Consider the following 56,733-nt stretch of genomic DNA (forward strand, 5'->3'; position numbering starts at 1 on the left):
GACCTGATCGAGCAACGGTGGCCGGTGTCGGTCGCGCTCGACGAACTGTTCGCCTGCCAGTCGGTGGCCGACCAGGCGGACCTCATCACCCAGCGCCTCGGCCGGCAACCGGACGAGGCCCGACCGGAAGGAACGCTCCCGTGAACGGTCATCCCCCGATCCACGGCATCGCCCACTGCGACATCGCCGTCGGCAACGTCGACACCGCAGCCGAGACCCTGCGCCGCGAATACGGCTTCACCGACCAGGCCGACGTCGCGGTGCGCACCTGCGCCGACGAGCGCACGCTGATGCTCGGGCAGGGCGCCATCCGTCTCACGGTCTCCGGCGCCACCCGGCCCGGCGCGCCGGCCGGTACCTTCGTGCACCAGCACGGCGAGGGTGTGCGCGACATCGGCCTGCTGGTGCCGGATCCGGACGAGGCGCAACGCCTCGCCGTCGCCCGCGGCGGGCGGGCCACCGACCGCACCCCGGCCTGGGCGCCCGCCGGCAGCCGCTCGATCGAGGGACCGGGCGTCTTTACACACACCTTCGTCGCGGCCGGCGAGCCCCGCGGCGAGGACCCGGCCGGCCCACTCCGCCTGCTCGATCACTTCGCGCTGGCGGTGGCGTGCGGCGACCTCGAATCGTGGGCCGACTTCTACGTCACCGTGCTCGGCTTCGAGGTCGTCATGAAGGAGACCACCGACACCGGCCGTACCAGCATGCGCAGCATCGTGGTGCGGCACCCCGGATCGCGGATCACCTTCACGATCGTCGAGCCCGGCGCACCGGGCGACCGGAGCCAGATCAACGAGTTCGTCGCGGCCAACGGTGGCGCCGGGGTGCAGCACATCGCCATGCTGACCGGCGACATCGCCGACACGGTGGATCGGTTGCGGGAAGCCGGCGTCACCTTCCTGACCACCCCGGCGACCTACTACGAGCGTCTGCACGACCGGGTGCCGAACCTGCCGGACCCGATCGAGCGTCTGCGAAGCCGGCACATCCTGGTCGACAGTGACGCCGGCGGTGAGCTGCTGCAGATCTTCACCCGCCCGGTGACCGGCCGGCCGACCCTCTTCTTCGAGGTGATCGAGCGCCGGCACGGCTCCTCCGGCTTCGGCAGCGGCAACATCAAAGCCCTCTTCGAGGCCGTCGAAGCCGACCAGGCCGGCCGGGGAGTTCTGTGAATCCTTCGCCGCCGGCCCGCGACGCGGTGCTGCGGCATCGGGACTTCCGGCTCTTCCTGGCCTCACAGGCGGTCAACGAGGTGGGGCGCTCGATGTTCCCGGTCGCCCTGGTCGGGGTGGTGCTGCTGCACCACGGGCCCGCCGAGCTCGGGCTGCTGCTGGCGATCCGGGGCATCACCGCCTCGATCGTCGGCCTGGGTGCGGGCGTCCTGGTGAACCGGGGGCGCAAGAGCCGGGCGCTGCTGGCCAACGACATCGCGCAGTGCGCCGTCGTCCTGGTCTTCGCCACCGAGCCGGGCTCGTTCGCCGTGCTGCTCGCGCTGTCGGCGGTGTCCGGCTTCTTCAGCTCGGTCGGTGAACCGGCCGCGGGATCACTGGTCCCGGTGCTGCTGGCCGAGGACCAGCTGCAACGCGGTAACGCGCTGAAGAGCATCGCCAACCGGGGCGCCGCCATCGCCGGACCGGCGCTGGCGGGAGTGTTGCTGACCGTGGCCGACACCCGGGCGGTGTTCCTGGCGAACGCGGCGACCTTCGTCGTCAGCGCGACCCTGCTGCTGGCCATCCGGGAGAAACGCGGCCGGACCACCGGCGAGCGGCTCCGTTTCCTGGAGGATCTCGGTACCGGCCTGGCCGAGGTCCGCCGCCGGCCCTGGGTGGTGGCGATCATCGCGATCGCGACGGCGCAGGCGCCGCTGATGGTCGCCCCGGGGTTCGCGTTGCTCCCCGTGGTGGTCGCCGAGACCTATCCGGCCATGGTGTACGGCCTGGCACTGTCGTTCATGGCGGCCGGCGAGGTGGCCGGTGGCGTTCTCGGCAGCCGATGGCAGCCGCGCCGGCCGGGCCTGGTGTCGCTGGCCGGGGTGCTGCCGTACCCGCTGGTGCTGCTGGCTCTGGCGGCGGCGCTGCCGTCGCCGGTCATCCTGGCCGGCTACCTGGCGGCCGGCACCGGGTTCATGCTGTTCGGCATCTACTGGTACACCGCTCTGCAACGGGCGATCCCGGCCGACCGGCTCGGTGTCGTGCTCAGCATCGACCAGGTCGGCAGCTTCGGCCTGGAACCGATCGGGTACGCCGTATCCGGCGTGCTGGCCGAAACGATCGGCCCTCGCCGGGTCCTGTTCGGCGCGGGGATCATCGGCCTGGTGATGACTCTGCTGCCGCTCGGGGTGCGCGGTGTGCCCCGCCTCGCGGACGACACCGGCATCCCCGCCGGATCGCCGTCCCGCTAGGTTCCGGGTGGCGTTCGGTGGTGAATCGAGCCACCGAACGCCACCCGGAAGCTAGGCCCGCCGCGCGCTGTCCCCGGCCGGGGACCAGCCGATCGCCGGGGCGATGTGCTCGGTGATGGTGGACAGCAGGCGGGTGTTGTATTCGACGCCCAGCTGGTTCGGCACCGTGAACAACACCGTGTCGGCGGACCGCACGGCCTCGTCGGCGGCCAGTTCCTCGGCGATGCGGGCCGGATCACCGGAGTAGGTGCGGCCGAACCGCGACCGGACCCCCTCCAACAGGCCCACCTGGTCCTTGTCGTCCTCGCGCCCGAAGTAGATCCGGTCGATCTCCGCGGTGACCGGGAGCACGCTGCGCGACACCGACACCCGAGGCTCCCAGTCGTGCCCGGCCTCCTTGAACGCCTGCCGGAACAGCGCGATCTGCTCGGCCTGCAACTGGTCGAACGGCACCCCGGTGTCCTCGCTCAGCAGCGTCGAACTCTGCAGGTTCATGCCGACTCCGGCAGCCCATTCGGCGGTGGCCCGGGTGCCCGCACCCCACCAGATCCGCTGCCGCAGACCGGGGGACTGCGGCTGGATGGCCAGCCCACCGCTCACCCCGCCGGTGCGGGCCGGATCGGTGCGGGCCACCGGTGCGCCGTCGATGGCGGCCAGGAAGACCTCGATCTTCTGCCGGGCCAGATCGGCGGCGGTCTCGCCGCCGACCGCGACATACCCGAACGATTCGGCGCCGCGCAGCGCGGTCTCCGGGGATCCCCGGCTCACCCCCAGCTGGAGCCGCCCACCGCTGATCAGGTCGGTGGCGGCGGCCTCCTCGGCCATGTAGAGGGGATTCTCGTACCGCAGATCGACCACCCCGGTGCCCATCTCGATCCGGCTGGTCCGAGCCGCGATCGCGGCCAGCAGCGGGAACGGGGCGGCCAGCTGACGCTCGAAGTGGTGCACGCGGACGTTGGCGCTGTCGACGCCCAGCTCCTCGGCGGCCACCGCCAGCTCGATGGTCTGCAGCAGCGAGTCGGCGGCGCTCCGCGTCTGGGAGCCGTTGACGTCACGCCAGTGGCCGAAGGACAGGAATCCGATCTTCTTTCGCACGTCCGGACCAACCACGTCACGACACCGGAGCATTCCCGGTGGAATCTCCTCCGCCACCGGCCGGCCTGCCGTCCTCCGCCCCGGCCGCGGGGTACCGACCGCGCTCAGGGCGTGGAACCGGTCGAAACTCCTTGCCACGATCACCGGCGGCTGCCAGCATTTCGGCACCGGAATCCGGTGTGGAGCACTCCGAGGGGAGAGTCGGCATGCCTGGTGCCTTCATCGACGACGTGCACATCTTCAAATGCGGCAAACGCCCCGACGGCACCGCGATCATGTGCTCGGAGATCCTGTTCGACGTCAAAGTCCCGTTCCCCATCCCGGAGAACGCGCCGAACGAGACCGGCTGGCAGGAGCCCGGCCAGGAGGACGTGCACATTCCCCTGGCCGCGCTGATCCAGGCACTGCGGAGCCAGGGCGTGCCGGTGACCTTCGACGAGGACGAGTGGGAGCGGATCCGGGCGGCCCGCGCCGAGCCGTCCCGGTGACTCAGAATGCCCAGCCGCTGACCCGCACCACCAGCTCCTGAACCAGGATCCCGACAGCGGTGGCGGCACACACACCCGCGGCGAGCACACCCAGCCGCCGCGATCCGCCGGCCGGGACCTCGCCGGCGATCACCGCCACCCGGATCCGGGCCGGTGCCGGCGCCGGTGCCTTCGGCCGTACCGGAACCAGGTCGAAGGTGCGGCGGTCGGCCTCCCGGGCCGCCTCGATCAGCACTGTCACGTGCTCGCACGCGACGGCCAGCCGTTTCTCGTCCAGCTCACCGAACGGCGCCCGGGCGATCAGATGCGCGGCCCTCGTCACCGCGACCACCACCAGATCGTCGCTGACGTAACGCGGATTCCCGGCCAGCACACCCGCGATGACGTCCTTGTCGACCGAAGCCCCCGGCGCCAGCCGGTGGGTGCGGATCACCTCGGCCAGGTGCCGCAGCGAGGCCGGTTCCCGCCGCCGGCGTGGCTGCGGAGCCCCCGGCGGTGCGGTGTAGGTGCCGTGCCGGGCGGCGTGGGTGACCGCTGCCGTGACCGTCGACGCGATCAGCTGCGCCGCCTCGTCGACGGTCCGCCACCACGGCGGCGTGGTCGTTGAGTTCATCAGAATCCCCCCGCATCGACTCCCGCCACTATTTCACCGCTATCTGTCGGAGGGCACCGGAAATCCCAGGTCACCGACAGTTGCGCATTGTCCGCCCCGGTCCCGGACGGCCACGCTGCCGATATCGATCGCCGCCGCACTCAGCGGCGACTTCCCGGTAAGAGGAGGACACCCGCATGTCTCGAATCCGCACGATCGCCGCCCGCTTCGCCTTGGCGGCCACCGTCGGACTCACGGGGTCGGCGGCTGCGGCCGCCCCGGCCCACGCCGCGACCAACTACATCTACAACGATCCGGCGCTGCACTCCGTCGGCATCGGCGTCGGCTACTCCGGAGAGCACCTGTACGAGGGCATCCTGGAGCCCGGGAAGAGGACCAGTCAGGCGCCGCTGTACTGGGGCTACGCGAGGACGATCTTCATCGGAGCCGGGTTCTGCGCCCAGCTGTGGAAGGGCTCGCCGGGCGACTGGGCCCGGGCCCGCTCAGACATCAAGGGCCCGGGCGGCGAATCCAATCTCGCCTTGAACACCAACTGGCGGGTCGTCCCGTACAAGGCGAGAAGCAGCAGCTCCTGCGTCTGACCAGTGCCGGCGATTCCCCGGGCGGCGCAATCCGCGTCGTCCGGGGAACCACCCTGAACAGGCCGGCTCCTCCGTCGAAGCGGGCCGGCGGCGGCAGGGCAGTCGAGAATGGGCGGATGAACGACAATGAGCCGGCCGGTTACCTACGCCGCTGCATCGAGGCGGACAAGGCCGGCCTCACCTACGCGTTGAGGATCCTCGTCCAGGCCTGCCACCAGGGTGATCTCGCGTAACGGACGCGTTTGAACCCGCCGTTCCCTCGCACGGAGATCTCGGCGGATCAACCATTCTTTGGAGCCTTCCGCGCGCTATCCCGCCGCGCTCCGGCCGATTCCCCGCGCACCTCCTCGCGGCGATCTTGGCGGATTCACCACCGGAAAGAGTCTTGTTCTTGGCTGCTGGCCCGCTCGCGGTCAATTCCTCGCGGGAGTGTCCGCGTTCCAGCTCCGCCCTGGCCGATCTTGGCGGATTTACCACCGTTTCCGGTGGAAAATCCGGCAAGATTGCTGCTGAGTGGGTCGCCCGCTTGAGGGATTGACCGCAAGTGATCAGGCAGCCGAGAACAAGACTCAGAAGCGGTGGTGAATCTGCCAGGGTTGTGGTCGCGGCCGGTTGGACGCCCCGGTGAGGGATTTGCCGGCGCGTGGCACGGAACCGTGCAGAATTCTCCATTCCGGCTCTGGATGGTCGAGATGCGTCCGGGTGGGGGTCGGATGGTGGACGAGGTTCGACAGTGGGAGCGATGAACGCGGCCAGTCCTGCAACCTTCGGAACGACCTGAGGGGTGGGCTCGGCGGGCGGGTGCGGGCACGCGCCCGCCGAGACTGGCGAGGATCACTGGGGGTGGCCGTCACCGCCGCATTCGCCCGGTGGGCGCCGGGTGGTCCGGGGTGGCGCATTGCTCGCGGGGACGAGGCGGGGCGGCCCGATCTCTGTGGGGCCGATTGGCGTACCCCCGAAAGGTTTTAGGTGTTGGCCAGCCATTTCAGGATCGCCTGCGTGGTTTCCTCGGGGCGTTCCTGCTGGATCCAGTGGCCGGAGTCCAGGCTGATCACCTCGGCGTTGGGGACGGATTCGGTCAGTCGTTGCGAGCGGGCGACCATGTCACGGTCGCCGTAGATCATCAGGGTGGGCTGGTGGATCACCGGGTCGGCGGTGGCCAGCCGGTGCCAGTTGCGGTCCAGGTTGCGATACCAGTTGATGCCCCCGGTGAAGCCCGTCGACTGGAAAGTGGTGACGAAGACCTTCAGTTCCTCGTCGGTCATCAGTGGGTCGCCGGCGGGCTTCCCGGCTCGGGCCAGATCGATCGGTGAGATGCCGGGTTCCGGCAGGTTCTTGCGGAACATGTTGGTGAGGAAACGGTGCGGGTTCTCGGCGAAAAGTGCGTCCGCCACGCCTGGCCGCCGGTTGAAGTGGACGAAATAGTTGTCCTCGCCGAGCAGGTCCGCGAGGAATTCGATCCACGGACGATCGCCGCGTTCCATATAGGGCACGCTCAGGTTGACGATCCGGTCGACGCGGCCGGGATGCAGCAGGGCCAAGCCCCAGACCACCATCGCGCCCCAGTCGTGGCCGGCGAAAACGGCGTCGTCATACCCGTAATGGTCCAGAAGGGCGACGAGATCACCGGTCAGATGGTCGACGTCGTATTCGGTGACCTCCGCCGGACGGGATGAGCCGCCGAAGCCCCGCTGATTCGGCACGATCACGTGGTAGCCGGCCGCCGCGAGCGTGGGCACCTGATGACGCCACGACCAGGCGAGTTCCGGCCAGCCGTGACAGAGCACAATCGGCTGGCCGCTGCCGGCTTCGAAGACTTCGAGTTCCACACCGTTGACCGGAATCATGGTGGGTTCGGGGAAATCTGTGTTCATGCCGATCAGGATGCGGACCGAAACCGGTCATCCTCTGACCGGTTTCATCGGAAAGATCAGCGGCATGCGAGCCGACCGCCTGATGGCCGTTCTCCTTCTGCTGCAACAGCGCCGGCATCTGACCGCGGCCGAGGCCGCCCGGGAGCTGGAGATCTCCGAGCGCACCGCCCGCCGCGACCTGGACGCGCTGTCCACGGCCGGCGTGCCGGTCTACGCGACCCGGGGCCGGGGTGGCGGCTGGCGTCTGGTCGGCGGCGCCCGCACCGATCTGTCCGGGCTGACCGAGGGGGAGGCGCGCGCCCTGTTCCTGGTGGCCGGCCCGGCCGCGGCGGCCTCCCCGGCGGTGAAGGCGGCCCTGCGCAAACTGGTGCGGGCCCTGCCGGAGCCGTTCCGGGATCGGGCCGAGGCGGCGTCGACCGCACAGGTCCTGGATCCGCACCGATGGGGGTCCAGCCCGGTCGACCGGCGCCGGCCACCGCTGCTCGACGCCCTGCAGGACGCGGTGATCCACGGTGTCCAGGTGCGACTCGGCTACACCAGCGAGAGCGGCACCGGCGAGAGCGGCACCGGGGGGAGCGGCACCGGGGGGAGCGGCACCGGCGGGAGTAGCACCGGGGGGAGCGGCGCCACCACCGACCGGATCGTCCACCCGCTGGGTATCGTCGGCAAAGGCCCGTGGTGGTATCTCGTCGCCGGCACCGAGGCGGGCCGCCGCACGTTCCGGATCGACCGGGTGTCGTCGGTGGACCCGACCGGCGAGCCGGTGCACCGGCCGGAGGGGTTCGACCTGGCCGGGAGCTGGCGTGAGATCGCCGGTGAGGTCGAGCGCCGGCGGTCACCGGTCACGGTCCGGGCGGTCTGCGTCCCGCACGAGCTGGCCCGGCTGCGGATGGTGGTCGGCGACCGCCTCGACGTGGGTGACGCCACCGCCGACGGCCGGATCGCGGTGACCATTCGCGGTCACAGCGAGTACGCCCTCGCCGGTGAACTGGCCGGCCTGGTCGACTGGATCGAGGTGATCGGCCCGCCGGGCGTGCGCGATCACCTGGCCACCATCGGCGCGGTGCTGGCCGAGAGATACCGGGTCAGCCACCGACCCGGAGCACGTCGGCCAGGCGCAGACGCCGCCGCACCAGTGCCTCGGCACCGACCACCACCGCCACGGCCAGGGGGAACCCGGCCGTCACCACCCCGATCCACGCCCACGGCAGCACCAGCGCCGGAGTGTCGACCTGACCGGTGAGCAGCGACAACCCGAGCGGCCCGGCCACCACCGCGACCACCGCCATCCCGAGCAGCGGCCCCGCGACCGCCGCCAGCAGGGCCAGTGGCAGCAGTGATCCGGCGGCCACCCGCCGGGCGTCGCGCGGGGTCAGGCCGAGGGTGCGCAGCCGGCTCAAGGTCTGCCAGCGTTGCGGCGCCCCGGCCGCCGCCGCCAGCACGAACCCGACCAGGCCGGCCACCAGCAGGAACACCGCCGCCACCCGGGTCAGCAGGATCAGCCCGGACACCAGGGGAGCGGATTGCCGGGACGCCAGCACCTCCGTCAGCAGCACCGCCGGCATCCCGGCGACGGCCTCGGCGGCACCGGGCCCGTCGACCCAGATGGTGTCGGGGACGCTCGGCACGCCGGCCTCGGTGCCGACGATCAGCACGTCGGTGGCCCCGCCGACGGCCGGCGCCACCCCGGTCGCGGTGACCTTGATGCTGGGCGCGCCGTCCTGTGGGATGTCCAGGGTCATGCCGGGGGTCAGCTCGCCGCCGGCGGATCGCACCAGCACCTCCGACGGCCGGTCCATGATGACCAGCCGTAACGGCGCGACCTTACCGGCGGCGACGATCCGGGCCCCGTCGATCACCTGACCGGTCATCACCGCTGTCACTCCGGGCCGGCCGGCGATCCGCGCGGCCTCCTCCAGGGTCGATCCGGCGGCGTCACCGCCGAGATCCACCCGGGCGTCGGCGCCGACCGAGACATACGCCCCGTCGCGCAGCCCCTGCGTCACCGTGGCCCCGACGACCAGCGCGAACGTCGCCAGCGCGGCCGATCCGGTCAACGCCAGCACCGGCAGCGCGCGGCGGGACGTCGCGGCGGCCTGGGCCGTACCGAACAGGGGCAGGGGCCGCCGGGACCGCACCGCCAGCCGCAACCCGGTGCCGGTGACCAGGGGTAGCACCCGGACCAGCAGCAGCCCACCGGCGATCACCGCGAGTGTCGGCGCGACCGCCGGCAACCCCGACTCCAGACCACGCTGGCGCAGCGCGATCAGGGCGAGGGCCGCGGCGGCCAGCACGGTCAGTTCGGCGGCGAGGCGCCGCAGCATGGCGGTGACCGCGATCCAGCGGCGGGCGGCACGGTTCGCGGGCGGCCTCCGGTCGCTGGTGGCACGACCGGACACCACGATCGCGTACGCCGGAACCGCCACCGCCGCCACCACCAGTACCGGAATCGTCCACCACCAGACGGCACCACCGGTGACCAGGACCGCGACGGCACCGCCCAGCCCGGCCGCGAGCACCGCCACGGTGAGTGACTCCAGCAGCAGTTCGGCGCCGAGCACCGGCAGGGACACACCGCGCTGACGGCCCAGCACCAGGGCCGCCGACCGGCGCCGGACCACGAGTTCGGCGGCCAGCAGCAGCACCAGCACCGCCCCGGCCAGCACCGACGTGAGCAGCACCGACGCCTGCACCAGGGCCGCCTCGATCTGCGCGGCCACCGCCTTGAGGACGCTGTCGAGGCCGGACTGCCAGCGGGTCGACAGGCTGACGGAGGCCGACGACGCGGAGGTGGCCTCCAACTGGACCGAACTGTCCACGATCCGCTGGACCGCCGCCCAGGAGAGCTGGGCCGGGTCGGGGGAGAAGGTGACCGTACGCCGCAATTGGTCCTCGTCGAACGCCAACCGCGCGTCGGGCAGCGACGCCGCGGTCAGCAGCCCGCCGAACCGGGTGGTGCCCCGGCCGTCCAGGCTCGCCGCTGGTTCCAGCAGCCAGGGGGCGATCCGCCAGGCCGGGTCGGCCGGGTCGGTGGGCCGGAAGACGCCGCTGACCTTGACGTTCTTGGCCGAGCCCCGATCGTCGTTGATCTTCAGAACCGCACCGGCCCGTACGCCCATCGCGGTGGCCGCCGTCTCGGACAGCCCGATGTGGACCCGCCACGACGAGGTCTCCGGGATCTCCCGCTGCCCCTCCTCGGTGGCCTCCGGGGCGGCACCCGAGATCCAGTCGACTCCCGGACCCTCGCCGGAGGAGAGATAGGCCATCCGCAGGGTGCGCCCGGCACTGCCGTCACTGACCTTCAGCGTCGGCCCGATCACCGACGCCACCGGCGGCCGCATCACCGGCCGCAGCTGTTCGCCGAGTTCGTCCAGCGCCCGGGCGGTCATGTCGTCCATGTCGTCGGCCAGCCGCGGCATCCGGAACCGGCCGCCCAGCCCGTAGTCCGGCTCCCAGCCGCTGCTGACCACCGTGTCGGCGGCCGGCCCGGCCTGCCGGACCGCGTCGCGCACCGCCGCGTCGGCGGTCTCCCGGGACACCACCGGCACCGCCGCGGCGAGGGCGCTGACCAGCGTCACCACCCCGGCCACCAGCAGCAGCGGCCCGGCGTCGGCGCGGGCCCGGCCGCGGATCCCGGCCCAGTGCAGGCTCATGACGTGACCCGCAGGTGCGCGGCGTCGGCCCGCCGGGCGAGCACCGTCACCACGACCGTGACGGCCAGCAGCGACGTGGTGAACAGCACGGCCAGCAGCCCGGCCTCGGCCGCCCACGGCCACACCGGCGCGGCGGCCGGGTTCGGCGCCGAACCCGACTCGGAACGGACCAGCAGCGGACCGATCGTCCAGGTGGCCAGCGCCCCGACCAGCGTTCCGGCGGTCAGCAGCGGCACCAGCACCAGGCCGTGCTGGCCGAGCAGGGTGGTGCGGATGTCGCGACGGCTCATGCCCAGGCCACGCAACCGGGCCACCTCCACCGCACGGGCCTGCAGATCACAGGTCACGTGCACGATCAGCCCGGCCAGCACCAGCAGCAGCGCCGCCGGGGTCAACAGTCGCAGCATCGCCGGCAGCGCGGCCGCGGTGGGGCCGTTGCTCAGGCGCTCGGCCTCACCCGTACGCGTGACGGTCTCGCCCAGATGGAGGCCCGCCGCCGCGTCCGGGTCCCGCGGATCGGTGACCCACCAGGCGTCGATCGGATAGCGCGGGTCGCCGCGCAGCAGCAGCGCCCGCGACAGGGTGTCGATGTCGGCGCGCAGCGCGGGCGCGCCGGGCGCGGACGGCACCGCCGGAACCACCTCGGCGACCGTGATCGGCACCGCCGTCGTGTTGACCATCATGTCCAGTTGGTCGCCGGGTTTCAGGGACAGTTCGCCGGCGAACCGTTCGGCGACCGCCACCGGGATCCGGCCCGGGTCACCGAACGCGGTCGCCACCAGGTTCAGCGCCGCGTCCGGGTTGCCGCCGATCTGGACCTGAGCGGTCATCCGCAGGGCTTTTCCGGTCACCGTCACCGCCGGGGACAACACCTGTTCGGGGTACGGCTCAGCCGACGTCGCGATCCACTCACCACGCCCGGGAATAGCGATCGTGACGTCCATGTCGATGGTGGTCGGCGCGTCGAAGCTGAAGAAGTCCGCGGTCACCGGCAACATCACGGTCACCAGTTGCTGGCCCGGGGCCGGGACACAACCGGAGATCGTGTGGGTACGCCCGTCGAGCGGCACCGCCGAGGCCACACAGGTGGTGCGCAGCCCGGTCGCCTCCTCCAGGATCAGACGCGGGGTGACCGACACCCCCGGAGCGCGCGACACGGTGATCCGCAGCGCGGCCCCCTCGGCCAGCGGGATGCCCTCGACCGGCACACGGCCCGGCGAGGTGGTGGCCACCAGATGCGGCGGGTCACCGGCGCCCAGCCACTGCCCGATCGCCACCCCGCGGTCACCGGCCGGGCCGACCGTGCCGCCGACGGCCTCGGCGATCCGCTGCCCCTGACCGGCCAGCGCCGGCGTGGACAGGGTGATCGCCAGATCGGTGCCGACGGCCAGGTCGGCCTGATCGATCTGGGACTTCTGCCACGTACCGCCGAACGCCACCGCGAACGTCGCCGCCGCACAGCCCAGGGTGACCAGCAGCCCGGCCGCCGTGGCCCGCGGCCGTCGCGCCGCCTCGAACACCGCCAGCGGGAACGCCAGCCCCCGCGCCCCGCGGGCCAGCCGGTCGGCGGCTCCCAGCGCGGGTGGGACCAGCCGCAACACCAGCGCACACCCGGCCACCAGCAGCAGCCCCGGCGCCAGCACCCGCACCGCGTCCACACCGGTCGACTCCGTCGACCGCAACTGCCACCAACCCCCGATTGCCAGTACGGCCAACGCCACGTCCCCACCGGCGCGCGCCACCGACGGCCACTCCTGCGCCCCGGTGCGGGTGGACAACCCGGCGAACAGCAGCGCCCCGCCGAACACCACACCCACCTGCACCCCGGTGACCAGCGGATCGGTGCCCAGCCCGGCCCCGGACAGCGGTGCCGTCCGGGTCAGCGCCGAGTGCACCAGCGACGACAGCGGCACCGCCAGCACCGCCCCGGCCAGCGCCAGCAGACCCGCCTCGGTGCCGGCGCGCAGCGCCAACTGCGGCCGGCTGGTGCCCATCGCGGTCAGCAGCGCCGTCTCCGAGGCCCGCACCCCGGCCGTCAGCCGCCCGGCCAGCGCCAGCGCGGTACCGGTCAGCACCGCCCCGAGGACCGCCACCGACAGCACCGCCGACGTGGTCACCCGCTGCCGTTCGGCGTCGGTGAGCAGCAGCGACGGCAACCGCGAACTGATCCGCTGGATCTGCACCCGGTCGCCGACCACCGCCGACAGCCGGGCGTCCGCGGCCCGCACCGAGGCCGTCACCCGGACCAGATCCCGATGATCCGGATCGGACAGATCCGGGGTGGCGGTGACCTCCAGACGGGCCAGCGCCGACCCGTTGGACAACAGCTCCCGATAGCCGATCAGAAACGGCCCGAACGCCCGCGCCGGCTGCAACGACGACCCGTCCCGGAAAGCCGGGTCGTAGCCGGCGCCGCCGAGCGGATCCCGGTCCCAGCCGGCCCCGGGCAGCGCCCGCACCACCCCGACCACGGTCAGGCCCATCCCCGGCGCCGGATCCCGGCCGTGCTCGGCACCCAGCCGGACCCGGCTGCCGGGGGAGAGATCCAGAAGCCGGGCCGTGGTGTCCAGCACGACGGTCTCCCCGGCGGCGGCCGGCCAGCGCCCGGTGACCAGAGTGGCCCGGCCGGGCAGATCCTGCACCCCACCCAGGTACGCCACCGCGCCCTTGACGTCCGGCAGCCCGCGCACGATCGAGGCGGCCCGCCCGCGCGGCTCGGCCGGAAACGGCCGCAACGCCTCGATCAGCACGTCAGCGGTGTCGGCGGCGACCGAGGCGGCGTCGGCGGCACCGATCGCCACCGTGTACGCGGTCACCTCGGTACCGGTGGCCCGGGACGCCGCCACCTCCCGCGCCCGGTCCGCCGAACTCGTCACCAGCAGCGCGCACACCCCGAGCAGCGTCGCCCCGATCACCACCACCAGCAGCAGGGCGGCCAGCAGCGGCCACTGGGCCCTGGCCCGTCGCAGCAGCACTACCCGTCCACCCGGCCGTCACTGATCCGGACCACCCGGTCCGCCAGCGCCATCATCACCGGGTCGTGGGTCGACACGATCGCCGTCACACCCTCCGACTCGACCACCGCACGCAGCAGAGCCATCACGGACCGACCGGTCTCGGCGTCCAGCTGCCCGGTCGGCTCGTCCGCGATCAACAGCCGCGGCGACGCCGCCAGGGCCCGCGCGATCGCCACCCGCTGCTGCTGCCCACCCGACATCTCACCCGGCCGCTGCGCCGCGTGATCAGCCAGGCCGACCAGCTCCAGCAGCAGCGCCACCCGCTTCTCCCGCTCGGCCGGGGCCATCCGGGCCAGCCGCAGCGGCGCGCCCACGTTCTCCGCCGCCGACAGCACCGGGATCAGGCCGAACGTCTGGAACACGTACGCCACCCTCTCCCGCCGCAGCCGCGACAGCCCGTCCTCGTCGAGGGCGGTCACCTCCACGCCGTCGACGAACACCTCACCCTCGTCCGGCTTGTCCAGCCCGCCGACCACGTTCAGCAGCGTCGTCTTGCCCGACCCGGACCGCCCGGCCAGCGCCACCATCGTCCCGGCCTCGACATCGAAGGACACCCCGCGCAGCGCGTGCACGGTCCGGTTGAACGTCCGGTGCACGCCCCGGACCCGCACCAGCGCCGTCACGACGGGTCGGAGTGGATGGTCACGTGGTCGGCCTCCAGAGCCAGCCGCACCCGCCGGGTCAGCTCCAGGGCCTCCCGGTACTCGCGGGGGATCTGCACCCGCCCGGCCCGGTCCATCACCGCGTACTCCTCCGCGATCACCCGTGTGTCCCCGTCCTCGCCGGTCTCGGTACGCCGCAACACCTCACTGCTGGTCCGCCCGTCCCGGATCGCGATCGTGCGTTCCACCTGCCCGCTCACCTCCGGATCGTGGGTGACGACCACGACGGTCACCCCGAACTCCCGGTTCACGTGCCGCATCGCCTCGAACACCCCCGCCGAGGTGACCGTGTCCAGCTCGCCGGTCGGCTCGTCGGCGAACAACACCTTCGGCTGGTTGGCCAGCGCCACCGCGATCGCCACCCGCTGCTGCTGCCCACCCGACATCTGGCCCGGCCTCCGGTCCGCGCAGTCCGCGACATCCAAGGCCGCCAACAGCTCGGCGGCCCGCTCCCGGCGCGCTCCGGCCTTGACACGGGCCGCGGTCATCGGCAACTCCACCACCTGACTCGCGGTCAGATAGGGCACCAGGTTGGCGGCGGTCTGCTGCCGGACGAACCCGACGGTGTGCCGCCGGTACCGCACCCGATCCCCCCGCGACATGCCCAGCAGATCCCACTCACCGACCCGGGCCCGGCCCGCGGTCGGCGCGTCGATCCCGGCCAGAATCGACAGCAGAGTCGACTTCCCCGACCCCGACGCCCCCACGACGGCGACCATCTCACCCTCGCCGACCAGCAGGTCCAGCCCCTGCAGCGCCTGCACCTCGATCGACCCGGTCTGATAGATGCGCACCAGGCTCTCACACACGATCAGCGCCTCACGCCCGAATTCCGGCGCCCGCTCCGGCGGCCTCGGCAGCGACAGGGGTGTCCTGGGGATCGCTCTCACGCTCATTTCCTCAAGGTTTCGATCTTGGGGCCTGCCTATCTAACGCCCGCCCCCGCCCACCGTCAACGCCGGCGCCCGCCGATTCCACCATGGTCCTGTCGGGGCCGCAGCCCGCCGGTCTTCCTTGCCGCTCGCCCGCTCCAGACGGCCCTGTCCCGGCTCGCTCGCGGTCGATCTCCCACGCGGGCGTTCGCTTCCTGCCCCACCCTGGCCGCTCTCGGAGGACTCGCCAACGTTCCGGAGCCGGGCGACTCGATCATGATCCGCCATCCGCCATCCGCCATCCGCCATCCGCCATCCGCCATCCGTAAGCCGTTAGCCGTTAGCCGTTAGCCGTTAGCCGTTAGCCGTTAGCCGCCACCCGTCACCCGCCACCCAGCAGCCGCCACCCGTCAGCCGCCACCCGCCACCCGTCACCCGGCAGCCGTCACCCGTCAGCCGTCACCCGCCCGCCGGCGGCCGCCGGTACCGGCCCTGGGCCCGCGGCGATCTTGATAGGTTTTTCCACCGGAAAAGGGTCTTCCTCTGGGCTGCTGGCCCATCCGCGGTCAATTTCCTGCGCGAGTGTCGCCGTTCGCGGTCAATCTCCTGCGCGAGCGTCCGCCGTTCGCGGTCAATTCCCTTCGCGAGTGTCCGCCGGCCGGCCCCACCCTGGCCGATCTTGGCGGATTTTCCACCGGATAGAGCCCTGCTCTCGGCCGCCTGATCACTTGCGGTCAATCCCTCGCGCGGACGACTCGCCCAGCAGAGATCTTGGTGGATTTACCACCGGAAACGGTGGTAAATCCACCAAGATCGGTCACGGCGGAGTTGGAAGGCGGACACTCGCGCGAGGAATGGACCGCAAGCGGGCCAGCACTTGAGAAGAAGGCCCGATAAGGTGGCAAATCCACCAAGATCTTGGCGGGACGGGTTTGCCCGCGCGAGGGATTGACCGCAAGTGATCAGGTGGCTGAGAAAAGACTTAGAAGGTGGTAAAACTACCAAGATCGGCTAGGGGCCGAGTCGGAAGTGGGTGGACACTCGCGCGGGAATTGACCGCGAGCGGGCCGGCGGCCAAGAGCAAGACTCCGGGACGCGGGACGGCGTTCCGCTCCGGCCGACTCGGGGTGGCGGTGGATCTCCCGGCGCGGTTCGATCAGCTCGTCGTCGAGTCTGGTCACCGCCCGATCATGCCCACAGCCGTCGTCGACGGCGCGCACCACCGACGGTCTTGCGGGTGAATGCCCGGCCCGCGAGAATGGGCGGAAAAGTGGAGGGGATGGCGGCTTGAACGTACACCACGCATTCATCGCCGTGGGCAGCGTTTTAGTGCTGGTGCAGGGTGTCAAGCTGATCGGGACGGTGTCGAACATCAGATGGATCTTCCGTCGCGGCCCGGATTTCATCGCCGAGATCAATGCACATGAGAATGATTTCACCGAGTCCGCCTACTGGACAGCGCTGGATCGCTCCGGTGGACGGAACGTTCTCCCTCTGGGTGTGCTGGAATACCCGCTGATCAGAGCCGCAAGCCGTCGCGGCCCAGCCGTGAAGGCGATGGTGAGGTTCATCCGCCACGGCATCTACGATTTCACCGCGCTCGGCCTCTACATCGCATTGTTCCTCTTCCTGGCGGGCACCCCGATCCTCGATCCACCACCGGCGGTGGCCACACTGGCCTGGGCGTCGGCCACGTTGGCCGTACTACAGTTGCTGGCGTTCTACGGCGAGGCCTGTGTGTCGTACGCAAGAATCGGCTCGTATGGTCTGGGTTTTCACGGCGCCGGCCGCTATTTCGAGAACCGCGCCTCCGGAACCTACCTCGCCGAAGTCAAGACCCTGGTCGGTGCGGCCATCTACTCCCTGTTCATCAGCACCCTGATCCTCTATTTCGCCGTCGGCCAGGGCGCACGATTCGGCGCGCTGACGGTGACCCGGGAAACGGTGCCGGGTATTCTCTCCGACCTGCTCACCTGCCTCTATTATTCGGTCGCCGTGTTCTTCACCGCGGACACCCCGGAACCGGAGAACGGAATGGCCCGGCTGGCCGTCGGCATCATTATCCTGCAAGCGGCCTGCGCCCTGATCCTGGCGGTCACCAGCGCCTCCATCCACATCGCCCCCGAGCCGCCCACGGCAGAGCCCGCGCCGGCCGAGGAGGCCGAACCCGTGCCGGTGAATCGACCGGGGAACCACCTGCTCACCGGTTTCCTCCTCGGTGCCGCGGTGGTCGGCGCCGCCGCCCTGATGAGAAGACGAAACCGCGGAGACTGATGGAGTACGTGTCCCGGCCCCCGCGCCCACCACTGCACGAACTGATCGCCGACCTCTACTACCTGGCGGGCACCCCGCCGTACCCCCGCCTGCTGTTGCCACCCGCACCGTCGGCACTGCTCGTCGTCAATCTCGGCGCACCGTTCCGGATCCGCGCCGGCGCCGACCGGAAAGCAGGCGAATACGCCGACGGCTGTGTGATCACCATGCCCACCCGCGCGTACGAGTTCGGCTACCCGCCCTGTTCCCGGTCGGTGGGTGTGCATTTCAAACCGTGGGGCGCGGCCCCGTTCCTGCCGATGCCCGCCGCCGAGCTCCGGGACTGCCCGGTGACGATCGAGCAGGTGTGGGGCCGCCGCGCCGCAGTCGAATTGCGGGACCGGCTGGCCTCGGCGGCCGGTCCGGACGTGATGCTGACGCTGCTGGAGGACGAGCTGACCCGACGGCTGGACGAGACCGCCGGAATGGGCCTGGTCCGGCACACCGGCGGTGTCATCGCGGCGACCGGCGGCGCGGTGCCGATCGGCGAACTGGCGACAGCCGCCGGGGTCAGCGGCACCCACCTCGTACAACGGTATAAGGAATTGATCGGGGTCACCCCGAAACGTCTGGCCCGCGCCCACCGTTTCACCGCCATGGTGTTCGCGATCGACCCCACCGGACCGGTCGACTGGGGTGCGCTGGCCGGGGCCGCGGGCTATTTCGACCAGGCCCATTTCGGTCACGAGTTCCGGGCGTTCACCGGGTTGACGCCGACCCGCTACATCGAGGTCCGGCGGCGATTCCTGCGCGAATACCCGGGTCACACACTCGATGGATGGTCATTGCCGGCCGATTGATTTCTTACAAGACCGATGGTGCACGGGCCCCGCAGACTGAAGGGGTAGCCGAACCAGAGGGAGAATCAGTGGGCACAGTGGTCATGTACAGCTCGGTGTCGGTGGACGGGTTCATCGCCGACGACAACGATCGGCCCGGCCCGCTGTTCGACTGGCTGACCGGTGGTGACGTCGCGCTGGACGACAGTGGCGTGCTGAAGGTGTCGCAGGCGTCCTTCGACCACACCCGGCCGTACTGGGACCGGGTCGGGGTGACCATCGCCGGCCGGCACGTCTTCGACGTGACCGGCGGCTGGGACGGGAAACCGCCGAGCGGGGTCGCCCACGTGGTGGTGGTGACGCACCGGCCGCCGCCGGACGGCTGGGATCCGGCGGCGCCGTTCCACTTCGCCGACGGTGTCGAGGCGGCGGTGGCGAAGGCGCGGGAGCTGGCCGGCGACCGGATCGTGGAGATCGCCGCCGGTGACGTCGGCGGCCAGGCGCTGGCCGCGGGGCTGGTCGACGAGGTGCGGATGGATGTCGTCCCGGTGGTGTTCGGCTCCGGCAAACGCTTCTTCGGCTCGGTCGACGCCCAGCACCTGCTGGAGGACCCGGACGTGGTGATCGCCGGCAACCGGGTGCTGCACCTGTGCTACCGGGTGCGCAGGCCGGCCTGAGTCAGCCAGGTCACGGCCCGTTCGGCGTCGGCCGGGGTGATCTGCCGGTCCGCGTCGGCGACCAGGTCGGCGAGGGTGACCGATCGCAGCGACTCCCGCCAGGCCCGGTCGGCGGTGTCCATCACCCGGGCGATCGGGCACGGCTCGGTGCACTTCTCGGCCGGTGTGGCCATCGGCCCGCGCTGCCGGACCTCACCGCACCGGAACGCCGGCAGCGGCCCGTCGATGGCCTCGACCACGTCCAGCACGGTGATCCGGGACGGCTCCCGGGTCAGCGTGTAACCGCCGGCGTTGCCCTGCGCCGAGCGGACCAGGCCGGCCCGGGACAGCAGTTGCAGCTGCTTGGCCAGATAGCTGGGGGAGACGTCGTGGTACTCGGCGAGCCGGGCCGCGGGCACCGGCTCGGTGACCCGGCTGAGCAGGGTGCAGCAGTGCAGGGCCCATTCGACGCCGCCGGACATCTTCACCCGGCCAGCCTACTGATCCCGGCCGGCCCCCTGATCCGGATCAGCCGCGGGCCGGGGCCGGCACCCGAAGCGGTTGAACGCGTCCATCAGGGCGACCCGCGCGCCGGGTTCCTCGTCGGTCATCACCTCGGCCGGGGCGGGTGTTCATGATCAGGCCGGCTGTTTCGCGGACCAGTCGGCCCAGGTGGTCCGGGCGAGGCGGGCCGCTCCGACCGGGACGAGCGAGTCCCGCACCACCGGCACCCCGAAGTAGCGGGCCGCGGCGTCCGGGCGGATCGGGCGGTCGTCGCCCTGTGCGGCCAGCGCCGCGCCGACGAAGCGGGCGAACGGCGCGCGTTCCGGCCCGGCGATCTCCACGGCGCCGTTGTGGGGTGTGCCGGTGACGACGTCGGCGAGCGCGGCGGCGACGTCGTCACCGGCGATCGGCTGCAGGTCGGCGGTGGGCGGCACGATCGCCCCGTCCTGGGCGAGGCCGGCGCCGATGGTGGCCAGGAATTCGAAGAACTGCGTCGCCCGTACGATCGTGAAAGGCAGTCCGGACCGCTCGACGAGCTTCTCCTGTGCCGCTTTGGCGTTCAGGTAACCGGGGTGTGAGAGCCGGTCGGTGCCGACGATGGACAGCACCACGTGGTGGCGTACACCCGCGTCCTTGCCGAATTCGATCAGGTTTCGGGTCGACGTGGTGAAGAAGGCCTGGATCGCCTCGGGCTCGAAGACCATCCGGTTGGTCACGTCGACCACCGCGTCCGCCCCGTGCAGGGCTGCGGCGACGCCTTCACCGGTGATGGTGTCGACGCCCGTCTCTGGTGCGGCGGCCACCGCGTCATGACCTTGGGAACGTAGTGACGCGACCAGTTTCGACCCGATCAGGCCGGTCCCGCCGGCGACGACGACGCGCATGATCCCCACTCCTCAACTCGGATAACTTGTATCCGTGATGCTACGTGAGCAGGCGTTGTGTGAGTCAATGGGAAGGAGGTGCGACGGTTTTCACGGCCGCGCGCTGTCACCGAACCGGGGGAGCCCAGAGCAGGTCGAGGTGGGTGTCGAGGGCGGCGACGGCCAGGTCCGGGCTGAGGTGATCGCCCAGCAGGTACATGCCCAGGCCCTCCATCATCGACAGCAGGCCGGCCGCGCGTTCCGCGGTGCCGTGCGGGAGCTGGCTCGCGACGTACCCGATCATGGTGGGGGTGCCCTCGCGGAGGAAGGCGGTCGCCTCCGGGCGGACCGCGGCGTACGCCATGAAGGCCAGCGCGACCCGGCCGGCCTCCCGGGAGGCGTCGTCCAGCGGCAGCAGTGCCATGATCAGGGTGCGCAGCTGGGCGCGGGCGCCGGCGTCCGGGCCGAGGGCCGCCATCGCGGCGTTGATCCGGGCCTCGCTGCGCTCCCGGACGATCTCCATGGCGAACGCCATCATCTCGTCCTTGGTGCGGAAATGGTGCTGCACCATGCCGGTGGTGCAGCCGGCCTCGGCCGCCACGTGCCGGAGACTGATCGCCTCCAGGCCCTCCCGGGCGGCCACCCGCATCAGGGCGTCCGCGATGCGGGTGCGGCGTTCCTGGTGATCTACCTTGCGGGGCATGCCGGGAATGCTTTCACAGAGCCGGGGCGCCGAGGCGGGCACGGGCCGCCCGGACGAACCCGGCCGCGTCGTCGGCGTGCAGCCGTACCTCGGTGACCGGCTCGTGGTGCGGGGCCAGCAGGGTGGGAGTGGTCAGCCGAACGTCTACATTGGTTTGACTACCCGCAGTGACCATCAGGGTGTCGCCGTCGACCTGGATCGTCTTGTTCCCCTCCAGCGATCGGATGCCCTTGGTGACCGATTCGACAACCTCCCAGGGGATGGGGAAGTCGATGCCGTGGCCGGACCGGACCCGGATCCCGGACGGTCCCACGGTGTGCGGGTGGACCTTCATGCTGGCGATCAGGCCGAGGCACCAGAAGACACCCCAGATGCCGATGATCAGCAGTACGCCACGGGCCTCGTCCCAGCCCAGCGCGTATTTCAGCAGGAGGTCGAGGATCGGGATCTCGATCACCGACATGACCAGGAAGGTGTAGAGGACGGGGGCGATGATCCCGTCGTACGCGAAAGGGGTCTCGCCCTCGGCGAGCGGGTGCCGGGGCTTGCGGCGTACCCAGAGGTAGAGGCTGCGCCACATGGCGACCTCCCAGTTCCAGACGGTGCGGATCAGTCTCACGGCGTCTCCCGTTCACGTTACGACTGCAATTTAACCGAGCGTAGCATTGCAGTCGTAACGCAAACAAGAGGAGGGAGCCGGCCTTGCTAATGTCGCCTTCCCTCCTCGAAAGGGGCATCGCCACCCGCGACCTGCTGGAGATCTACGTCGCCGGAGGCCACCTCCACCGCCGGCTTGAACGCCACCTCGGTCACGTCGGCGACCAGCTCGGTGAAGTCGGTGCCGTAGGCGGCCGGCTCGACGATCCGCAAGACCAGAGCGAAAGGCCGATCCGCGCCGTACGTACGGTCCAGCTCGGCATGTCGTGCCGCCAGGTATCGGGCACCGGCCAGATTGCTGCCCGCGCTCAGACCCCCGATGAAGAACACCGGATGCCCACCGGCCGGGCCCCAGAACCGGGCCAGCAGCACATAGCCGGTCTCCGGGCTGAACACGTACTCGACACCGCCGACGGTGAACGCCAGCCGGCGCTCGACGGGGTCGAACTCGGCGTACCGGACGCCCTTCAGGATCGTCCGCACGTGGGTGGCGCTGCGCGGGCTCGCCTCACCGGGGCCGCCGACACAGAACTCGGTCAGCCGCCCGATCTCGCCGGACGGCTGGCTCTCCCCGACCCGGTCGGCGTGGGCGCCGCACTCCCGGGCGATCGTCGCCAGCTCCACCAGGGCGGCCACATCCCGGCGGTGGACACTGGACTCGTTCGGCGACGACGAATGCCGGGACACCACCAGCAGACAACTCGCCCCGGCGGTCAGCCCGAAGAAGGCCCGCTCCCGGCTCAGTTTGCGCCGGCGCAACAGGAAACCGGCGAGCCAGACGGCCGTACCGGCGATGACGCTTGCCAACAGATTGATGAAGAGATCGCCCACATCTCGATGATGTCCGATGCGGTCGAACCCGAGCGGGTCCCGGTCGTGTGCCGCGCTGCGGCTCGAATCGAGCCGCAGCGCGGCACACGGTCTGACCTCGCGATCGTCACAGCAGATCCGAGCGCTGCCACGCCGGATCGGCGTACGCCGGTGGGGTCTCCCGGTCCGCCCTGATGCTGTGCCACGTGGCGGGCCATCGTGACGCCGGCCCGGTCAGAGTGCTCCGGGCCGCGGCGGCGCACTCGTCCGGGTGCTGCTCGTCCCAGGGGACGCGGACGAAGATCTGGTACTCGCCCGGTTCCTCGAGCCAGATCTCCAGGTCGCCGCCGTCCACGGTGACCCGGACCCCGGTGAGGCCCGGTGGGAGGGGCAGATCGGTGAGGATGAGCCGGCCGGCCCGGCGTGGCCCGGTCTCCCAGCCGTGGTCGGCGGCGAAACGGGCGACCTCGGCGTCGTAGGCGTGTGCGTCGAACAACGCCGTGCCCCCGTCCCACTCCCAGCGCACGGTGTCGTCCTCGCGCCGGACCCGGGCCTCGACGGCGAAACAGTCCGGCCCGCAACCCCGGCATCCGGCGAGCAGCGTGGCCGTCGGCTCACCGGTCGCGACGAAGCGGTTCACCGGAACCAGCACATGCCACGGATCCACCCCGTCGTTGCCGTGGGCACGACTGACATCGACCCCGTCGATCCGCACGATCACCCGAAGCTCCTCGACGGCCAGCGACAGGGTCGATCTCATCAGGGTGTCCTCGGTGCGCTCAGGGCCGCGGTCAGGAAGGTGATCGCCCAGCGGCGTGACTCGGGGCCGCCGGCCGGGCCGGGGTTCTGGTAGAGCTGAACCCGGTCGACAGTGGTCACCGCCAGCATGCCACGCAACCGGAACCACAGCTCGTCGCCGGGCAGGCCGGGCAGCGCGCGGGCGAACGCCGCCGCGAAGCGGTCGCGGATGGTGTCCTCGGCCGGGCCGTTCCAGGCGCGCATCTCGTCGGCCGGGTCGCTCAGGATGGTCACGATCAGGCGGTAGGCGCGGGCGCCGCCCAGGTCGAACATCGGGCCCACGAACGCCTCCACCAGGTCGGCGACCGCCGGATCGGGGGTGCGCTCCAACAGCCGGTCCAGCCCGGCGGCCTGCGCGCTGGTGATCGGCTCGACGGCCCGGCGGCACACCTCGGCCAGCAGGTCCGCCTTGGACCCGAAGTGGTAGCCGACGGCGGCCAGGTTGGCCCCGGCCCGGTCGGTGATGGCCCGCACCGAGGTGCCCCGGTAACCGTGCTCGGCGAAGAGATGCTCCGCGGCGTCGAGGAGCTGCGTCCGGGTCTCGGGTGTCGCCATGTGGTTATCATACAGTCGTTTGATTCAAACGATCGTATGAAAGTGGGTTCGGGTGAAACTGCTCGTCTACGGCGCCGGGGTTCTCGGCAGCCTGTTCGCCGTGCGCATGCACGAGGCCGGCCATGAGGTCGCCCTGCTGGCCCGTGGGAAACGCCTGGCCGCCCTCCGTCGGCACGGTGTGCTGCTGGCCGAGGGAGACAGCCCGGACGTCCGGGCTGTCCCGGTGCCGATTGCCGAACGCCCCGAGAACGGGTACGACCTGACCGCCGTCCTCGTCCGCACCCACCAGGTGGACGCCGTGCTGGAATCGCTCGCCGGAGTCGACGGCGACGTGCTGTTCCTGCTCAACTGGGCGGCCGGGCCACAACCGCTGCAGGCGGCGCTCGGCCCCGGGCGGGTGCTGATCGGCTTCCCGATGAACGGCGGCACGATGGACGGTGACGTGGTCCGCTACCGGGCGTCCAGTGCGGTGACCCGGCTGGTCCCGATGCCGATCGGCGAGCCCGACGGCAGCCTCACCCCACGCCTGGAACGGATCGTGCGCACCTTCCGGGCCGCCGGGCTGCCCGCCCAGGCCGAGCCGCGGATGAACGACTGGCTACGCACGCACGCCGCTCTCGAAGTGCCCCTCGGCCAGGCCGTGCACGCCGCCGGTGGGCCGAAAGCGCTGGCCGCGGACACGTACGCGATCCGGTCCTTGATCCACCGCTGGCGCCGCGAGTTGCCGGCCGAGTTGTTCCCGCGCTGGTCCGGGCTGGTCCGGACCGTGCCGGAAGGCGTCATGACGACGGTGCTGCGACGGTTCCTGCGCAGCACCGTCGCCGGGCACAGCGGTCTGGCCGACGGCGGCCCCGCGACGATCGGGGAACTCGACCGGCTGGCCGAGCAACTGCGTCACAGCTGAATCAGGCCGGCGATCCGCTCCGGCAGGCCGGGGGAGAAGAAATTGTGACCCATTCCCGGTACGACGGTCAGCCTCGCCCCGGGGATCGCCGCGGCGAGTGCCTGCCCGTGGTCGAGCGGGAACACCGGATCCTGGTCGCCGTGCACGATCAGGGTCCCCGCGCGGCAGATCAGAGACGGGCGGCTTCCACACCGACGTCGGGCGGTGCCCCATCGGTGCGGTGGTCAGCAGCGTCAGCGACCGCACCCGGGACGGCGCGTGCACACCCAGCCACTGCGCGAGCATCCCGCCCATCGAGGCTCCGGCGATGTGGGCTGAGGCGATCCCGTACCCGTCGAGCACGGCCAGGCAGTCGGCGGCCAGGTCGGCTGTCGCGTACGGGTGGGTCTCGAAGTCGACGGTGCTCGACAGCCCGGTGTCGCGGTGATCGAAGCGGATCACCTGCACGCCCCGTTCCACCAGGTGTTCGACGAGGGTGTCCGGCCAGGTGAAGCCCTGTGCGGCGGCGCCCGCGATCAGCAGCACCGCCGGATCGCCGGGGTGGCCGGAACGTTCGGTCCACAACCGCAGCGGCCCCGAGACCACGAAACGGCTCATGCCGGAACCCTCGTTCCGCCGGTGCGATGGATCCACAGCGCCGACGCCCCCACATATGATCATCGATGGGTGCAGGATAGTGCAGTGACCTCCTACATCTCGCACACCTCCATCGACTGTGCCGACGCCTACACCCTGTCGCGCTGGTGGCAGACCGTCCTGGACTGGACCGACCCGCCGGAGGGCCCCGACCAGCCCGGCGACGAGGAGTGCCTGATCGTCGCCCGGGAAGGCCGGCACCAGCTGCTGTTCATTCAGGTGCCCGACGCCAAACAGGTCAAGAACCGGATCCACTTCGACCTGCGCCCCACCGAGGGCGACCGGGACACCGAACTGGCCCGCCTGCTCGCCCTGGGCGCCATCGAGGTCGACGACCTGCGCAGACCCGACGGCACCGGCTGGGTGGTCCTGGCCGATCCGGAGGGCAACGAGTTCTGCATCCTGCGCGGCGATGCCGAGCAGACCGGCTGACGCCGATGCACATCCGCCGGTTCCGGCCGGGCGGCGAGCAAGCGGTCGCCGTGATCATTCAAGACTGCTTGCGTACGGTGAACAGCCGCGACCGTCCGGCCCAGTTGATCGACCGGACGTCGCGAGTGTCGAGCCCGCCAGACGATGCACCGGACGCCCTCCGTGCTCGACCGTCCGGGTGGCCCCGCCGAACGCCCGCACTGTTCGGCTCGTGTGCCGGCGTCTGGCGGCCCACCCCGGCGGTGTCACGCGCACGCCGCACGCCGGACGCACGCCGCTCGCCGGACGCACGCCGCTCGCCGGACGCACGCCGCACGCCGGACGCATGTCGCGGGCACTGGGGTCTTGTTCTCGACCGTCTGATCCCTCGCGGTCAATCCCTCCCGCCGGCGACTCGCCCAGCGGCGATCTTGGTGGTTTCACCACCGGAGAAGAGTCTTCCTCTGGGCTGCTGACCCGCTGGCGGTCACTCCCCGCGCGAGTGTCCGCCTCCCGGCCCCGACTTGGCCGATCTTGGTGGATTTACCACCGGAAACGGTGGTAAATCCACCAAGATCTCTGCTGGGTCGGGTCACCCGCGCGGAAGCTGACCGCAAGTGATCAGGCAGAACGCCACCTGTGCCCGCAGCGCCGGCTCGGAGATGTCCACCAGGCCGGCGGAGGGCGGTGACCACCGCATTCGCCCGGCGGCCGCCGGACGGTCCGGTGTGCCGCCCGGCTCGCGCGGACGAGGCGGGGCGGCCCGATTCTGGGGGGGCGTCGGGCGTACCACCAAGAGGTGTGTGGGTGACGACAACCGTGCGCCGGGTCACTATCGTGGGGGCGATGGGAGCGAGCGGCTTGGATACGTCGGTTCCGCACAGCGCGCGGATCTACGACTACCTGCTGGGCGGCAAGGACAACTTCGAGGCCGACCGGATCGCGGCCGAGCAGATCATGAAAGGTTCGCCGAACCTGGCGGTGTCGATGCGCGCCAACCGGCAGTTCATGGCCCGGATGGCCGGGCATGTGGCGCGCGAGCACGGGATGCGGCAGTTCCTGGACATCGGGACCGGCCTGCCGACCGCGCCGAACCTGCACGAGGTGGTCCAGGACATCGATCCGGCCGCGCGGGTGGTCTACGTCGACAACGATCCGATCGTTCTGGTGCACGCGCGGGCGCTGCTGACCAGCACCAGCCAGGGGCGTGCCGCCTATCTGGACGCCGACCTGGCCCACGCGGATGCGATCATGCGGTCGCCGGAGGTCCGCGGCACCCTGGACCTGAGCCGGCCGGTGGTGGTGAGCCTGATCGCGATGCTGCACTTCATCGTCGACGATGCCCAGGTGAACGCGGTGATCCGCACCCTGCTGGACCCGCTGGCGCCGGGCAGCATGCTGGCGATCTCCACACTGACCGCGGATTCGGCGCCGGAGGAGGTGGCGCGCGGGGTGGCCGGGTATCGGGCGCAGGGGATCGCGGCGAAGGCCCGCACGCGGGAGCAGGTGGAGGCGCTGTTCGGCGGTCTGGAGCTGCTGGATCCGGGGGTGTGCCTGGTGCATCACTGGCATCCGGTCCCGGGCCGGCCGGTCCCCGCCGACGACGAGGTCTTCGTGTACGGCGGGGTCGCGGTCAAGCGCCCGCGCTAAAAACAAGAAACCTTACATATCTTTACACGTCGATGTACGACGGTGTTGCATATGAGGTAGCCGCGGCCCCTTGGCAGAATCGACAAGGACGGACTTCCTTGCATGAGCATCCCTGACGTGCGTAGGACCCTGCTCGCTGTTCTCATCAGCCTGGTCACCGCGGCCGGTCTCGCCGGTTTCTCGATCTCGCCCGCCTCGGCCGCCACCGGCACCATCACCGGGCTGGGCGGCAAGTGCATCGGCGCGGCCGGTGGCAACACCGCCGACGGCACGGCGATCGACCTCTACCCCTGTGTCGGCGACGCCACCCAGCAGTGGACGCGGCCGGGTGACGGCACCGTCCGGACCGCCGGCAAATGCCTGGACGTCTCCAACGCGGGCACCGCCGACGGCACCAGGATCCAGCTGTGGACCTGCAACGGCACGGTCGCGCAGCGATGGGAGTACAGCGGCGCCCGCGACCTGGTGAACCCGAACGCCAACAAGTGCCTGGACCTGAAGGGCGGGTCGTCGGCCGACCTCACCATCGTCCAGTTGTGGACCTGCAACGGCACCGGCGCGCAGAAGTGGAACGTGCCGGCGGCCGGCGGCAACCCGGGTGGCGGTTTCGTGGTCAGTGAGGCCCAGTTCAACCAGATGTTCCCGGGGCGCAACGGCTTCTACACGTACAGCGGGCTGATCAGTGCGATAAGCGCCTATCCGGCGTTCGCGGGCGCCGGCGGTGACACCGTCCGGCGGCAGGAGGCGGCGGCGTTCCTGGCCAACGTCAACCACGAGACCGGCGGCCTGGTCCACATCGTGGAGCAGAACACCGCCAACTACCCGCACTACTGTGACTGGAACCAGCCGTTCGGGTGCCCGGCCGGGCAGGCCGCCTACTACGGTCGCGGCCCGATCCAGCTGTCCTGGAACTACAACTACAAGGCGGCCGGTGACGCGCTCGGCATCAACCTGCTCAACGACCCGTGGCAGGTGCAGAACAACGCCGCGACGGCCTGGAAGACCGGCCTGTGGTTCTGGATGACGTCGACCGGCGCGGGCAGCATGACCGGCCACAACGCGATGGTCAACGGGGCCGGGTTCGGGCAGACCATCCGGACCATCAACGGCACCCTGGAATGCAACGGGGCGAACCCGGGCCAGGTGCAGAGCCGGGTCGACGCGTACCTGCGGTTCACCCAGATCCTGGGTGTCGCGGCCGGCAGCAACCTCTACTGCTGATGGGACGCCGGATCCTGCTGGCGGTGGCGGTGCTGTTCGCCGTGCTGCTGCCGGCCGGCCCCGCCGCGGCCGTCCCGATCGGCCAGGTCATGACCGGGAAGACCACCTTCTACAACGACGCCGGTTACGGCTCGTGCGGCACGCCGATCAACGCCGCCACCGAGATGCTGGTCGCGGTCTCCCACACCTGGTGGACCACCGCCAACCCGAACCTGGACCCGATCTGCCAGGGCATCGGCGTCGAGGTGACCTACAACGGGCGGACGATCACCGTACCGGTGAAGGACAAATGCCCGTCCTGCGCCGCCGGCCACATCGACCTGAGTCAGGCGGCGTTCGCCCGGTTCGCCTCGGTCGATCCGTCGAACACTCCGGGCGTACTCCCGGTGACCTGGAAGTTCGTCAACACCGACGGTGGTGGCGGTGGCGGGCGGACCGGCCCGATCACCGGCCTGGCGGGCAAGTGCATCGGCGCTGCGGGCGGCAACACCGCCGCCGGCACGGCCGTCGACCTGTACTCGTGTGTCGGCGACGCCACCCAGCGGTGGACGCTGCCCGGCGACGGCACGATCCGCACCGCCGGCCGATGCCTGGACGTGTCCGGCTCGGGCACCGCCGACGGCACGAGGATCCAGCTGTGGGACTGCAACGGCACCGGCGCCCAGCAATGGGTCTTCAGCAGCGCCCGCGACCTGGTCAACCCGAACGCCGGCAAATGCCTCGACCTGACGGGCGGCTCCTCGGCGGACTTCACCGTGGTCCAGCTCTGGACCTGCAACGGCACCGGAGCCCAGAAGTGGACGATCCCATGAAACCCTGAGAAATCCCTTTACGGTACGCCCGTCGGCTCCACAGAAATCGGGCCGCCCCGCCTCGTCCCCGCGAGGCGGGCGTCCCACCGGACCGCCCGGCGACCACCGGGCGAATGCGACGGTCACCAAACGTGTGGTCATTTCCGGCTCGAATCGAGCCGGAAATGACCACACGAACCGCGCAGCCGCCCGGCGGCGGAATCGCGACGACTGTGGGGGCGGAGTGTCTCAACCAGCGGGGCGGGCCGCACCCGCCCGTTCGGCCCGGCCGGGCCTCCGCGCGGGCCGGGGCCGTGCCACCCGTCCCGTCCCGACGGCCGGGCCACGATGAACAGGCCCGCCTCCTGGCCGGCGGCGATCATCCTGGTCCTGGTCTGCGGCGGTCCGGCCCCGCGCCACCGGCCTGAACACGCTGCTCCTCTGCCCGCTGCTGATCATCGCGGTGATCGTCGTGGGAGCGGTCCGGGCATGGTCGGCCCGGCGAGACTGACACCGTTCGGCACCGCGCCGGCGTCGTCGATCAGGTAGCGGGGGAGGCCGGCGGTCGCCGCCGGGTCTCGGCCCAGGCGCCGTCCGGGCCGAGTCGGCAGGCGCGCTGCCGGATGTCACGTTCACCGATCGGATGCGGCGGGCCGCTCCCGGCGTGTGATCGATCGGCGGATCCCGCCCGGCCGGACAGTGGCTCCGGCCGGGCGGGCGGAGGTCACATGACGATGGTGGACTGTGGGCCGGAGCTTGCCTTGACCAGGGCGGGCACGCCGGCCGCCGGGTCGAGGGTGTAGGAGTAGAAGCTGCTCGGGGTGAACGCCGAACCGGACGTCTCCTGCCGGCCGCTGGAGTTCACCACGATGCTGCCGGTCTGGCGGAGCTGGGCGCCGGTCGCGGTGTCCGGGTAGTAGGGGTTCTTCACGTTCTCGAAGTAGCTGTTCTCGATCACCATCCTGGTGGCGCCACGGGCGTAGTTGCCGTACGAGGTGATGTTCTGCATGTAGTTGTTGTAGAGGTGGGCGTACGCCAGATTGTCGGCACTGGGGTTTCGCTGGTTGGTGTTGTGGATCCAGTTGTGGTGGATGGTCATCCGGGCCACCACGTTCTCAGTCCAGCCGATGCCGAAGTTCTTGTTGTGGCCGCCCATCCGGTTCCACGACACCGTCACGTGGTTGGTGTCCTTGCGGGAGTCGATGGTGCCGTCGTTGATGTTCTGGAACGTGTTGTGGTCGATCCACACGTGGTCGGCGGTGTCCATCTGGATGCCGTCGTAGTCGTAGTCCTTGTCGTCCGGGTCGTCGGCGGCCATGTCGGTGTCACCGATGGTCAGGTTCCGGATGATGACGTTGCGGACTCCGGCGCCGAGGAAGAAGCCGCCGCCCTTGAGCCGCCCGGTGGTGCCCACACCGACGATGGTCTTGTTGGACTTGACCGGGATCTCGTAGCCGTAGGTGGCCGAGGTCATGGTGCCGTTGACCCGGATCACGTACGGCTCGGTGGCTGTCGCGTACCGCAGCAGGTCGGCGTAGCCGGAGACGGTGACGGTGGCGCCGCCCGCGCCGCCGGTGGTGCCCTGCGCGAACCCGTCGGCGACGTTCGACCAGCTGGAGCCGGCCGACACCTGGTTGAACGACCACTGCATGCGGGCGACGTCCGAGCAGGTCTCCTGCACGATCGGGTTGTTCCCGGCGGTGGAGCCGTCCTTGTTGCTCAGGCACAGGCCGCTGGACGCGCTCTTGACCAGGAACCTGCCGGATGCGGCGGTGGAGGCGGTCAGGGACCAGGTCTGGTTGGCGCCGGCCCCGCAGGTGTACTGCCAGAGCTGTGTGCCGGAGGCGGTGCTGGAGTTCGGCACGTCCACACACTTGGCGCTTCTGGTGTTGGTGAGGCCGAACGCCCCGTTCTGGGCGACGGCCTTGAACTGCTGTTCGGTGGCGGCGGTGTGGCAGGCGACCTGCACCAGCGGGGCGCTGTCGGCGGTGGAGGCCCCGGACACCACGACACATTTGCCGCTGGAGCCGGAGGCCAGGGTGTAGACGCCACCGGACACGGGGGTGGTGGCGGCCGAGGAGGGGAGGGTGGACAGGGCGACGATGGCGATCGGCACCGCGAGCAGCACGGCGGATCCGATGAGCCGCTTCTTCATGGAGCGCACTCCCTTGGGGATGGGGACGGTCACCCGAGTAGATGCGCGCGGTGGACTGCGGATCACCGAAAATCTTGGCCGGATCCGGCGCGCCGGTCACCTCCCGTCGCGGCGGCGCAGTTCGCGGCGGGAGGTGATGCCGGTCTTCTGGAAGATGCTGCGCAGGTGGGCGTCGACGGTTCGGGGGCTGAGGAACAACTCGGTGGCCACCTCCTTGGTGGTGGCGCCGGCGGCCACCAGCTGGGCGATGCGCTGCTCCTGAGAGGTGAGCCCGGTCGACGGCTGGGCGGGCCGGCCGGCTGTGCCGGTGGCCGTCAACTCGGTGGCGGCACGTTTGGCGAAGGCCTCCATCGAGGTGTCGGTGAAGATCCGGTGAGCCGCCTGCAACTGCCCGCGGCTCTCCCCGAGCCGGCCGCGGCGGCGCAGCCATTCGCCGTACAGCAGGTGGGCGCGGCCCCGGTAGGGCAGCAGCAGGCTCTCGCTCAGCAGATCGACGGCTTCGCGGTACTGCCCCTCGTCGTCGGTGGTCAGGGCCCGGCAGTACGCCGTGACACCGAGCGCGGTGGCGGTGGCGCTCGCCGTGGTGCGCCGGGCCAGGTCGGTGAGGGCGGCGGTGGCCCGGTCCGTGCGCCGGGTGCGCACCGACGCCTCGATGAGTTCGGGGAGGGCGACACCGATCAGCAGCGGGTCACCGAGGGCGACGGCCTGCTCGGCGGCGGCCATCGCGGCGGGATAGGCCGTCCGGGCGTTCGCGGTCACCGCTGTCGCCCAGTGGGCGTTGGCCGCCAGATAGCCGGTGCGGTCGGAGGCGTCGAGGATCCGGGTGACGAGTTCGCTGGTCTCGCGGGGCCGGCCGGCCATCGCCGCCACGTGCAGCCGATGGCACAGCGCGGGCGGCCTGCCCCCGGCCCTGGCGAGTGCCTCCTCCCGCGCGGTCAGGGCGTTCGCGGTGGTCAGATCGCCGGTGAACGCGGCGTGGGAGGCGCCCAGCGAGAGGCCGAGCCGCAGGGTGTCCGGTGAGCCGGATTCGCGGGCCGCCCGCATCACGTTCCCGACGCCGTCCGCGGACGCCCGTGGATCCCACAGCACCGCCGTGAACAGGTAGCTCAGCGCCGGCCGTTGCTCGTACAGCCGGTTGTCCTCCCGCAGCAGATCCCGCAGCAGCGGTACGGCGGCGTGGTGCTCGCCGCCGAACAGCAGCCGGCCGACGTCCAGCAGATCGGGCACCGGGTCACCGGGCCCGCCGGTCAGCAGGCGGCCGGTCACGGCGTCGGAGCGCCCGGCCATCAGGCTCATCTCCACCGCGTCGAGCCGGTACTGGCGGGACCGGCGCGGATCCTGTTCGGCCAGACGTTCCGCGGCGCTCAGGAGAAGCCCCGGCCCGTCCCCACCGTCGTTCCGGGTGAACGCCACCCGGGCACGTAACCGGTCGTACCGCACCTGTCCCTCGGTGTGGAGCGCGGCGCTCTCGACGGCGGCCAGCAGGGTCGCCGCCCGTCCGGTGTCGCCGGCGTCGAGATGGGCCTGTGCGGCCCGCAGGACGCGGTCGGTGCGCCGGTCGTCGTCGACGGTGAGTGTCGCCGCGCGTTCCAGGAAGGCGGCGGCGCCGGCTCCACCCGCGGGCGGGCTGACACGTTCCAGTTCGGCGGCCACCTCGTCGTCGGGGCCGGCGCAGGCCTGGGCCCGGTGCCAGGCCCGCCGGTCCGGCGCGAGATCGGGGTCGGTCACCGCGGCGAGCGCCAGGTGGGCGATCCGCCGTAGCCGGGGGTCGGCGGCCCGGTAACAGGCCGAGCGGGCGAGCGGATGGCAGAAGAGGACCCGGGCGCCGACCTCGGCCAGCCCGGTTCCGGTCAGGACGGCGCCGGCCGCGGGCATGCCGACGCCGAGCCGCCGGGCGGCGGCCCAGAACAGCGCGGGACTGCCGGTGGGGTCGGCGCTCGCCACCGCCAGCAGCAGTTTCGCGGTTTCGGACGCGCGGGTGAAACGCTCCTGGTATCGCCGTTCGACCCGGCACGGTGCGGTGGCCGTGTCCGCGGGTGCGTAGCCGCCGGCCACGAGGCGCTGGCGAAGACCCAGCGGGTTTCCGCGCGCCTCGGCCCGGAGCCGTTCGAGCACCCGGGGGTCGCCGCCGTCGGGCAGCAGGGTTCGTGCCTCCTCGTCGGCCAGCCCGGTCAGCACATGGGCCGGAAGGTCGTCGAGTCCGCAGGCCCGGCACGGGGTGCGCTGCGCGGCGAGCACCACGACCGGTTCCGCGGACAGCCGACGGGCGGTGAAGGCGAGGGTCCGGGCCGACACGGTGTCCAGCCATTGGGCGTCGTCGACCAGGATGAGCAACGGCCGGTCCCGGGCGACGGTGGTGACCAGGGACAGCACGGCGGTGTTGGTCCGGAACGCGCCGGTGGGCGCCGAGCCGTCGTCGAGGGCCCGCTGGACGGCCTCCCGCTGGGTGTCCGGGAGCCCGGCGCCGTGCGGCAGCAGGGAGAGGCACAGCTGATGCAGTGCGGCGAACGGCAGGTCGGACTCGAACCGGGAGCCGGAGCAGCGGACCACCCGGAATCCGGTGGCGTCCCGGCCGGCGAAGTCGAGCAGGGCGCTCTTGCCGATGCCGGCTTCGCCCCGCAGGACCAGGGCGCCGCCCGTGCCGGTCCGGGCCGCGCCGAGGAGCCCGCTGATGTGCCGGGTCTCGTCCCGACGGCCGATCAGCACGGGTTCGGTTCCGTGCTCCATGCTGGTGGTGATGATGATCCCTCCCTGTGCGGGTACCGCCCCGTGGTCGCAGGGACGGTACCCGTCGGGTGTTACGTCACCGGATCAGCTCCGGGCGGCGATGTCCGCGTTGGACGATCGAGGTCGGTGGGCGCCGCCTCCCGTGATCGTTCCGGCTCTGGAGCATGTGCTGCGCGGCTATCAGGAAGAGCGTCATCACGCCCAGTTCCCCGGCGGTCTCGGTGAGGGTGAGGGCGACGTACTCGCGGGTACTGAGCCAGGGCTTCAGAACGAAGGGGGCCATGTCGACGACGACGGCGAATCCGGCGAGCGCGGCCATCAGCGCGAGCAAGGTCCAGGAGTGCCGCCGGGCGAATCCGCGGGCACGCACATGGGTGATCAGCACCGCGCTCCCCAGAACGGCCATCGGCCCGGCCCAGGCGAGCAGTTCGCCGAGGTCCTGCGGACGCAAGCCGATGACCGAGGGCAGGCCGACCGTCCGGGCCAGCAGGCCACCGAAGTGTTCGTGCAGCAGCAGGAAGTCGTCCGCGACCAGGAAGCCCAGCACCAGCGCCCAGACCCCGTGAGCGGTCGAGTGCCGTTCGCGCCAGATGATGATCAGGACCACGGCCGCCGCCAGAAGCGTGACATGGCCGAGCAGTTCGGAGTACGAACCGTCCAGGTGGCCGGCCCATCGGCGATCGGTGAAGTGCCCCTTCGCCCGGATCTTGACCACGTTCGCGACCAGGAGGAACACGTTGACCAGCGCCAGCGACACGGCCAGGATCCACCACGAGGGCCGGAACCTGGGCGGCGCCGCGTGCGCGCCCGGCCGGCGCCGTCGCTGACCGGGTCCGCTCAAGTCACTCATCGCCCTCTCCCCGCTCGGGATGGAGGGCAGCCGGCCGACCGGACCGTCACATCAGCGGCGCCCGGCATCCCGGTGTCTCAACAATGTCCGGGAGGATGATCGGGGGCTCTCCGTGAATTCCGGTGGCGGCCCGGTGGCGACCAGGCGTTTTCGACATGAACATGCGGCGACCATCAGATGAGGATTTCTTCATGGTGACCGCCGGCGGCACCCACCGGACGGTGCCGGCGCGTGGGCGCCACCGGCGGGCCGGTCAGCCGGCGGGAACCGCGGTGGCCGGGTCGGTCAGGGTGACGATGCCGACCGGCTCGCCGTCGCGGGCCAGCAGGATCCGGCTGGCGCCGCCATTCTCGGCGGCGATGTCCCGCAGCGTCGTCAGGCGGTCGGCGGGCACGTCGATCCGCTTGCCGCCGTCCCCGGCGATCACGGTGACCTTGCCGTACGGGCCACCCACCGTGGCGCAGATCGCCGCACCGGCCGACTCGACGTGCCAGGCGTCGACGCCGCACGGGAAGGTGTAACGGTCGAACCAGCCGCTGTCGGCACCCATCACCGACGGGGTGGTCAGCTCGGGGGATTCGTCGATCACGTAGACGTCGACCCGGGACGCGCCGTCGGGCAGGACGGTGGGTGACTTCGGCCAGCCGAGCCAGAGGACGGCCGCGACGATCAGAATGGTCACCGAGGTGGCCGTCCAGATCAGGATCGGGGTGCTACCGGGTCGCACCGGGTGACCGGCCCGCTCGCTCATCTACACCAGTCCGTTCGTGTGGGCCCAGATCACCGCGTGGACGCGGTCGCGGGCGCCGATCTTGGCCAGCACCCGGCCGACGTGGGTCTTGACCGTGGACTCGGACAGGAACAGCTGCCCGGCGATCTCCGGGTTGGACAGGCCCTGACCGATCGCGATCAGCACCTCCCGTTCCCGGGCGGTCAGCTCGCCGAGCACGTCACCACCGGCCGGGGACGGCACCCGTCCGCCCTGGTAGACGTCGAGCAGGGTGCGGGTGATGCGCGGCGACACCACCGCCTCACCGGCCGCCACCGTGCGCACGGCGTGGATCAGGTCGGCCGACGGCGCGTCCTTGAGCAGGAACCCGCTGGCCCCGGCGCGCAGACCGTTGAAGGCGTACTCGTCCAGGTCGAAGGTGGTCAGGATCAGCACCCGGGTGCCGGGGCAGTGGGCGACGACGTCCCGGGTCGCCTCGATGCCGTCCATGATCGGCATCCGGACGTCCATCAGCACCACGTCCGGCCGCAGCTCGCGGGCCATCAGCGCACCGGCCCGGCCGTCGCCGGCCTCGCCGACGATACGCAGGCCGGGCGCCTGCGACAGCACCATCGCCATGCCGTCGCGGAGCAGTTCCTGGTCGTCCACGAGCAGCAGGGTTATCTCAGTCATCGGTTTCCTCGGTCGGGTGGGGCAGGGTGACGCGGACGGCCCAGCCGACTGTCTGGGGTCCGGATTCGACGGTGCCGCCGTAGAGGGCGGCCCGTTCGCGCATGGCGTTGAGGCCCTGCTCGCTGCCGACCGACGGGGCCGGGCCGGTGCCGCGGCCGTCGTCGGTGACCACGATCCGGATCGGGCCGGTGTAGTCCAGGTCGGCCAGGACCTCGGTGGGATGTTCGGCGTAACGCAGCGCGTTGGTCAGCGCCTCCTGCACCACCCGGAACACCACCCGCTGCAGGCCGGGCGAGGTCGGGTCGGCGCCGCGGCGGCGCAGGGTGACCGGCAGCCCGGCGATCCGGAACGTCTCCACCAGGGTGTCCAGGTCGCCGACCACGTCGTCGCTGCCGTCGTGCAGCACCCCGAGCAGCCGGCGCATGTCCTTCATCGCCTCCCGGCCCAGGTCGGCGGCCCGCTGCACGGCCCGGCGCGAACGCTGCGGGTCGGCGTCGGCGACGGCTGTCGCGCCGTCGGCCAGCCGCACCATCACGGTCAGGTTGTGCGCGACGATGTCGTGCAGGTCGTGGGCGATCCGGGCACGTTCCCGGGCGGCCGCCAGCCGGCCCTCCTGCTCCTTCTCGTGGGCGAGCTGGGCGGCCCGGTCGACGAGCGCCCGCACGTACTGGCGGCGGATCGCGACGTTCGCGCCGATCAGCACCGCGCCGATCACGGCCAGCCCGTAGAGGCCGAGGTAGGCGATCTCGTCCCGGCCGCCGCGCAGGAACAGCTCCGCCCCCAGCACCGCCAGGGATCCGGCCGCGCCGGCCGTCACCGCGGCCAGCGAACGGTGGGCGGCCAGCGAGTACACCGCCACCGCGTACACCACCACCTGGGTCTGCGCGGTCAGGACGTCCCCGGCCACGATCACCGCCAGCACCCACCACGGGTGCGACCGCCGCCAGAGCAGCGAGAACGTCACCACCGTGTTGACCGCCAGAGCCCACCAGTCCTCGCCGGTGGGCGGCCCGTCGACGAGCACGTCGAGGTCGAGGCCGAGCGGCAGGCAGCACAGGATGATGAGCGCGGTGCTCCAGTGCGGGCGGCGGAACCGGGCGGGCCGGGACGGTGAGTTCACTCAGGCGTCCCGGCGGACCAGGTTGACGGCACCGACCACGGCGGGCACCAGCAGCCACGCGGCGACGACCGGCAGGGCCGACGACAGCGGATCGGTCCAGACCCGGGTCGCGGCCGGCGCGAACGCCAGACTCTGCAGATCGAACCGGACCAGCGGGTCGAGCATGAACAGCACCACTCTCAGCAGAAGGACGGCACCCAGGGTGAGACCGACACCGGCTGCCGTGTTGCGGACCGTGAGCGTGACGGCGAATGCGAACAGCGCGACGAGCACGCTGTATCCGATCTCCGCGCCCAGCAGCGCCTGCATTGTGCCGTACCGCGGCGGGGTGAGCCCACCGCGGTCCAGCAGGGGGAACGCGACGGCGTACGCGATGGTCAGGGACAGGCCGGCCAGGACGGTCACAGCGACCGTGACCACCGCCGCTTTCGCGGCCGTCAGACCCAGCCTGCGGGGTACGGCCACCAGGGTCACCCGGATCGCGCCGCCGGTGTATTCGCTGCTCAGCACGAGCACGGCGAGGACCACGACGGCGATCTGCAGCCCCGCCGAGGCCGACGCCAGGACCTCGGTGACCGCGTCCCGCGCGCTCACCCCGCCGGTCAGCTCCGGATCGGCGAAACCCAGCGCGGACAGCGCGCCACCACCGGCCGCGAGCAGCGGGGCCACGGCCAGGCAGAACCAGGACGAGCGCAGCGTACGCACCTTCAGCCACTCGGCGCCGATCAGCCGGGGCAGGGTCAGGCGTACCTCCGGTGTGCTGGTGGTCATCGGCGGGCCTCCTGGGTGAGAGTGAGGTAGGCGTCCTCCAGGGAAGCCGCGACGGTGGTGTTCTCGTACAGCAGCACGCCGCTCCGGTGGGCCAGCACGGCCACCTCGTCGCCGGTCAGCCCGCTGATCTCGCAGCTGCCGTCCGGCCGCCGGGCCACCGCCGCGCCGTGCTCGCGCAGCAGCTTCTCCAGGCCGTCCGGGTCGTCGGTGCGGGTGCGCACCACCCGGTGCGCGTGCCGGGACACCAGGTCGGCCAGCGACGCGTCGGCCAGCACCCGGCCCCGGCCGAGAACGATCAGCCGGTCGACGGTCTGCGCCAGCTCGCCCATCAGGTGGCTGGAGACCAGGATCGCCCGCCCCTCCCGGGCCAGGCCGCGCAGCAGCGACCGGATCCAGATGATGCCGTCCGGGTCCAGGCCGTTGGCCGGCTCGTCCAGCAGCAGCGCGGCCGGGTCGCCGAGCAGGGCGGCGGCCAGCCCGAGCCGCTGCCGCATGCCCAGCGAATACCCGCCGACCCGCCGGTCCGCGGCACCGGCCAGCCCCACCATCTCCAGCACCTCGTCGGCGCGGCGGGCGGTGATGCCGTGCGAACGGGCCAGCACCCGCAGATGGTTGCGCCCACTGCGACCGGGATGGATCGCCTCCACGTCGAGCAGCGCGCCCACCGAGCGCAGCGGCGCCGGCAGCCCCCGGTAGGGCCGGCCGTCGATCAGGCAGTGCCCGGACGTCGGCCGGTCCAGGCCCACCATCATCCGGATCGTCGTCGACTTGCCGGCCCCGTTCGGCCCGACGAAGCCGTTCACCACACCGGCTTCCAGCCGGAACGACACATTCTGTACGGCCGGGACGGCACCGTACCTCTTGGTCAGTTCATGCACCTCGATCACGGCAAGGACGCTACGGACGGGCGGCTGCCGTGCCATCCGACCGCGGTGCCCACTCCGGCTGGTACCGCGGTACCACGCCCTCGGCGCGCAGCGCGGCCAGCAGCGTCGGCAGGCTGACCGCCGCCGCTTTGGCGTATCCGGCGGCCGACGGATGGAACCGGTCCGGGCCGAACATCCGCGCCGGATCGGCCTCGAAGTGCGGGTTGAGCAGCTCGGACAGCGAGATCGGATGCCCACCGGCGGCGAGCACCGCGGCGGTCTGGGCGGCGGCCAGCCGTGCGCTGCGCCACGCCGCCAGCCAGCGCAGCGGCGGTCGCAGGGGTGGCAGGATCCGCAGGTTGGGGCAGGTTCCGACGAAGACCCGGCAGCCCGCCGCGCGCAGCCGCGCCACCGCCGCGCCGAGCTCACGGGCCGACCGGTCCAGCGGGGCGAACCGGGTGACGTCGTTGCCGCCGATGTAGACGACAGCCACCTCCGGCTCGTGCCGCAGCGCCGCGTCCACCTGGTGCGCCAGGTCGCTGGACATCGCGCCGACGACCGCGACCCGGTGCAGCAGCACCCGCCGCCGCAGGTGCCGGGCGACGGCACCGGCCAGCAGCACGCCGACGGTCTCGCGGGGCTTGGCCACCCCGTACCCGGCCGCGAACGAGTCCCCGAGCACCGCCATCCGCAGCGGCGGCCCGGGAGACCGCGGCCCGAACAGCCCTTCCACCCGGGGCGGCGGCTGCACGGCCAGCGGCACGGTCCGGTCCACCTCGCGGATCTGCGCCACCAGAACCGCGAGCACCGCCACCGGCACGGCCACCACGGTCAGAAGACCGAAAAGGATGATCACCGGGGAAGGGTAAGCCGCGATTGTGTAGAGGATGTGTGCACGCCGGATCGCCACCGAGACGATCCCGATGATCTAGGCGGCGATCCGGTACCCCCGATCAGAACAGGACACCCACGCCCCGGCCGGCCCGGTCAGTCGTGGCGCCGGTCGCGGGTGGGGCCGGCGCTGCCGCGGACCACGAACTCCACCGGTGGCAGGTGGACCGGCTCCGGCTCGCGGCCCTCGACCGCGGCGACCAGGGTCTCGGCGGCGGCGGTGCCCCAGGCCACCACGTTCTGCCGGACCGTGGTCAGGGGCGGGCGTGCGTAGGGCGCGAGCGGGATGTCGTCGAAACCGACGACGGACAGGTCCTCGGGGACGCGGACGCCGCGGTCGATGGCGGCGGAGATGCCGGCGATGGCCATCAGGTCGTTGCCGTAGACGATGGCGGTCGGCGGCTCGGCCAGATCCAGCAGCTCGTGGGTGGCGCGGGCGCCGGACGCGCCGGTGAAGTCGGCGGTCACCACCGTGCCCTCCGGCAGGCCGAGGTCGACGAGGGTGTCGTGCCAGGCCCGGCGGCGGGCCTCGGTGTGCACATACATCGGGGCGCCCATCACGTGGGCGATCCGCCGGTGGCCGAGGGAGTGCAGGTGGTGCACGGCGCGGCGGATGCCGTCGGCGTCGTTCATCCCGATCGGGATGCCCTCGCCGGGCGCGGCGTCCTCAGGCGCCAGCACGACGGCGTGCAGGCCCAGCTCGCCGACCTCGCGCGGGCGGGTGTCGCCGATGCGCACGTCGGTGAGGAAGACGCCGTCGACCCGGGAGGTGTCGGCGAACCGCTGGTAGGCGGCCCGCTCGGACTGCTCGTCACCGACCACCTGCAGCACCAGGGAGTAGTCGTGGCGGGTCAGTCCGATCTCGACGCCGGCCATGAACTGGGGGAAGAACGGGTCGGTGCTGAGCAGCTCGGGGTCGCGGCGGATGACCAGCCCGACGGCCTGGGTGCGGCTGCGGGACAGGGCGCGGGCCCGGGCGCTGGGGCGCCAGCCGAGCTCGGCGGCGGCGCGCAGGATCCGCTCGCGGGCCGAGTCGCTGACGCCGGGGCGGTTGTTGAAGACGAAGGAGACGGCGCTCTTGGAGACGCCGGCGCGGGCTGCCACATCGGCGATCACCACGCGCTTGCGAGGGGCGGGCGGTTCGGTCACGGCCCAAACTCTACCGCAGAGTTTAGAAGAAGTTTAGTGGCAGCTCAGCTGGCATATCGCCGAAAATCCGAAACACTCCAGGCACTTTAGTTAACGACCTTGACACACATCACCTAAACCGGTTTGATCGCCATGTCGAGGGCGGAGCACCCCGGCGACGAAAAGACTTGAGGAGAGAACGCGATGAGGCGTCTGACACGAGTGGCGGCGTCGGCCGCAGCCTCGATAATGCTGATTCCACTGGCCGCGTGCGGGTCCGACGGATCCGGCGGCGCGGGCGGCGAGCTGACCAGCGGCCCGATCACCATCTGGACCTCCACCAACGAGCAGGAGATCGCCTGGTCGAAGCAGGTCGTCGAGGCCTGGAACGCGGCCAACGCCGACAAGCAGGTGACCGCCCAGGCGATCCCGGCCGGCAAGTCGTCGGAGGACGTGATCGCGGCGGCGATCACCGCGGGCAACGCCCCGTGCCTGGTCTTCAACACCGCCCCGGCCGCCGTCCCCGCCTTCCAGAAGCAGGGCGGCCTGGTCAACCTGTCCAAGACGTTCGGTGACGCCGAGCAGTTCGTCACCGGCCGCTCCGGCCCGGCCGCCGACGGCTTCCGCAGCGCCGACGGCGACCTCTACCAGCTGCCCTGGAAGACCAACCCGTTCATGCTCTACTACAACAAGACGGCCTTCCAGAAGGCCGGGCTCGACCCGGAGAAGCCGGCCCTGCGGACCTACGACGAGGTCCTCGCCGCCGCGAAGGCGATCAAGGACGCCGGCGCCGCGGACGTGGCGATCTACCCGCCCGCGACCTCCGACTACACCAACGTCAACTTCGACTTCTACCCGTTCTACCTGGCCAACTCCGACGGCACGCAGTTCGTCAAGGACGGCAAGGCCACCTTCGCCAGTGCGCAGGGCAAGGAGACGCTGCAGTTCTGGCAGACCCTCTACGCCAACGGCTATTCGTCGGCCGAGGCGTACAGCGGCGACATGTGGGCCGGGCCGTTCGCCGACGGGGTCGCCGCGATGGGTGTGGCCGGGCCGTGGGGCAAGGGCCAGTTCGACGGCAAGGTGGAGTTCGGGGTGGTGCCGCTGCCCACCACCGCCGGCAAGGCCGCCGACGCCACCTCGACGTTCGCCGACTCCAAGAACATCGGCCTCTACACCGCCTGTGCGAACAAGCAGACGGCCTGGGACTTCGCCAAGTTCGCCACGAACAACGACAACGACCTCGCGCTGCTGACCACCACCGGGCAGTTCCCCACCCGTACCGACGTGCCCACCCTGGCCGCCGACTACCTGGCGGAGAACCCGTTCTTCCAGCCGTTCGCCGCCGCCGTCCCGCTCGCCGTCGACGTGCCGACGGTCGCCGGGCTCGCCGAGAAGATGCAGGCCTTCCGGGACGCGTGGAGCAGCACCGTGCAGTCCGGCAAGGGTGACCTGAACACCTTCGACCAGACGGCGGCCGACATCGACAAGCTGTCGGATTGATCCGGTGACCACCCTCCGTCAGACGGAGCCCCGGTCGCGGGGCCGGGAGACCGGGAGTGACACCCGGTCTCCCGGCGGGCCCCGCCGCCGCCGGCCCCTGCAGCGCCTGCTCGGCGAGCACCCGCTCGGACTGCTGCTCAGTGCCCCGTACACCGCGTTCGTCGTGGTCGTCTTCCTGATCCCGTTCGGGTTCGGGGTGTGGATGGCCTTCCACGACTTCTTCTTCACCGCACCCGGCGTCCAGGTGCCGCACCCGTTCGTCGGACTGGACAACTTCGAGCAGGTGCTCGGCGACCCGGTGGTCCGCAAGGCGTTCGGCAACCTGCTGATCTTCCTGGCGATCAACCTGCCGCTGACCGTGGTGCTGGCCCTGCTGCTGGCCAGCGGGCTCAACGCGGTGGTGCGCTGGAAGGTCTTCTTCCGGGTCTCGTACTACATCCCGTACGTCACGGCCTCGGTCGCCACCCTCGCGGTGTGGATCTTCATGTTCAACGGCAGCGGCGTGGTCAACCGGCTGCTCGGCGACCTCGCCCCGCAGACCACCTGGCTGGCCAACCAGGACCTGATCATGCCGCTGATCGCGGTCTACGTGACCTGGAAGAACCTCGGCTTCTACGTGCTGCTCTACCTGGCCGGGCTGCAGAGCGTGCCGAAGGAGCTGTACGAGGCGGCCGACGTCGACGGCGCGAGCACCTGGCGCCGCTTCCGGACGGTCACGCTGCCCGGCGTACGCCCGGTCACGTCCCTGGTCGTCCTGCTCTCGATCATCATGGCCGGGCAGATCTTCACCGAGCCGTACCTGCTCACCGGCGGCGGCCCGGACAACGCGTCGATGACCCCCGCGCTGCTGATGTACCAGCAGGGCATCCAACAGGCCAAACCCGACGTGGCCGCGGCGATCGGGGTGATCCTGGTGCTCGGTGTGATGACCCTGTCGCTGCTCTCGCGCCGCCTGACCGAAAGGAAGGGCTGACATGCCCACCACCCGCCGGCGGGGCGGCCCGCTCACCGCGCTGCGTTTCGTGGTCCTGGCCGTCGGGGCGTTCCTCGCGCTGGTGCCGTTCTACTACATGATCATCGGCGCGCTGCAGAAGGAACGCGACACCAGCGTCCTGGGCCTGCTGCCGCTGCCCGGCAACCTGACCCTGGACAACCTGCGCGGCGTCAACGAGTCCATCGACCTGGTCGGCGCCCTGGTCAACTCGCTGATCATGACGGCCGGGGTGGTCGGCTGCACCCTCGTGCTCGGCCTGCTCGTCGGCTACGCCCTCGCCGTGCTCTCCTTCCGCGGCCGGGGCCTGGTCTTCGCGCTGGTCCTGCTGGTCCAGGCGATCCCGTTCCAGCTGCTGATGGTGCCGCTGTACGTCATGGTGGTCCGCTACTTCCACCTGGCCGACAGCTACCTCGGGATGATCCTGCCGTTCGCCGTCAACTCGGTGGCCGTCCTGATCTTCCGGCAGTACTTCCTGCAGATCCCCAAGGACGTCTTCGACGCCGCCCGCATCGACGGCGCCGGTGAGCTGCGGATCCTGGTGTCCATCGCGGTCCCGCTGGTGCGCCCGGCGGTCCTCACCGCGATGCTGGTGACCTTCATCGGCCCGTGGAACGAGTTCCTCTGGCCGTTCCTGATCACCAAGGACGCCGAGATGCAGCCGCTGGCGGTGAGCCTGGCGAACTTCTCCCAGGCCAACTCGACCTTCGAGGCCAACCCGATGGGCGCCGTCCTGGCCGGCGCCTGCGTCCTCGCGATCCCGGCCGTCGTGCTGTTCCTGACCTTCCAGCGCTACTTCACCTCGGCGAACCTCGGCTCGGCCATCAAAGGCTGACCAGACCCCTCAAGGCTAGGTAATGATCCAGGCGAACGACCTCACCATCCCGTACCGGCTGAGCCGGATCGGCACCATCATGAGCCCCGAACCGGGCAACCCCCTGGAAGTCGAGGGTGTGCTGAACCCCGGCACCGCCCGGGGCCCGGACGGGCACCTCTACCTCTACCCCCGCCTCGTCGCCGAGCACAACGTGTCCCGCATCGGCCGGGCCCGCATCATCGTCGAGGACGGCGTCCCGGTCGACGTCGAACGTCTCGGCGTGGTGCTGGCCCCCGACGAGGGCTGGGAACGCGGCCGGCAGAACGCCGGCGTCGAAGACCCGCGGATCACCTTCGTCGAACCGCTCGGCATCCACGTGATGACCTACATCGCGTACGGGCCACTCGGCCCCCGCCCCGCCCTCGCCGTCTCCCCGGACACCGTCACCTGGCGCCGCCTCGGCCCGGTCCGGTTCACCTACCAGCCCGAACTCGGCACCGACCTCAACCTGTTCGCCAACAAGGACATCGTCTTCTTCCCGGAAGCCGTCCCCGGCCCCGACGGCCGGCCCGCCCTCGCCCTGCTGCACCGGCCGATGTGGGACCTGGACTGGCTGCGCCCGGGGGAGGGGGCCCCGGCGCCGGCCGGCATCGACGACGTCCGCCCGGCGATCTGGATCGGCTACGTCGACCTGGAGAAGGCGCAGCGGGACCTGTCGGCGCTCACCGTCGTGCACGGGTCGAAGCTGCTGGCCGCGCCGGAGATGCCGTACGAGGAGTCCAAGATCGGTGGCGGGCCGGCACCGCTGCGCGTGCCCGAGGGCTGGCTCGTGCTGCACCACGGCGTCACCGGGGCGAACGTCAAAGGCTTCGAACTGGCGTACGGCGCCCGCTACACCGCCGGGGCCATGCTCCTCGACCCGGCCGACCCCGGACGGGTGCTGACCCGGACCCCGGAACCGCTGCTCGTCCCGGAGACCGACGAGGAACTGCAGGGCACGCTCGGCAACGTCGTCTTCCCCACCGCGATCGAAGAGATCGACGGCCGCACCTTCGTCTTCTACGGCATGGCCGACTCCCGGATCGGCGTCGCCGAACTGCACCGTGAGGAGAGAGCGTGAGACGTATCGTCGCGATAGCCCTGAGTCTGCTGCTCATCGGCCCTACGCCTGCTCTCGCCGCGCCCTCCCCGTCCCATGAGGAGAGCGTCGCGACGATCAACTCCCGGTTGCAGGAGTACTACCTGGCCCAGGGCGACCAGGTCAAAATCGCCAACGGCATCTACCTGGGCCGTACGTCCGAAGCCCTCGACTACGTCGCCACGTTGCGTGCCGACGGGTCCTGGGCCGACGTGAACTACGCCGACCGGACCAGCTCGGCCAACGGGGCTACCTGGTCGGCGTACATCGCCCTGTACCGGATGGTCGCGATGGCCCAGGCCTACCGCGAACCGTCCGCCCCCGGCTATCAGAAGCGTGAGCTGCTGACCGCGCTCGGCCGGGCCCTGACCTACTGGGACACCGCCGACCCCGGCAACACCAACTGGTGGGAGACCGAGATCGGCGAGTCCATCGCGATGGGCCGCATCTCCACCTTCGTCGGCGACGAACTCAGCCCCGAAGCCCTCGCCGTCACCCTCAAGCACAACACCGGCAAACGTGACCCGGTCGGTGCGAACGGGGCCTGGCGCACCACCAACTACCTGTTCGAAGCCCTCGCCACCAAGAACGCCGACGACATCCGGGCCGGCTTCGACACCATGGTCCAGACCGTCGCCGTCGACCACTCCGGGACCGTCCGCGAGGCCGTCCAGCCGGACGCCAGCTTCTGGGCCCACGGCGCGCAGCTCTACAGCGAGGGCTACGGCATGGCCCTGTTCACCAACGTGGCGCTCTGGGCCGACGCCGCCCGCGGCACCGCCTACGCCCTCAGCCGCGACCATCTCGACACCATCGCGTTCTACATCGTCAGCGGCACCCGCTGGATGATCCGCGGTGAGGTCGGCATGCTCTACCTCAACTACCGTCCGCCGCAGACCATCGAGGGCGTCACCAGCCACGCCGCCGAGTTCATCGAGCCGCTGACCAAGATGGTCCGCACCGATCCGCTGTACGCCACGTCGTACCGCGCCCTGCTCGACAGCGTCCGCGGCACCACCCGCACCAACGGGGTGACCGGCAACAAGTACTTCTGGCGCTCCGAACTCAGCTCGCACCTGCGCGACGGCTACGGCATCGTCACCCGGCTGAACTCCAGCAAGACCGTCGGCAGTGAATACCGGTCCACCTTCCGGCCCGAGATCGGCAACGAGATCGTCTGGAACAGCGCCGGCGCCACCGCGATCCAGGTCACCAACCGCGAATATCTGGACCTCGGCCCGGCCTTCGACTGGTTCCACTACCCCGGAACCACCGCGCCGTACGTCAAGGAGCAGACCCGTGGCTCCACCGGCAACGGCGGCAGCTTCACCGGAGGCGTCTCCGACGGCAGGTACGGCGCCAGCGTCCACTCCCTGGACCGGGCCGCGACCAAGGGTGGCAAGAGCTACTACTACTTCGACGACGAGATGGTCGCGCTCGGCGCCGGCATCAGCTCCGACTCGGCGGCGGCCGTCCACACCACGGTCAACCAGGTGGTGGCGAAGGACAACGCCACGGTCGACGGTTCACCGGTGTCCGGCACCCGTGTCGTCGACAGCCCTTCGTGGGCGTACAACGATGAAGTCGGTTATGTCTTTCCGGTCGGCCAGCACCTGACCGTGTCCGACAAGGCGCAGACCGGCAACTGGATCGGGCAGGACGCCGTCAGCCGGGACGCCTTCACCCTGCACTTCGACCACGGGGTGAAACCAGCCGACGCCACCTACCAGTACATCGTTCTGCCCGCCAAGAAGGCCGAGCAGGTCAAGGCGTACGCGGCCCGCCCCGCCGTCGAGGTGCTGCGCAACGACGACACGATCCAGGCGGTCCGGCACGCCGGGCTGAAGCGCACCATGGCCACCTTCTACCAGGGCGGACGGCTCGACCTCGGCTCCGGGCGGACCCTCGAGGTCAGCCAGCCCGCGATCGTGATGCTCGACGAATCCGGCGACACCCCGCGGGCCAGCGTCGCCAACCCCAGCCGGCCCGGGCTCGTCGTGCACGTCGGACTGCACGGACCGAACACCAGCGGGTACGCGGCCGTGGCGCTCGGCTCCGGCGCGGATCTCGGCCGGACCGTGACCGTCGGCCTGGCCCCGGGTGGACGCTCCGCGTACACGGCGTCCAGTGGTGACGCCGCGCTCGCCGGCGACGGTGACACCGCGACCGAGTGGCGTGCCGAGGGTGACGGGACCGCCTGGCTGCGTAAGGAGCTCGAACCCGGCTCCCTGCTCACCAAGGTCACCATCGACTGGGGCGCCCGGCACGCGACGCGCTACCTGGTGCAGACCTCGATGGACGGCAGGTCCTGGACCGACCGCAGCCACGTCCCGGACGGGACCGGCGGGCGGGTGGAACTCGGCATCGCACCGACCCCGGCCGCCTACGTCCGGGTGCTGATGGTGGCCGGCTCCGGATACGCCGTGCGGGAACTCACCACCGAGACCAGTGTCAACCAGGCCCTCGGGCGGGCGGCCACCGCGTCCGGCTCCGGCAGTGGTGCGGGCAACGTCACCGACGGCAGCATGGACACCCGGTGGATCGGCAACAACGCCGACAACGCCTGGGTGCAGGTGGACCTGGGCTCGGTGCAGCCGGTCCGGACCGTGCGGCTGTGGTGGGAGGCGTCGTACGCCAAGCAGTACCGGATCCAGCTCTCCGACGACGGGCGGGACTGGCGGGACACCTCCACCGCCGCCACCTCCTCCGACGGTGGCGTCGACCTGATCAGAGTCGACGGGACCGCGCGTTTCGTGCGGATGCAGGCGGTGCAGCGCAGCACCACCCAGTACGCCGTCTCGCTCTGGGAGTTCGAGGTGTTCGGCGACGACCGGGTCACCGACGCTCCGGCCGCGTCGACCGGGCGGGAGAATCTGGCGCTGCGCCGGCCGGTCACCGTCGACTCGGTCTACAACGCGACCCTCGGCGGGGTCAACGCCGTCGACGGCAACCCGACCACCCGGTGGGCGTCGCTGCGGCAGGACGCGCCGTACACCACCAAGCGCTGGTTCCAGGTGGACCTGGGCTCGGTGCGGACCGTCAACCAGGCGGTCGTCACCTGGGAGGCGGCCACCTCGAACGACTTCCGGGTGGAAGGATCGGCCGACGGCTCTACCTGGACCGAACTGGCGCACGTGCGCAAGTCGTCGGACGAGCTGAAAAACGTGATCGACTTCGCTCCCGCCCCGGTCCGGCACGTGCGGGTGATCGGGTTGCCGGCCACCAAGTACGGGATGTCGATCTTCGAATTCGAGGTGTACGGCGGGCACACGCTCACCTGCGCCACCACGCCGCTCCGGCTGGCGCCGGGGGAGAAGAAGACCCTCGCCGCCGCCTCGATCTCGCCTCGTGCCCAGGTGTCGGTCATCGCACTCGACGATGCGGTGGTCAGCGTCGGCACCCCGAAGGTGGACGACGACGGCCGGGTCACCGTGGACCTGACGGCGGGTGACAGCGGGACCACCTCGCTGCTGTTCACCCACGGCGCGGGCGACGAGTACGTCCAGTGTCCGGTGACGGTGACCGTGCCGACCGGTGAGCTGGAGGCGCTCGTCGAGCGGGCGAACGGGCTGGACAGCCTGAGCTACACGCCGGCCAGCTGGCGTCCGCTGCTGCCCGCGCTCGAAGCGGCCAAGGCGGCACTCGCCGACGCCTCCCCGGCCCGGGTCGCCGCGAGCACCACGGCGCTCGCGGACGCCATCGCCGGTCTGGTCCGGAAGCCGAGCGACACCACAGCACCCACGGTGACGGTCAAGGACGGTGCGCGGGAGCCCTATCGTGAGGTCAGTTTCAAACTGTTCGACGAGGGGCTGATCGACAAGGCCGTCCTCAACGGCAAGGTGAAGGATCTGACCGACAACAAGTGGTCCGATCTGAACTTCGTCAAGCCCGGCGTGTTCGGTGCGATTCAAGGACCCAACAAGCTTGCGGTGTACGACCGGGCCGGCAACGTGACCATCGTCGAGTTCACGCTGCTCTGACCGTGCGGTGNCCGCCACCGCATTCGCCCGGCGCCCGCCGAACGGTCCGGTGTGCCACCCACCTCGCGCGGACCGGACAGGGCGAACCGATTTCCAGGGCCCCGAAACTCGTACCGTCAAAGGGTCCGCAATTGATTTTTGAGCCCCGGCTGAGTGTGCCGGCGGCGGGTGTCGAACCAGATCTCGACATCGCGGGTGAGCCAGATCCTGCCCTGCGCCAGATCGGCGACGGGCTGGGGAAAATCCGACCGCCCGGTGATGTGATAGGCCCGCTGACGGCTCACCCCACCCAGCAGCATCCGGATATCGTGGGCGTCCATGAGCCTGATCGGCGAATACGACATGCCCCCACTGTAGGGCACGCGACTAGTTGACCCATAACCGAAATCGCCGGCTGCAGGTCCGCGACTTTCCGGCCAGTCCCCGATCGACTGACCTCCTTGTGGCGGGACCGCTGGCAGCCGACGCGGGCGCCCTATGATCACCGCCATGGTGGCGCACCGGTTCCTGCACGCCCAATCGTGGTGGCTGGCCAGTCAACTGTTTCGTCGGCATCCAGAACTGGGTCTCGTCGAGGCGCACCCGATGGACGGCTTCTACGACTGCCTTCGACTGGTCCGCGGGGGAGAGGCCCTGATCGACATCAACCGTGGCGGCAGCATCCACGTGCACGAACTGTCGGAGCCCTTCGGCGTCGCCGTCGCCGAGCTGGTCGCGTTCGAGGATCCGGGGGAGATCGTCGGGCGGGTCGAGGAGGCGGCTCGGCTCGGTTCGCCGGAACGGGCGCCGGCGTCCACTCCGGCCGTGCTGACCTTTCGCGCGATCGCCCGGATCATGGAGATCACCGTGAACGACCGGGCGCGGTGGGACGCCCGGAACGTGGGCGCCAGCTCGCACGCGCCCCCGAGCAGCCTCGACCGATTCCCCGTGCAGGGGGAGCGCCGGCTGGACGACGGGCGCTTCTGGGTGGTTCTTCGTGACGGTGAGGCGATGGCTGTCCTCGATACCGACGGGTTCGCCTACGCCGGTCCGCAGATGCGGCATCTGCCCACTCTCTACCGGGCCGGCGGCCGCCGGGTGACCGCCATGGTCGCCGCCGCGTTCGGCGAGATCCTGCCGTGAGTCAGGGCAGCCCCGGCAGGTCGAAGACGTAGCGGTTGTTCGCCCGGTCGAACCTCGCCGGGATCTCCCGGGGCGGGAGCCCGAAATGTGCCGTCGCCCAGCCGGAGGCCGCCGCCGCGAGGCCCTCCGCCTGGAAATCGCAGTCGTTGTAGCGCAGTTCCAGCACCACGATCTCGGTGGGCGTGATCTCCTTCACCACCGACGTGAGCCCCAGCGCGAGCATGGCGAGCGTGCCCGAGTCCAGCGTCGCGCCGGGCGTGCCGTCGACCAGGGTCACCCCGGAACCGACGTCGACGGCCCGCGGATCACGGGTCCCCGGTGGCCGCGCGTCGGCGGTGAGGGAGATCCACACACCCCAGGAGGTCTTCAACAGCCGATAGACGTATGTGCTGGGCATACGGTGAACTGTAGATCGCGCATCTTCACTCACGTCATCGGCAGTTACCACCGCTGACCGGGCGGGAAAACGGTGGGCACCCCTGTCCGGGTACGCGCGGCGGCGATCCCCGTGCCCGGACGGGAGCGGTCACCGATCCGGCTCATCTGTTCCCGTCGCCCGGGAAATCGAGACGAGAGCCTGCCGTTACGGTCGGATCATGGCAGATCGATCAGTTCCCGAAGTACGCGTACGTAGTGGACGGCTGCGCGGCACACTCGATCATGGAGTGCCCGCCTACCTCGGCATCCCCTACGCGGCGCCCCCGTTCGGGGCGGACCGGATGCGCCCGCCCCGGCCCGCCGCTCCGTGGGACGGGGTGCGGGACGCGACCGCGTATGGGCCGACCGTGCCGAAGAGCGAGTATCCGGCGCCGCTGCGGCCGTACCTGATCGAGCCGGTGATCGCCGGCGACGACTGCCTCAACCTGAACGTGTGGACCCCGGACCCGGGCGCGGGCGGCCTGCCGGTGCTGGTCTGGCTGCACGGCGGCGGTTTCACCAGCGGGTCCGGCGCGGTCGGGGCGTACCGTGGATCCGCCTTCGCCCGGGACGGCGTGGTGTGCGTGACCATCAACTACCGTCTCCAGGCCGAAGGTTTCCTGCACCTGCCGGACGGCACCGGCAACCTGGGCCTGCTCGACCAGATCGCCGCGCTGGAGTGGGTGCGGGACGACATCGCGGCGTTCGGCGGCGACCCGGCCCGGGTCACGGTCGCCGGGCAGTCGGCCGGCGCGATGAGTGTCGCCACACTGCTGGCGGTGCCGCGGGCCGCCGGGCTGTTCCGGGCAGCCATCACCCAGAGCGGCGCCGCCTGGAACACCCTGGACGCGCCGACCGGCGCGAAGGTGGCCGCCGCGCTCGCCGCCGAACTGGGTGTGCCGCTCTCCCGGGAGGCGATCGCCGCGGTCCCGCCCGGCCGGGTGCTCGCCGCGTCCGAAGCGGTGACACAGCGGATCCAGGCGTCGTCCGACCGGGACGGATGGGGCCGCCTGGCACTCACCTCGCTGCCGTTCGCGCCGGTCGTCGACGGGGACGTGCTGCCCCGCGACCCGCAGGCGGCGATCGCGGACGGCGCCGGCCACCGGGTGCCGCTGCTGACCGGCACCACCGAAGAGGAGGCCCGGCTGCCGCTGGTGACCTCCGGCGCGCTCGCGGCCATCGGTGCGGCGGAGGTGCGGGCCACCTCGGAGGCGCACGGCGTCGCACCGCGCCCCCAGCCGGGCGACTCGCCGGGTGACGTGCTGGCCAGAGTGCTGACCGACTCGTTCTACCGGATCCCGGCGCTTCGGCTGGCCGAGGCCCGCGCGGCGACCGCGCCGACCTGGATGTACCGGTTCGACCTGCGCTCCACGGCGGCGGGCGGTCTGCTGGGCGCCGCGCACGCGGTGGACCTGGCGTTCACGTTCGACACGCTGGACTCCCCGGACGCGGCCCTGCTGGTCGGCGACAGCGCCTCCCCGGCGGTCGCGGCCGTCATGCACACGGCGTGGGTCTGCTTCGTCCGCGACCTCGACCCGGGCTGGCCGCGCTACCTTCCGCCCACCCGCACCACCATGCTCTTCGGCGAGCACCCCCACACCGTCGACGATCCGTACGGGGATCTCCTGTCGACCTGGCGGGTGACCTGAGCCCCGGCCGCCCCGGGGTCCCGGAATCGGCTGTCAGACGCGCGTGCGCGGTGGTGGTTCGGGCAGCGTCCGGGTGGTGTCGGCCACCCGGGTGAGCCTGGCGGTCAGCGGGGCCAGGACCGGTGCGGTGAGGGCCTTGTCGAAGACGCCGCGTACGGTCAGGCCCAGCTGTGTCTGCGGGTAGGCGAAGTGCTGGATCCCGGGTGGGAGCCGCTGGACGTCGTCGACCAGCGGGCGCATCCATCTCTCGTACTCAGTGAGTGCCGTCCGCGGGTCTCCGGGGTGCCGGGCCAGATAGGTGGCCAGCACGTACCCGCTGGTCAAGGCCAGGGAAGCGCCTCCGCCGCCGATGGGTGTCACGCACCAGGCGGCGTCGCCGGCCAGGACCACCCGGCCCCGGTGCCAGGCGGGCATCCGGATCTGGGTCAGGTAGTCGATGTAGACGTCGTCGGAGGTGTCGAAGCCGTCCAGGACGCGGGGTGCCTCCCAGCCGGCGCCGGCGTACCGGTCCCGGACCCGGCGGAGGGCGGTGGCCCGGTCCATGCCGGTGAGATCGTCGCCGGGGGAGTAGGACAGGATCGCCCGGCTGGTGCCCCGGTTGTCCGGCCGCAGGTGGATCTGGCGGCCGCCCACGAGGTTGCACCAGCGCCAGCGGCTGTCGTCGGTGGGGGTGCGCGGGATGGTCCCGAAGACCATGGTGATGTCCAGTTCACGGCGCTCGACCGTGGAGCCGAACAGCCGGTCGCGGGTGGTGGAGCCGACGCCTTCGGCGACGACCAGCAGGTCGGCGCGCAGGACGCGGCCGTTCGTACTGGTGACGGTGATGTCCTCGGGGCCGTCGGTGACCTCGGCGATGGTGTCGCCGTAGACGCTGGCGAGGGCGGGAAGGGCGTCGAGGATCGTCCGGGCGAGGTCGCCTCGGAGAACCTCCAGCTCGGCGGTGGCGCCGTCCGGGCCGGCCGACGGGAGGGCGGCCCGGACCTTTCCGTCCGGGTCGACCAGCACGGTCCCGGTCTCGGTGGTGTGCAGCGCCTTGACCTGGTCGAACAGGCCCATCCGCCGCAGGACTTCGCGGGCGACGCCGCGGACGTCCACGTTCTGGCCGCCGTCACGGAAGGCCGGCGCCCGCTCGATGACGGTCACGTCCCAACCGGTGCGCCGTAGCCAGAACGCGGCGGACAGCCCGGCGATGCTCGCCCCGGAGATCACCGCGTGGGGTGTGGTCATGGTCGGCCGGTACCCGGCAGAGGGCTCATCAAACGGCCGGCGCGCGCCCCCGCCGCCGTCCCGCCGCGGCGACGATCGCCGTCACACCGAGAGCAGCCGCCGTCCGTACGGTCGCAGCACGCCGCCGGGAGCCCGCGAGCGTGCCCAGCCCCCACGCCGACGCCAGCGCCACCGCCGGGCCGCCCCGGCGGCTGCGTGCCACCACCGCCGACACGACAGCGGCCACCGCGAGCAGGCCACCGGTGGCCGCGGTCACCACGGCCGGCCGGTCCCGGTCGGCGCGCGCGGCGACGACGTTGACCGCGCTCGCCAGCGTGGTCCAGCCCAGCAGCAGGCCGGTGCTGACCGGGGTGACCGCGAGCAGCCCCGGCTCGGGCGGCGCGTCCTGCAGCCGCCGGTGCGCGACACCGGCCAGCCCGGCGGCGACCGGCAGCAGATAGGGCGTGGCGGCGAACCGCCCGGTCTGTGCGGCCAGCGACCACGCCGCGTTCACCAGGTAGGCCCCGGCCAGCGGCCAGCCCACCAGCCGGGCGGTCGGGCCGTGGCGCCCGCCGTCCCGGCACTGGCCCACCGTGGACGCCACACACCCGGCGAAGATCGGCGCCCACACCGCGAACGCGTAGTCCGGCGGGGTGACCGCGGTGTCGTACCGCTCGGTCTGCTCACCCGCGCCGAACAGCGCCCCGAGGTTCGGGATCGCCACGAAGGCCGTGCAGGCACCGGCCAGAGCCCACGAACGCGCCACATCCGTCATTCCCCGATTGTGCGCGCGGGGATCAGGTGGCGGTCAACTCGGCGGCGCCGAACGAGACGGCGAACCGCTTGCACCAGATACTGACGCTGCGGAACGCCGCCGGATCCACCTCGGCGTCCAGCCGGTACACCTGGTCACCGTGGTTGCCTTTGAGCCTGCCGAGTTCGGCGAACTCGCCGTCGTCGAAGACCCTCCAGCCGGCGACACCCTCGCGGACCCGCTGGTCGGACAGCCACACCCGAAGATCGGGACCGTCGCTGGTCCGCAGGCCGGCGATCTCCAGCTGGTGGCTGCCGTCGGGATTGCGCACCATCCGGACGGAGCCGCTGGTGTCGTGCTCGTGGGTGATGAAGTCGCCGGCCGCGACCACCACCGGGTCCTTGACGACCGGGGCGGCGGAACCGGTCGGCCGCGGTCCGGCCGACGGCACAGTGGACAGGGCGTCGGTCACCACCGTGTCGGTGAGGAGCCGCCACGGCTGGAACCAGTAGAGCGCACCCGCACCACCGATGCCGAGCACCGCGACGACGATCAGGACGACGGGTCTGCTGACGAGGCGAATCACGGGTCCCAGTCAAACGGTCGGGCCCGTCGGCCACAAGACGGGGACGGCTTACGATCCCCTTACGGCCCGGGGCCATGGGGCCGGTTGCCGGCTCAGTCCGAGTCGAGACCGTGGCAGACGGTCGCGGTGCAGCCCTCGCCGAGGCCGTGGCAGGCCGGGCAGCGGTCGTTCTGCGTGGCCGGTGCGGTGTGCTCGTTCATGGTGGTCTCCTCGCTGGCTGTCGTTCGAGGACCACCTTTCCAGGAGTCGCGGCGCCTGCGCAGGACCGGACGGCCCGCCTCCGCGGAGTCCGACGGCCCTGCCGGCGGTGCGCGTCCGACTCAGCGTTCCGGAGTCTCGCCGGTCTCCGGGCCGCCGGACTCGGCCGGCGTCGCTGACGGGGTGGTGGTCGGCGGCACCGACGGGCCGGGTGCCGGCGGCGTGGTGGGCGTGGCCGGGGCGCTCGGTGTCGGTGCCGGCCTGCCCTTACCCGTGGCCTGCACCTTGCCGGCGGTGTAGACGGAGTCGACCCTGGTGCCGGTCACCGTGATCCGGTGCCCGGCGGCCAGCGCGCCCACCTCGGCCTTCCGGCCGTTGAGCAGGATCCGCACGCTCGACGGCACGCTGACGGTGACGGTCTTTCCCTTGACGTCCTTCGTGCCGCTCCTGGCAGCGATGGTGACCGTGCCGGCCGCCGCGTCGACCGCTGTCACCGTGCCGGTCGCCGAGAACGTCACCTTCACCTTCTTGGCCGGACTCGTGGTCGGCTTAGCGGTCGGCTTCCTGGCCGCCGACAGCTGTGCCGCGGCGAACGACGAACTCGTCTGGGCGTACGCGACCACACCGGTGGTGACGGCCGGGACAACGACCGAGACGGCGACGGCAACGGCGACCGCGGTACGGCGCATCCGCATGAACGGCTCCTCAGCTAGGGGTGTCCCATGCTTTCCGGGCCGGGGTTCGAACCGGTTGCCCGCCCGGTTGCGGCCCGGTTGCTCCCGGCGGAGGGCGGACCCGAGGACGGTCAGCCCGGATCGATGAGTCCGCGCCGGACCGCCTCGGTCACCGCCGCGGCGCGATTGTCGGCACCGAGCTTGCGGTACGTACGCACCAGGTGGGTCTTGACCGTGGCCTCGGACAGGAACAAGGCCTCGGCGATCGCCCGGTTGCTCAG

Annotated in this window: 52 protein-coding genes and 2 pseudogenes (2 of these 54 only partly in view); 21 read left to right on the forward strand and 33 right to left on the reverse strand. The window is 71.3% G+C overall.

The window, feature by feature from the left end; all coding sequences use genetic code 11:
- The 3 genes in view from ACQ0O7_RS26185 to ACQ0O7_RS26195 are tightly spaced (each overlapping or abutting the next) and all read left to right on the forward strand, a layout consistent with a single transcriptional unit that may run on beyond the window.
- Window positions 1–144 carry the end of an SDR family NAD(P)-dependent oxidoreductase gene (locus ACQ0O7_RS26185; protein ID WP_430785287.1) on the forward strand. Its footprint begins 3,174 nt before the window's first position, so only the last 144 of its 3,318 coding nucleotides appear in the window; its start codon lies beyond the left edge, outside the window; its stop codon occupies window positions 142–144.
- Window positions 141–1,172: a 4-hydroxyphenylpyruvate dioxygenase gene (gene hppD / locus ACQ0O7_RS26190; protein ID WP_430785289.1), complete on the forward strand. Its 1,032-nt coding sequence runs from the start codon at window positions 141–143 to the stop codon at window positions 1,170–1,172. The genes ACQ0O7_RS26185 and hppD overlap by 4 nt, the downstream gene beginning before the upstream one ends.
- Window positions 1,169–2,401, forward strand: coding sequence for an MFS transporter (locus ACQ0O7_RS26195; protein WP_430785291.1), 1,233 nt, complete (start codon window positions 1,169–1,171; stop codon window positions 2,399–2,401). Before hppD ends, ACQ0O7_RS26195 begins: the two co-directional genes overlap by 4 nt.
- A gap of 51 nt (window positions 2,402–2,452) precedes the next feature.
- Here the strand turns inward: ACQ0O7_RS26195 and ACQ0O7_RS26200 are convergent, their stop codons facing one another.
- Complete coding sequence (locus ACQ0O7_RS26200) at window positions 2,453–3,496, reverse strand: LLM class flavin-dependent oxidoreductase (RefSeq protein WP_430785293.1); 1,044 nt, start codon at window positions 3,494–3,496, stop codon at window positions 2,453–2,455.
- A 206-nt stretch (window positions 3,497–3,702) separates the two neighbouring features.
- On the opposite strand from ACQ0O7_RS26200, the gene ACQ0O7_RS26205 reads away from it, so the two are divergent.
- The gene (locus ACQ0O7_RS26205) at window positions 3,703–3,984 is read left to right on the forward strand and encodes a hypothetical protein (RefSeq protein WP_430785295.1); all 282 of its coding nucleotides are present in this window, start codon (window positions 3,703–3,705) and stop codon (window positions 3,982–3,984) included.
- A 1-nt stretch (window position 3,985) separates the two neighbouring features.
- Here the strand turns inward: ACQ0O7_RS26205 and ACQ0O7_RS26210 are convergent, their stop codons facing one another.
- On the reverse strand, window positions 3,986–4,597 hold the full coding sequence (locus tag ACQ0O7_RS26210; RefSeq protein ID WP_430785297.1) for a hypothetical protein: 612 nt from the start codon (window positions 4,595–4,597) through the stop codon (window positions 3,986–3,988).
- Between the two features lie 176 nt (window positions 4,598–4,773).
- Between ACQ0O7_RS26210 and ACQ0O7_RS26215 the strand changes: the two genes are divergently transcribed.
- Complete coding sequence (locus ACQ0O7_RS26215; RefSeq protein WP_430785299.1) at window positions 4,774–5,178, forward strand: hypothetical protein; 405 nt, start codon at window positions 4,774–4,776, stop codon at window positions 5,176–5,178.
- A 965-nt stretch (window positions 5,179–6,143) separates the two neighbouring features.
- On the opposite strand, the gene ACQ0O7_RS26220 is transcribed toward ACQ0O7_RS26215, so the two are convergent.
- Window positions 6,144–7,052, reverse strand: coding sequence for an alpha/beta fold hydrolase (locus tag ACQ0O7_RS26220; RefSeq protein WP_430785301.1), 909 nt, complete (start codon window positions 7,050–7,052; stop codon window positions 6,144–6,146).
- A gap of 82 nt (window positions 7,053–7,134) precedes the next feature.
- On the opposite strand from ACQ0O7_RS26220, the pseudogene ACQ0O7_RS26225 reads away from it, so the two are divergent.
- Window positions 7,135–8,097 (forward strand): annotated as a pseudogene (locus ACQ0O7_RS26225) (helix-turn-helix transcriptional regulator); the annotation flags it as partial.
- A 40-nt stretch (window positions 8,098–8,137) separates the two neighbouring features.
- On the opposite strand, the gene ACQ0O7_RS26230 reads toward ACQ0O7_RS26225, so the two are convergent.
- The 4 genes from ACQ0O7_RS26230 to ACQ0O7_RS26245 are packed head-to-tail and all read right to left on the reverse strand — an operon-like array spanning window position 8,138 to window position 15,265.
- Window positions 8,138–10,705: an FtsX-like permease family protein gene (locus ACQ0O7_RS26230; protein ID WP_430785303.1), complete on the reverse strand. Its 2,568-nt coding sequence runs from the start codon at window positions 10,703–10,705 to the stop codon at window positions 8,138–8,140.
- A complete protein-coding gene (locus ACQ0O7_RS26235) occupies window positions 10,702–13,680 on the reverse strand; it encodes an FtsX-like permease family protein (protein WP_430785305.1) in 2,979 nt (992 codons plus the stop codon). Before ACQ0O7_RS26235 ends, ACQ0O7_RS26230 begins: the two co-directional genes overlap by 4 nt.
- Window positions 13,680–14,336, reverse strand: a complete 657-nt coding sequence (locus ACQ0O7_RS26240) for an ABC transporter ATP-binding protein (protein WP_430785641.1) — start codon at window positions 14,334–14,336, stop codon at window positions 13,680–13,682. The genes ACQ0O7_RS26235 and ACQ0O7_RS26240 overlap by 1 nt, the downstream gene beginning before the upstream one ends.
- A 5-nt stretch (window positions 14,337–14,341) precedes the next feature.
- Entirely contained in the window at window positions 14,342–15,265 is a 924-nt protein-coding gene (locus tag ACQ0O7_RS26245; protein ID WP_430785643.1) for an ABC transporter ATP-binding protein, read from the reverse strand.
- 1,278 nt (window positions 15,266–16,543) lie between these two features.
- Between ACQ0O7_RS26245 and ACQ0O7_RS26250 the strand changes: the two genes are divergently transcribed.
- From ACQ0O7_RS26250 to ACQ0O7_RS26260, 3 genes are all read left to right on the forward strand, one after another.
- Entirely contained in the window at window positions 16,544–17,530 is a 987-nt protein-coding gene (locus ACQ0O7_RS26250; protein ID WP_430785307.1) for a hypothetical protein, read from the forward strand.
- Window positions 17,530–18,369 carry a helix-turn-helix domain-containing protein gene (locus ACQ0O7_RS26255; protein WP_430785309.1) on the forward strand — a complete coding sequence of 280 codons (840 nt, stop codon included), beginning with the start codon at window positions 17,530–17,532 and terminating at the stop codon, window positions 18,367–18,369. Before ACQ0O7_RS26250 ends, ACQ0O7_RS26255 begins: the two co-directional genes overlap by 1 nt.
- A gap of 68 nt (window positions 18,370–18,437) precedes the next feature.
- Window positions 18,438–19,025: a dihydrofolate reductase family protein gene (locus ACQ0O7_RS26260; RefSeq protein ID WP_430785311.1), complete on the forward strand. Its 588-nt coding sequence runs from the start codon at window positions 18,438–18,440 to the stop codon at window positions 19,023–19,025.
- Here the strand turns inward: ACQ0O7_RS26260 and ACQ0O7_RS26265 are convergent.
- From ACQ0O7_RS26265 to ACQ0O7_RS26295, 7 genes are all read right to left on the reverse strand, one after another.
- Window positions 19,001–19,486 (reverse strand): RrF2 family transcriptional regulator, encoded by a 486-nt coding sequence (locus tag ACQ0O7_RS26265; protein ID WP_430785645.1) that lies wholly within the window; start codon window positions 19,484–19,486, stop codon window positions 19,001–19,003. The genes ACQ0O7_RS26260 and ACQ0O7_RS26265 overlap by 25 nt on opposite strands.
- Window positions 19,487–19,642: 156 nt before the next feature.
- On the reverse strand, window positions 19,643–20,392 hold the full coding sequence (locus ACQ0O7_RS26270; RefSeq protein WP_430785313.1) for an SDR family oxidoreductase: 750 nt from the start codon (window positions 20,390–20,392) through the stop codon (window positions 19,643–19,645).
- Window positions 20,393–20,498: 106 nt separating this feature from the next.
- Window positions 20,499–21,074 (reverse strand): TetR/AcrR family transcriptional regulator, encoded by a 576-nt coding sequence (locus ACQ0O7_RS26275; protein ID WP_430785315.1) that lies wholly within the window; start codon window positions 21,072–21,074, stop codon window positions 20,499–20,501.
- A 13-nt stretch (window positions 21,075–21,087) separates the two neighbouring features.
- On the reverse strand, window positions 21,088–21,693 hold the full coding sequence (locus ACQ0O7_RS26280) for a PH domain-containing protein (protein WP_430785317.1): 606 nt from the start codon (window positions 21,691–21,693) through the stop codon (window positions 21,088–21,090).
- 86 nt (window positions 21,694–21,779) lie between these two features.
- Window positions 21,780–22,562 (reverse strand): hypothetical protein, encoded by a 783-nt coding sequence (locus ACQ0O7_RS26285; RefSeq protein ID WP_430785319.1) that lies wholly within the window; start codon window positions 22,560–22,562, stop codon window positions 21,780–21,782.
- A 106-nt stretch (window positions 22,563–22,668) separates the two neighbouring features.
- The gene (locus ACQ0O7_RS26290) at window positions 22,669–23,301 is read right to left on the reverse strand and encodes a hypothetical protein (RefSeq protein WP_430785321.1); all 633 of its coding nucleotides are present in this window, start codon (window positions 23,299–23,301) and stop codon (window positions 22,669–22,671) included.
- Window positions 23,301–23,894 (reverse strand): TetR/AcrR family transcriptional regulator, encoded by a 594-nt coding sequence (locus ACQ0O7_RS26295; RefSeq protein WP_430785323.1) that lies wholly within the window; start codon window positions 23,892–23,894, stop codon window positions 23,301–23,303. Before ACQ0O7_RS26295 ends, ACQ0O7_RS26290 begins: the two co-directional genes overlap by 1 nt.
- Before the next feature lie 52 nt (window positions 23,895–23,946).
- Between ACQ0O7_RS26295 and ACQ0O7_RS26300 the strand changes: the two genes are divergently transcribed.
- Window positions 23,947–24,798: a ketopantoate reductase family protein gene (locus tag ACQ0O7_RS26300; protein WP_430785325.1), complete on the forward strand. Its 852-nt coding sequence runs from the start codon at window positions 23,947–23,949 to the stop codon at window positions 24,796–24,798.
- Here ACQ0O7_RS26300 and ACQ0O7_RS26305 read toward each other — a convergent pair.
- Together ACQ0O7_RS26305 and ACQ0O7_RS26310 are read right to left on the reverse strand one after the other, a co-directional pair.
- Window positions 24,789–24,944, reverse strand: coding sequence for an alpha/beta fold hydrolase (locus ACQ0O7_RS26305; protein ID WP_430785327.1), 156 nt, complete (start codon window positions 24,942–24,944; stop codon window positions 24,789–24,791). The two genes, ACQ0O7_RS26300 and ACQ0O7_RS26305, sit on opposite strands and share 10 nt — an antisense overlap.
- A gap of 52 nt (window positions 24,945–24,996) precedes the next feature.
- Window positions 24,997–25,458: pseudogene (locus ACQ0O7_RS26310) on the reverse strand (alpha/beta fold hydrolase); the annotation flags it as partial.
- Between the two features lie 21 nt (window positions 25,459–25,479).
- Between ACQ0O7_RS26310 and ACQ0O7_RS26315 the strand changes: the two are divergent.
- The 4 genes from ACQ0O7_RS26315 to ACQ0O7_RS26330 all read left to right on the forward strand — a co-directional run bounded on the left by ACQ0O7_RS26315 (window position 25,480) and on the right by ACQ0O7_RS26330 (window position 29,528).
- Entirely contained in the window at window positions 25,480–25,866 is a 387-nt protein-coding gene (locus tag ACQ0O7_RS26315) for a VOC family protein (RefSeq protein WP_430785647.1), read from the forward strand.
- A gap of 825 nt (window positions 25,867–26,691) precedes the next feature.
- Window positions 26,692–27,495, forward strand: a complete 804-nt coding sequence (locus ACQ0O7_RS26320) for an SAM-dependent methyltransferase (RefSeq protein ID WP_430785329.1) — start codon at window positions 26,692–26,694, stop codon at window positions 27,493–27,495.
- Window positions 27,496–27,597: 102 nt separating this feature from the next.
- On the forward strand, window positions 27,598–28,716 hold the full coding sequence (locus ACQ0O7_RS26325; RefSeq protein ID WP_430785331.1) for a glycoside hydrolase family 19 protein: 1,119 nt from the start codon (window positions 27,598–27,600) through the stop codon (window positions 28,714–28,716).
- The gene (locus ACQ0O7_RS26330) at window positions 28,716–29,528 is read left to right on the forward strand and encodes a cysteine/serine endopeptidase inhibitor (protein ID WP_430785333.1); all 813 of its coding nucleotides are present in this window, start codon (window positions 28,716–28,718) and stop codon (window positions 29,526–29,528) included. Before ACQ0O7_RS26325 ends, ACQ0O7_RS26330 begins: the two co-directional genes overlap by 1 nt.
- A 703-nt stretch (window positions 29,529–30,231) precedes the next feature.
- On the opposite strand, the gene ACQ0O7_RS26335 is transcribed toward ACQ0O7_RS26330, so the two are convergent.
- From ACQ0O7_RS26335 to ACQ0O7_RS26380, 10 genes are all read right to left on the reverse strand, one after another.
- Window positions 30,232–31,662, reverse strand: a complete 1,431-nt coding sequence (locus tag ACQ0O7_RS26335) for an RICIN domain-containing protein (RefSeq protein WP_430785335.1) — start codon at window positions 31,660–31,662, stop codon at window positions 30,232–30,234.
- Window positions 31,663–31,758: 96 nt separating this feature from the next.
- Window positions 31,759–34,389 (reverse strand): AAA family ATPase, encoded by a 2,631-nt coding sequence (locus ACQ0O7_RS26340; RefSeq protein WP_430785337.1) that lies wholly within the window; start codon window positions 34,387–34,389, stop codon window positions 31,759–31,761.
- Window positions 34,390–34,465: 76 nt separating this feature from the next.
- Window positions 34,466–35,239, reverse strand: coding sequence for a hypothetical protein (locus ACQ0O7_RS26345; RefSeq protein ID WP_430785339.1), 774 nt, complete (start codon window positions 35,237–35,239; stop codon window positions 34,466–34,468).
- A 253-nt stretch (window positions 35,240–35,492) separates the two neighbouring features.
- On the reverse strand, window positions 35,493–35,990 hold the full coding sequence (locus tag ACQ0O7_RS26350; protein WP_430785341.1) for a hypothetical protein: 498 nt from the start codon (window positions 35,988–35,990) through the stop codon (window positions 35,493–35,495).
- Window positions 35,991–36,641 (reverse strand): response regulator, encoded by a 651-nt coding sequence (locus ACQ0O7_RS26355; RefSeq protein ID WP_430785343.1) that lies wholly within the window; start codon window positions 36,639–36,641, stop codon window positions 35,991–35,993.
- The gene (locus ACQ0O7_RS26360) at window positions 36,634–37,761 is read right to left on the reverse strand and encodes a sensor histidine kinase (protein ID WP_430785345.1); all 1,128 of its coding nucleotides are present in this window, start codon (window positions 37,759–37,761) and stop codon (window positions 36,634–36,636) included. The genes ACQ0O7_RS26355 and ACQ0O7_RS26360 overlap by 8 nt, the downstream gene beginning before the upstream one ends.
- A complete protein-coding gene (locus ACQ0O7_RS26365; RefSeq protein ID WP_430785347.1) occupies window positions 37,762–38,532 on the reverse strand; it encodes an ABC transporter permease in 771 nt (256 codons plus the stop codon).
- A complete protein-coding gene (locus tag ACQ0O7_RS26370; protein WP_430785349.1) occupies window positions 38,529–39,419 on the reverse strand; it encodes an ABC transporter ATP-binding protein in 891 nt (296 codons plus the stop codon). The genes ACQ0O7_RS26365 and ACQ0O7_RS26370 overlap by 4 nt, the downstream gene beginning before the upstream one ends.
- A 10-nt stretch (window positions 39,420–39,429) precedes the next feature.
- Window positions 39,430–40,254 carry an SGNH/GDSL hydrolase family protein gene (locus ACQ0O7_RS26375; protein WP_430785351.1) on the reverse strand — a complete coding sequence of 275 codons (825 nt, stop codon included), beginning with the start codon at window positions 40,252–40,254 and terminating at the stop codon, window positions 39,430–39,432.
- 131 nt (window positions 40,255–40,385) lie between these two features.
- Complete coding sequence (locus ACQ0O7_RS26380) at window positions 40,386–41,438, reverse strand: LacI family DNA-binding transcriptional regulator (RefSeq protein WP_430785353.1); 1,053 nt, start codon at window positions 41,436–41,438, stop codon at window positions 40,386–40,388.
- A 183-nt stretch (window positions 41,439–41,621) separates the two neighbouring features.
- Here ACQ0O7_RS26380 and ACQ0O7_RS26385 point away from each other — a divergent pair, with 183 nt between their 5' ends.
- Genes ACQ0O7_RS26385 through ACQ0O7_RS26405 form a run of 5 tightly spaced genes read left to right on the forward strand, consistent with a single transcriptional unit; the run spans window position 41,622 to window position 49,846 of the window.
- On the forward strand, window positions 41,622–42,920 hold the full coding sequence (locus ACQ0O7_RS26385; protein ID WP_430785355.1) for an ABC transporter substrate-binding protein: 1,299 nt from the start codon (window positions 41,622–41,624) through the stop codon (window positions 42,918–42,920).
- A 4-nt stretch (window positions 42,921–42,924) separates the two neighbouring features.
- Entirely contained in the window at window positions 42,925–43,893 is a 969-nt protein-coding gene (locus ACQ0O7_RS26390; RefSeq protein ID WP_430785357.1) for a carbohydrate ABC transporter permease, read from the forward strand.
- A gap of 1 nt (window position 43,894) precedes the next feature.
- Window positions 43,895–44,746, forward strand: a complete 852-nt coding sequence (locus ACQ0O7_RS26395; protein ID WP_430785359.1) for a carbohydrate ABC transporter permease — start codon at window positions 43,895–43,897, stop codon at window positions 44,744–44,746.
- Between the two features lie 22 nt (window positions 44,747–44,768).
- On the forward strand, window positions 44,769–45,848 hold the full coding sequence (locus ACQ0O7_RS26400; protein WP_430785361.1) for a glycoside hydrolase family 130 protein: 1,080 nt from the start codon (window positions 44,769–44,771) through the stop codon (window positions 45,846–45,848).
- Entirely contained in the window at window positions 45,845–49,846 is a 4,002-nt protein-coding gene (locus tag ACQ0O7_RS26405; RefSeq protein ID WP_430785363.1) for a discoidin domain-containing protein, read from the forward strand. Before ACQ0O7_RS26400 ends, ACQ0O7_RS26405 begins: the two co-directional genes overlap by 4 nt.
- Window positions 49,847–49,962: 116 nt before the next feature.
- Here ACQ0O7_RS26405 and ACQ0O7_RS26410 read toward each other — a convergent pair whose 3' ends face one another.
- The gene (locus ACQ0O7_RS26410; protein ID WP_430785365.1) at window positions 49,963–50,190 is read right to left on the reverse strand and encodes a DNA-binding protein; all 228 of its coding nucleotides are present in this window, start codon (window positions 50,188–50,190) and stop codon (window positions 49,963–49,965) included.
- A gap of 145 nt (window positions 50,191–50,335) precedes the next feature.
- Here ACQ0O7_RS26410 and ACQ0O7_RS26415 point away from each other — a divergent pair, with 145 nt between their 5' ends.
- A complete protein-coding gene (locus tag ACQ0O7_RS26415; RefSeq protein WP_430785367.1) occupies window positions 50,336–50,968 on the forward strand; it encodes a hypothetical protein in 633 nt (210 codons plus the stop codon).
- A gap of 1 nt (window position 50,969) precedes the next feature.
- Here the strand turns inward: ACQ0O7_RS26415 and ACQ0O7_RS26420 are convergent, their stop codons facing one another.
- A complete protein-coding gene (locus tag ACQ0O7_RS26420) occupies window positions 50,970–51,365 on the reverse strand; it encodes a hypothetical protein (RefSeq protein WP_430785369.1) in 396 nt (131 codons plus the stop codon).
- Between the two features lie 199 nt (window positions 51,366–51,564).
- Here ACQ0O7_RS26420 and ACQ0O7_RS26425 point away from each other — a divergent pair, with 199 nt between their 5' ends.
- Window positions 51,565–53,034: a carboxylesterase/lipase family protein gene (locus ACQ0O7_RS26425; RefSeq protein ID WP_430785371.1), complete on the forward strand. Its 1,470-nt coding sequence runs from the start codon at window positions 51,565–51,567 to the stop codon at window positions 53,032–53,034.
- 33 nt (window positions 53,035–53,067) lie between these two features.
- Here ACQ0O7_RS26425 and ACQ0O7_RS26430 read toward each other — a convergent pair whose 3' ends face one another.
- The 5 genes from ACQ0O7_RS26430 to ACQ0O7_RS26450 all read right to left on the reverse strand — a co-directional run.
- Window positions 53,068–54,261 carry an FAD-dependent monooxygenase gene (locus ACQ0O7_RS26430; RefSeq protein WP_430785373.1) on the reverse strand — a complete coding sequence of 398 codons (1,194 nt, stop codon included), beginning with the start codon at window positions 54,259–54,261 and terminating at the stop codon, window positions 53,068–53,070.
- A 28-nt stretch (window positions 54,262–54,289) separates the two neighbouring features.
- Window positions 54,290–55,015 (reverse strand): hypothetical protein, encoded by a 726-nt coding sequence (locus ACQ0O7_RS26435; protein ID WP_430785375.1) that lies wholly within the window; start codon window positions 55,013–55,015, stop codon window positions 54,290–54,292.
- Window positions 55,016–55,037: 22 nt separating this feature from the next.
- Window positions 55,038–55,580 carry a DM13 domain-containing protein gene (locus ACQ0O7_RS26440; protein ID WP_430785377.1) on the reverse strand — a complete coding sequence of 181 codons (543 nt, stop codon included), beginning with the start codon at window positions 55,578–55,580 and terminating at the stop codon, window positions 55,038–55,040.
- A 320-nt stretch (window positions 55,581–55,900) separates the two neighbouring features.
- On the reverse strand, window positions 55,901–56,473 hold the full coding sequence (locus ACQ0O7_RS26445; protein WP_430785379.1) for a hypothetical protein: 573 nt from the start codon (window positions 56,471–56,473) through the stop codon (window positions 55,901–55,903).
- Between the two features lie 110 nt (window positions 56,474–56,583).
- Window positions 56,584–56,733, reverse strand: the 3' end of a protein-coding gene (locus ACQ0O7_RS26450; RefSeq protein WP_430785381.1) for a response regulator. It continues 477 nt past the right edge of the window; the window shows 150 of its 627 coding nt (coding positions 478–627); the start codon falls outside the window, past its right edge; it ends in the stop codon at window positions 56,584–56,586.

It is taken from the genome of Actinoplanes sp. G11-F43, assembly GCF_050589265.1.
Lineage (GTDB): Bacteria > Actinomycetota > Actinomycetes > Mycobacteriales > Micromonosporaceae > Actinoplanes.

Coding starts and splice junctions, on each gene's coding strand:
- ACQ0O7_RS26215 (WP_430785299.1), top strand. CDS start 4,774: ATGTCTCGAATCCGCACGATCGCCGCCCGCTTCGCCTTGGCGGCCACC.
- ACQ0O7_RS26205 (WP_430785295.1), top strand. CDS start 3,703: ATGCCTGGTGCCTTCATCGACGACGTGCACATCTTCAAATGCGGCAAA.
- ACQ0O7_RS26415 (WP_430785367.1), top strand. CDS start 50,336: ATGGTGGCGCACCGGTTCCTGCACGCCCAATCGTGGTGGCTGGCCAGT.
- ACQ0O7_RS26355 (WP_430785343.1), bottom strand. CDS start 36,641: ATGACTGAGATAACCCTGCTGCTCGTGGACGACCAGGAACTGCTCCGC.
- ACQ0O7_RS26385 (WP_430785355.1), top strand. CDS start 41,622: ATGAGGCGTCTGACACGAGTGGCGGCGTCGGCCGCAGCCTCGATAATG.
- ACQ0O7_RS26255 (WP_430785309.1), top strand. CDS start 17,530: ATGGAGTACGTGTCCCGGCCCCCGCGCCCACCACTGCACGAACTGATC.
- ACQ0O7_RS26265 (WP_430785645.1), bottom strand. CDS start 19,486: ATGTCCGGCGGCGTCGAATGGGCCCTGCACTGCTGCACCCTGCTCAGC.
- ACQ0O7_RS26395 (WP_430785359.1), top strand. CDS start 43,895: ATGCCCACCACCCGCCGGCGGGGCGGCCCGCTCACCGCGCTGCGTTTC.
- ACQ0O7_RS26445 (WP_430785379.1), bottom strand. CDS start 56,473: ATGCGGATGCGCCGTACCGCGGTCGCCGTTGCCGTCGCCGTCTCGGTC.
- ACQ0O7_RS26325 (WP_430785331.1), top strand. CDS start 27,598: ATGAGCATCCCTGACGTGCGTAGGACCCTGCTCGCTGTTCTCATCAGC.
- ACQ0O7_RS26220 (WP_430785301.1), bottom strand. CDS start 7,052: ATGAACACAGATTTCCCCGAACCCACCATGATTCCGGTCAACGGTGTG.
- ACQ0O7_RS26295 (WP_430785323.1), bottom strand. CDS start 23,894: ATGGCGACACCCGAGACCCGGACGCAGCTCCTCGACGCCGCGGAGCAT.
- ACQ0O7_RS26210 (WP_430785297.1), bottom strand. CDS start 4,597: ATGAACTCAACGACCACGCCGCCGTGGTGGCGGACCGTCGACGAGGCG.
- ACQ0O7_RS26435 (WP_430785375.1), bottom strand. CDS start 55,015: ATGACGGATGTGGCGCGTTCGTGGGCTCTGGCCGGTGCCTGCACGGCC.
- ACQ0O7_RS26290 (WP_430785321.1), bottom strand. CDS start 23,301: ATGAGATCGACCCTGTCGCTGGCCGTCGAGGAGCTTCGGGTGATCGTG.
- ACQ0O7_RS26275 (WP_430785315.1), bottom strand. CDS start 21,074: ATGCCCCGCAAGGTAGATCACCAGGAACGCCGCACCCGCATCGCGGAC.
- ACQ0O7_RS26270 (WP_430785313.1), bottom strand. CDS start 20,392: ATGCGCGTCGTCGTCGCCGGCGGGACCGGCCTGATCGGGTCGAAACTG.
- ACQ0O7_RS26410 (WP_430785365.1), bottom strand. CDS start 50,190: ATGTCGTATTCGCCGATCAGGCTCATGGACGCCCACGATATCCGGATG.
- ACQ0O7_RS26330 (WP_430785333.1), top strand. CDS start 28,716: ATGGGACGCCGGATCCTGCTGGCGGTGGCGGTGCTGTTCGCCGTGCTG.
- ACQ0O7_RS26320 (WP_430785329.1), top strand. CDS start 26,692: ATGGGAGCGAGCGGCTTGGATACGTCGGTTCCGCACAGCGCGCGGATC.
- ACQ0O7_RS26420 (WP_430785369.1), bottom strand. CDS start 51,365: ATGCCCAGCACATACGTCTATCGGCTGTTGAAGACCTCCTGGGGTGTG.
- ACQ0O7_RS26350 (WP_430785341.1), bottom strand. CDS start 35,990: ATGAGCGAGCGGGCCGGTCACCCGGTGCGACCCGGTAGCACCCCGATC.
- ACQ0O7_RS26340 (WP_430785337.1), bottom strand. CDS start 34,389: ATGGAGCACGGAACCGAACCCGTGCTGATCGGCCGTCGGGACGAGACC.
- ACQ0O7_RS26365 (WP_430785347.1), bottom strand. CDS start 38,532: ATGACCACCAGCACACCGGAGGTACGCCTGACCCTGCCCCGGCTGATC.
- ACQ0O7_RS26425 (WP_430785371.1), top strand. CDS start 51,565: ATGGCAGATCGATCAGTTCCCGAAGTACGCGTACGTAGTGGACGGCTG.
- ACQ0O7_RS26335 (WP_430785335.1), bottom strand. CDS start 31,662: ATGAAGAAGCGGCTCATCGGATCCGCCGTGCTGCTCGCGGTGCCGATC.
- ACQ0O7_RS26430 (WP_430785373.1), bottom strand. CDS start 54,261: ATGACCACACCCCACGCGGTGATCTCCGGGGCGAGCATCGCCGGGCTG.
- ACQ0O7_RS26345 (WP_430785339.1), bottom strand. CDS start 35,239: ATGAGTGACTTGAGCGGACCCGGTCAGCGACGGCGCCGGCCGGGCGCG.
- ACQ0O7_RS26400 (WP_430785361.1), top strand. CDS start 44,769: ATGATCCAGGCGAACGACCTCACCATCCCGTACCGGCTGAGCCGGATC.
- ACQ0O7_RS26230 (WP_430785303.1), bottom strand. CDS start 10,705: ATGAGCCTGCACTGGGCCGGGATCCGCGGCCGGGCCCGCGCCGACGCC.